The 57,671-nt window shown below is 43.3% G+C and carries 39 protein-coding genes; 18 read left to right on the top strand and 21 right to left on the bottom strand.

Features of this window, described 5'->3' with window-relative positions; translation table 11 throughout:
- Nucleotides 1-17 precede the first annotated feature (17 nt).
- The 8 genes from ACVBIO_RS10875 to smc all read right to left on the bottom strand — a co-directional run bounded on the left by ACVBIO_RS10875 (nucleotide 18) and on the right by smc (nucleotide 12,118).
- Nucleotides 18-425 carry a GNAT family N-acetyltransferase gene (locus ACVBIO_RS10875; protein ID WP_447172578.1) on the bottom strand — a complete coding sequence of 136 codons (408 nt, stop codon included), beginning with the start codon at nucleotides 423-425 and terminating at the stop codon, nucleotides 18-20.
- Nucleotides 426-971: 546 nt separating this feature from the next.
- The gene (locus tag ACVBIO_RS10870; RefSeq protein ID WP_447161698.1) at nucleotides 972-1,610 is read right to left on the bottom strand and encodes a thiol:disulfide interchange protein DsbA/DsbL; all 639 of its coding nucleotides are present in this window, start codon (nucleotides 1,608-1,610) and stop codon (nucleotides 972-974) included.
- A 281-nt stretch (nucleotides 1,611-1,891) separates the two neighbouring features.
- Nucleotides 1,892-2,737 (bottom strand): SDR family oxidoreductase, encoded by an 846-nt coding sequence (locus ACVBIO_RS10865; RefSeq protein ID WP_447172577.1) that lies wholly within the window; start codon nucleotides 2,735-2,737, stop codon nucleotides 1,892-1,894.
- A 96-nt stretch (nucleotides 2,738-2,833) separates the two neighbouring features.
- Nucleotides 2,834-4,030, bottom strand: a complete 1,197-nt coding sequence (locus tag ACVBIO_RS10860; RefSeq protein ID WP_447161700.1) for an HD-GYP domain-containing protein — start codon at nucleotides 4,028-4,030, stop codon at nucleotides 2,834-2,836.
- Nucleotides 4,031-4,582: 552 nt separating this feature from the next.
- On the bottom strand, nucleotides 4,583-5,065 hold the full coding sequence (locus tag ACVBIO_RS10855; RefSeq protein WP_447161701.1) for a DUF2919 domain-containing protein: 483 nt from the start codon (nucleotides 5,063-5,065) through the stop codon (nucleotides 4,583-4,585).
- Between the two features lie 522 nt (nucleotides 5,066-5,587).
- Nucleotides 5,588-7,591 carry an NAD-dependent DNA ligase LigA gene (gene ligA, locus ACVBIO_RS10850; RefSeq protein ID WP_447172576.1) on the bottom strand — a complete coding sequence of 668 codons (2,004 nt, stop codon included), beginning with the start codon at nucleotides 7,589-7,591 and terminating at the stop codon, nucleotides 5,588-5,590.
- Nucleotides 7,592-7,724: 133 nt separating this feature from the next.
- The gene (gene zipA, locus ACVBIO_RS10845) at nucleotides 7,725-8,639 is read right to left on the bottom strand and encodes a cell division protein ZipA (protein WP_447161703.1); all 915 of its coding nucleotides are present in this window, start codon (nucleotides 8,637-8,639) and stop codon (nucleotides 7,725-7,727) included.
- Between the two features lie 23 nt (nucleotides 8,640-8,662).
- The gene (smc, locus tag ACVBIO_RS10840) at nucleotides 8,663-12,118 is read right to left on the bottom strand and encodes a chromosome segregation protein SMC (protein WP_447169608.1); all 3,456 of its coding nucleotides are present in this window, start codon (nucleotides 12,116-12,118) and stop codon (nucleotides 8,663-8,665) included.
- A 217-nt stretch (nucleotides 12,119-12,335) separates the two neighbouring features.
- Between smc and cysZ the strand changes: the two genes are divergently transcribed.
- A complete protein-coding gene (gene cysZ / locus ACVBIO_RS10835; protein WP_447161705.1) occupies nucleotides 12,336-13,109 on the top strand; it encodes a sulfate transporter CysZ in 774 nt (257 codons plus the stop codon).
- A 70-nt stretch (nucleotides 13,110-13,179) separates the two neighbouring features.
- Here cysZ and ACVBIO_RS10830 read toward each other — a convergent pair whose 3' ends face one another.
- Both ACVBIO_RS10830 and ACVBIO_RS10825 read right to left on the bottom strand, forming a co-directional pair.
- On the bottom strand, nucleotides 13,180-14,427 hold the full coding sequence (locus tag ACVBIO_RS10830; RefSeq protein WP_447161732.1) for a GGDEF domain-containing response regulator: 1,248 nt from the start codon (nucleotides 14,425-14,427) through the stop codon (nucleotides 13,180-13,182).
- Nucleotides 14,428-14,625: 198 nt separating this feature from the next.
- Complete coding sequence (locus tag ACVBIO_RS10825) at nucleotides 14,626-15,903, bottom strand: RDD family protein (protein WP_447172575.1); 1,278 nt, start codon at nucleotides 15,901-15,903, stop codon at nucleotides 14,626-14,628.
- 228 nt (nucleotides 15,904-16,131) lie between these two features.
- Between ACVBIO_RS10825 and cysK the strand changes: the two genes are divergently transcribed.
- On the top strand, nucleotides 16,132-17,100 hold the full coding sequence (gene cysK / locus ACVBIO_RS10820; protein ID WP_447161707.1) for a cysteine synthase A: 969 nt from the start codon (nucleotides 16,132-16,134) through the stop codon (nucleotides 17,098-17,100).
- A gap of 30 nt (nucleotides 17,101-17,130) precedes the next feature.
- On the opposite strand, the gene ACVBIO_RS10815 is transcribed toward cysK, so the two are convergent.
- Entirely contained in the window at nucleotides 17,131-17,823 is a 693-nt protein-coding gene (locus ACVBIO_RS10815; RefSeq protein WP_447161708.1) for a TetR/AcrR family transcriptional regulator, read from the bottom strand.
- A gap of 171 nt (nucleotides 17,824-17,994) precedes the next feature.
- On the opposite strand from ACVBIO_RS10815, the gene ACVBIO_RS10810 reads away from it, so the two are divergent.
- From ACVBIO_RS10810 to ACVBIO_RS10800, 3 genes are all read left to right on the top strand, one after another.
- Nucleotides 17,995-19,068 carry a methyltransferase gene (locus ACVBIO_RS10810; protein WP_447172574.1) on the top strand — a complete coding sequence of 358 codons (1,074 nt, stop codon included), beginning with the start codon at nucleotides 17,995-17,997 and terminating at the stop codon, nucleotides 19,066-19,068.
- 157 nt (nucleotides 19,069-19,225) lie between these two features.
- Nucleotides 19,226-20,212: a TDT family transporter gene (locus tag ACVBIO_RS10805; RefSeq protein ID WP_447161710.1), complete on the top strand. Its 987-nt coding sequence runs from the start codon at nucleotides 19,226-19,228 to the stop codon at nucleotides 20,210-20,212.
- Between the two features lie 507 nt (nucleotides 20,213-20,719).
- Complete coding sequence (locus tag ACVBIO_RS10800) at nucleotides 20,720-23,443, top strand: TonB-dependent receptor domain-containing protein (RefSeq protein WP_447169604.1); 2,724 nt, start codon at nucleotides 20,720-20,722, stop codon at nucleotides 23,441-23,443.
- 104 nt (nucleotides 23,444-23,547) lie between these two features.
- Here ACVBIO_RS10800 and yfcC read toward each other — a convergent pair whose 3' ends face one another.
- From yfcC to focA, 3 genes are all read right to left on the bottom strand, one after another.
- Nucleotides 23,548-25,128, bottom strand: coding sequence for a putative basic amino acid antiporter YfcC (gene yfcC / locus ACVBIO_RS10795; RefSeq protein ID WP_447161712.1), 1,581 nt, complete (start codon nucleotides 25,126-25,128; stop codon nucleotides 23,548-23,550).
- Nucleotides 25,129-25,263: 135 nt separating this feature from the next.
- Entirely contained in the window at nucleotides 25,264-26,709 is a 1,446-nt protein-coding gene (gene panF, locus ACVBIO_RS10790; protein ID WP_447164435.1) for a sodium/pantothenate symporter, read from the bottom strand.
- A gap of 453 nt (nucleotides 26,710-27,162) precedes the next feature.
- A complete protein-coding gene (gene focA, locus ACVBIO_RS10785; protein ID WP_447161714.1) occupies nucleotides 27,163-28,110 on the bottom strand; it encodes a formate transporter FocA in 948 nt (315 codons plus the stop codon).
- Nucleotides 28,111-29,518: 1,408 nt separating this feature from the next.
- On the opposite strand from focA, the gene pflB reads away from it, so the two are divergent.
- Entirely contained in the window at nucleotides 29,519-31,801 is a 2,283-nt protein-coding gene (pflB, locus tag ACVBIO_RS10780) for a formate C-acetyltransferase (protein WP_447161715.1), read from the top strand.
- Between the two features lie 64 nt (nucleotides 31,802-31,865).
- On the top strand, nucleotides 31,866-32,606 hold the full coding sequence (gene pflA / locus ACVBIO_RS10775) for a pyruvate formate lyase 1-activating protein (protein ID WP_447172573.1): 741 nt from the start codon (nucleotides 31,866-31,868) through the stop codon (nucleotides 32,604-32,606).
- 24 nt (nucleotides 32,607-32,630) lie between these two features.
- On the opposite strand, the gene yfbV is transcribed toward pflA, so the two are convergent.
- The gene (gene yfbV / locus ACVBIO_RS10770) at nucleotides 32,631-33,074 is read right to left on the bottom strand and encodes a terminus macrodomain insulation protein YfbV (RefSeq protein ID WP_447161717.1); all 444 of its coding nucleotides are present in this window, start codon (nucleotides 33,072-33,074) and stop codon (nucleotides 32,631-32,633) included.
- A 195-nt stretch (nucleotides 33,075-33,269) separates the two neighbouring features.
- On the opposite strand from yfbV, the gene ackA reads away from it, so the two are divergent.
- The 3 genes from ackA (at nucleotide 33,270) to ACVBIO_RS10755 (ending at nucleotide 37,952) form a co-directional block, all read left to right on the top strand.
- Nucleotides 33,270-34,466 carry an acetate kinase gene (gene ackA / locus ACVBIO_RS10765; protein WP_447161718.1) on the top strand — a complete coding sequence of 399 codons (1,197 nt, stop codon included), beginning with the start codon at nucleotides 33,270-33,272 and terminating at the stop codon, nucleotides 34,464-34,466.
- 103 nt (nucleotides 34,467-34,569) lie between these two features.
- On the top strand, nucleotides 34,570-36,717 hold the full coding sequence (gene pta, locus ACVBIO_RS10760) for a phosphate acetyltransferase (protein WP_447164153.1): 2,148 nt from the start codon (nucleotides 34,570-34,572) through the stop codon (nucleotides 36,715-36,717).
- Nucleotides 36,718-37,493: 776 nt separating this feature from the next.
- Nucleotides 37,494-37,952 carry a hypothetical protein gene (locus tag ACVBIO_RS10755; protein WP_447161733.1) on the top strand — a complete coding sequence of 153 codons (459 nt, stop codon included), beginning with the start codon at nucleotides 37,494-37,496 and terminating at the stop codon, nucleotides 37,950-37,952.
- Nucleotides 37,953-38,530: 578 nt separating this feature from the next.
- Here the strand turns inward: ACVBIO_RS10755 and ACVBIO_RS10750 are convergent.
- Both ACVBIO_RS10750 and ACVBIO_RS10745 read right to left on the bottom strand, forming a co-directional pair.
- On the bottom strand, nucleotides 38,531-39,439 hold the full coding sequence (locus tag ACVBIO_RS10750; protein WP_447164152.1) for a class I SAM-dependent methyltransferase: 909 nt from the start codon (nucleotides 39,437-39,439) through the stop codon (nucleotides 38,531-38,533).
- A 5-nt stretch (nucleotides 39,440-39,444) separates the two neighbouring features.
- On the bottom strand, nucleotides 39,445-40,596 hold the full coding sequence (locus ACVBIO_RS10745) for an AI-2E family transporter (RefSeq protein ID WP_447161721.1): 1,152 nt from the start codon (nucleotides 40,594-40,596) through the stop codon (nucleotides 39,445-39,447).
- Nucleotides 40,597-40,684: 88 nt separating this feature from the next.
- On the opposite strand from ACVBIO_RS10745, the gene folX reads away from it, so the two are divergent.
- Complete coding sequence (gene folX, locus ACVBIO_RS10740) at nucleotides 40,685-41,050, top strand: dihydroneopterin triphosphate 2'-epimerase (protein WP_447161722.1); 366 nt, start codon at nucleotides 40,685-40,687, stop codon at nucleotides 41,048-41,050.
- An 86-nt stretch (nucleotides 41,051-41,136) separates the two neighbouring features.
- Nucleotides 41,137-42,045, top strand: a complete 909-nt coding sequence (locus ACVBIO_RS10735; protein WP_447161723.1) for a TIGR01777 family oxidoreductase — start codon at nucleotides 41,137-41,139, stop codon at nucleotides 42,043-42,045.
- Between the two features lie 170 nt (nucleotides 42,046-42,215).
- On the opposite strand, the gene ACVBIO_RS10730 is transcribed toward ACVBIO_RS10735, so the two are convergent.
- Both ACVBIO_RS10730 and ACVBIO_RS10725 read right to left on the bottom strand, forming a co-directional pair.
- Nucleotides 42,216-44,669 (bottom strand): ABC transporter permease, encoded by a 2,454-nt coding sequence (locus tag ACVBIO_RS10730; RefSeq protein ID WP_447172572.1) that lies wholly within the window; start codon nucleotides 44,667-44,669, stop codon nucleotides 42,216-42,218.
- Entirely contained in the window at nucleotides 44,660-45,418 is a 759-nt protein-coding gene (locus ACVBIO_RS10725) for an ABC transporter ATP-binding protein (protein ID WP_447172571.1), read from the bottom strand. Before ACVBIO_RS10725 ends, ACVBIO_RS10730 begins: the two co-directional genes overlap by 10 nt.
- Between ACVBIO_RS10725 and ACVBIO_RS10720 the strand changes: the two genes are divergently transcribed.
- The 4 genes from ACVBIO_RS10720 (at nucleotide 45,399) to ACVBIO_RS10705 (ending at nucleotide 51,660) form a co-directional block, all read left to right on the top strand.
- The gene (locus ACVBIO_RS10720) at nucleotides 45,399-46,028 is read left to right on the top strand and encodes an arylesterase (protein WP_447161726.1); all 630 of its coding nucleotides are present in this window, start codon (nucleotides 45,399-45,401) and stop codon (nucleotides 46,026-46,028) included. The genes ACVBIO_RS10725 and ACVBIO_RS10720 overlap by 20 nt on opposite strands.
- Before the next feature lie 137 nt (nucleotides 46,029-46,165).
- Nucleotides 46,166-47,278 (top strand): DUF481 domain-containing protein, encoded by a 1,113-nt coding sequence (locus tag ACVBIO_RS10715; protein ID WP_447161727.1) that lies wholly within the window; start codon nucleotides 46,166-46,168, stop codon nucleotides 47,276-47,278.
- Nucleotides 47,279-47,682: 404 nt separating this feature from the next.
- Nucleotides 47,683-50,334: a parallel beta-helix domain-containing protein gene (locus ACVBIO_RS10710; RefSeq protein ID WP_447172570.1), complete on the top strand. Its 2,652-nt coding sequence runs from the start codon at nucleotides 47,683-47,685 to the stop codon at nucleotides 50,332-50,334.
- A 135-nt stretch (nucleotides 50,335-50,469) separates the two neighbouring features.
- Nucleotides 50,470-51,660, top strand: coding sequence for an SO2930 family diheme c-type cytochrome (locus ACVBIO_RS10705; RefSeq protein ID WP_447172569.1), 1,191 nt, complete (start codon nucleotides 50,470-50,472; stop codon nucleotides 51,658-51,660).
- Nucleotides 51,661-51,694: 34 nt separating this feature from the next.
- Here the strand turns inward: ACVBIO_RS10705 and ACVBIO_RS10700 are convergent, their stop codons facing one another.
- Both ACVBIO_RS10700 and ACVBIO_RS10695 read right to left on the bottom strand, forming a co-directional pair.
- Nucleotides 51,695-52,738, bottom strand: a complete 1,044-nt coding sequence (locus ACVBIO_RS10700; RefSeq protein WP_447161730.1) for a helix-turn-helix domain-containing protein — start codon at nucleotides 52,736-52,738, stop codon at nucleotides 51,695-51,697.
- 663 nt (nucleotides 52,739-53,401) lie between these two features.
- On the bottom strand, nucleotides 53,402-54,370 hold the full coding sequence (locus tag ACVBIO_RS10695; RefSeq protein ID WP_447172568.1) for a dihydrodipicolinate synthase family protein: 969 nt from the start codon (nucleotides 54,368-54,370) through the stop codon (nucleotides 53,402-53,404).
- 923 nt (nucleotides 54,371-55,293) lie between these two features.
- Here ACVBIO_RS10695 and ACVBIO_RS10690 point away from each other — a divergent pair.
- Complete coding sequence (locus tag ACVBIO_RS10690; protein ID WP_447172567.1) at nucleotides 55,294-56,679, top strand: hypothetical protein; 1,386 nt, start codon at nucleotides 55,294-55,296, stop codon at nucleotides 56,677-56,679.
- 498 nt (nucleotides 56,680-57,177) lie between these two features.
- A complete protein-coding gene (locus ACVBIO_RS10685; protein ID WP_447172566.1) occupies nucleotides 57,178-57,654 on the top strand; it encodes a DUF2971 domain-containing protein in 477 nt (158 codons plus the stop codon).
- Nucleotides 57,655-57,671 lie beyond the last annotated feature (17 nt).

The following is a 57,671-nucleotide window of genomic DNA, read 5'->3' as shown; positions in this document are numbered from 1 at the left end:
CCGTGTTTGTTATGCCGTTAATGCTCCGTTCCCGAGTATATCCACATAGGCTCAGTTTTACCCGCGCGCACAAAACCTAAGGTTTTATAAAAATCTATAGCCTCGCCGTCTGCCGTTAGCATTTGTTGATGCAAATGACCGTATATTGATTGGAACACTGCCATCATTTTTCGCCCAATACCTTTCCCTTGATAATCCGGATGAACCAGCATGTGAGGATAATAAACTACTAAGTGGCCATCAGATATGGCATTTCCTAAACCGACTAATTTGCCATTAAACCTAGCGGTTACTAAAGAGTGAGAGTTTGTTAATGCAGCCATCAGTTCTACGGGTTTATCAGCAGAAGACCATCCATTCGCCTTATATAAATCGATAACTTCATCTTCATTTATATTCCTGTCGAGATTAACTTCAATGTTCATTCATACTCCATCATTGCCAAACAGTATTACGCCAAACAGTACTTTTGCAGTTTGAGGAAAGGATGTAGAGGTCTCTACATCCTTTCCTCAAACAATTTATTTTCAATAACTTATCAATTTCACGGTAAACTATCGAGCATAAGACTCTAGTTTTATTTGGTTTTATCACATCCCTCACAATTTTCATAGCGGTATGTTTCGCCTCAGCTGAGCTCATTATTAACTAAAAGCGCCTCAGTACGAAGAACACTGTTCGCACGAAGAAAGGCACAGTTCAAGCCTTTAACGTGCGTGTTCTTTACCTTCATATTCTTTGTGAAAGCATCGCGCTTGGTGATGTGGTGAGATTATCCTTTGGGAAGAGGTATTAGTGATTATGGTGGCCTGTAATTTTGAGCAATATGATTTTTGAATATCAGTAATTTTGAGCGCTGTGATGTTTGAACATCTGTGATTTTGAACGCTGTGATTATTGGGGTTTGAATAACAAAAAGCCCACGGTTAAGTGAGCTTATCAATAACAAGAAGGCTATAAGGCAAAATCCGTTATGGCTTGCTGTCTTCCTCAAGTGTACTCAAGTAGCGTACCAGTTTGGCTAAATCCTCTGGTGTCTTACCCGGGTTCTTTACAAGGTACTTACCGTTAACCACAAGCGAGGGTACGCCGCGAATTTCAGCTAATTGAGCCTGAGTATCATAATTCATCAAGGCGAGCTTAGCGTCTGTCGAATTCATCGCCGCTTCAACCTCTTGTGCATTAAGCCCCTGACTTACAAAAAAGTCTCTTAACTGTTCAGGCCGTGTAAAAGCGCCCTCTTGCTCATGTATACGGGTGAAGATATTACCGTGAACTTGCTTGGTCACATTAAACTTTTGCGCTAGATAGTAAGCCTCCTGACTTAAAATCCAGCTAGTGCGACCAGCGCCAACAGGCGTTCGCTCAAATTGAACCTCTTCGCCGAGAAGATCTGCAGTCTGTTTAAAGAATGGATCTTGGCGATAACAGTGGCCGCAATTATATGAAAAGAACTCACGTACTACTGGCGTCGTCGTCTCTGGGATCCCGCCAATTTTGACGTAATCGACACCTTCTTGGTAAGGAGCAGCCGATGCACTTTGCAAAGGCAGCCATAGCATGGCGAAAATAACAAACATTCGACCAAGTGATTGTTTAAACGACTTCATATTTACCCCTAGTTTCAAATTTGGCGTTTATCTCTATTTCAAAAGCCGTTAAGGATTCTATATTAACAGCCGTTAAAGACTCTGTATCGCAACAAGTTTAAGGCTCTATATTAAAAACCGTTAAGGACTCTATATTAACAGCCGTTAAGGACTCTGTATCACAACAAGTTTAAGGCTCTATATTAAAAACCGTTAAGGACTCTATATTAACAGCCGTTAAGGAGTCTATTGAGAGTTTGAGTCGCATAGCGCTCAACGAACTTGAATGATTAATCTCTGCATTAGTGGCAACTGGTCAGCATATCCATAGGATCACTAAATTGATATTCGAAACTAAATTCTGTCATCAATCTATCACTGTTAATCGACTTACCAGTAAGCTTAGTTGCTGCGCCATCCTTTATAAATTGCGGTATCACTAAGCCTAAGTCACTGGCGGCTTTTGCGTAAAATGCTTCGCGCGTAGGATGAGTCGGTGCGCATACATTATAAATTGTATTCTCAGGTGAACTAAACAATAGCGTCGTCACGGCAACAATGCAGTCATTTAGATGAACAAGGTTCACCGCACTATTGCCACCAGCAAGTTCTGTTTTACCCGCAAGGAAACGCCCGGGATGCCGCTTAGGTCCAACCAGCCCGGCAAATCGAACAATACAGGCATTGTCTTTAGCGGCAAAGAGCGCCTCAGCTTGTAAAAGTTTTTCACTGTTCTCTGAGTGAGCTTTAGCGTCTTGCTCTGTAAGTTCGCCATCGATAGACGGATACACGCCCGTAGTACTCACAAAAATAAGCCTTTTGAAACTGTGATGATCTATGAGTTGGTTTAACTTAGCTAGCCGTGACAAATAGGCATCGGGATCTTTTCTTAACCCCGGAGGAATATTAACCACTAAACAGTCAACAGTCAGTGCCTGGGTTATCTCTGCACTTTTCTCTGCACTCGGCTGTTGCAGCTGTGCATCATCTAAATCAAGCTTAAAACCATTAATGCCCTGCTCTTTTAATGCCTGCGCTTGTGCTAACTCCCGCTTACTGCCAAAAACAGTCACACCGCGTTCAACCAAAGCCTTTGCGAGCGGAAGCCCAAACCAACCACAGCCGACAATACAGACTGATTTAATCATATTTTCTATCTCTGAATTTATAACTCTTAATACGTGTCAGTTTAAAGCACAAGCTAAGAGATAGGCTAGCTTTGTGCTAACAGATAAGGAAACTTGTTATAAGGTGCTGAAGTAAAAGCTTACTGGTGATGTTGCATCGAGTGTTTTGACCGCTGCAGATGAAAGCGCTTCAAGTTTTATTACAGCGACAATCTCTTGCTCTTCTTCGGTTAAAAATCGCAACTGACCATTTTTACCATCAATGCTACAACTCCAGACTATGGGCTTTTTAACCTGAGATGTGGTTACCATCACTTTGGCTACATCACCGCAAGACAGGGTTACTAAGGTTCCTGGCGGGTAGATCCCCAGCACTTTAACTAAAGTCGAAATTAACTTTGGGTCATGTTTATCGACACGGTTCTTAAATAGGTAACCTAGCGCCACTTGTGGCGATCTAGCCTCACCGGCCCTAAGTAAGCGCTCGAAATCATTCGCTAAACTCACCACTTGCGTTTCAATGGCGATTTGCTGCCCCTTCAGTCCATGAGGATAACCGCTACCATCAATCCATTCATGGTGATGCAAAATAATATCTAACACGGCACTTGGAAATAAACCTGACTTATTCAGCATGTCATAGCCAAACTGGGCGTGCATATTTAAGAAATTGGCTTCATGTTCTGATAGATGGCCTTTTTTGCGTCGGATCACGTCCGGTACTTTCTGCTTACCGATATCGTGAAATAGCGCTCCCATGGCAATATCGCGCAACTGTGAGTGAGTCATATCCAGTGCTTGGCCAAGGATCATAGATAACACCGCTACCGATACACCGTGCTGGTTAACCGATATATTGTCGCCCGCATTCACCAACGTTAGGTAAGGAGTTTCCATCTCCTTTAGGTGATCCATTAGCTCTTCAACTAAGGTTGCGGCACTTCGGTAAGCGCCTTGAGGATCGGCGCCTAACTTTGAAAAAGTTGCTCTGCAATCACTCGCGCCCTTGGTAAACCTTTGTTGGCCCATTCGAATAGACTTTCTAACGAGCGCGCTATACTCAGCAGCGATCTCTTCTGGGGTTGGGGCGATTTTGACTTTGACTGGTGCAGATTTTTTTGACAGCAACTCAACACCGGAAATCAGGTACACGAATGACACATTAAGCGTTTTAATTAACTCAATGTGTGCTAATTTCTCTATTTCGATACGATTGAATAGAAAAGGATGGTTCGTCCATGAAAGAGGAAGCTTAACGGTCATACCAACTTTCAACTCAGACAAAGGAATTTGCATCTCGGCAGCCTTTGACATTTAAGTCACTCCAGCATCGGCATTTAGGCCGATTTTTATTGCTAACCAATCAGAGTACATAAGCTTAAGCACTCTTTAAACCCACAGCTAATACCAAAGCCTAACGGCAATGCTGCTTTAGGTCTGAGCCAAGTCGATAATGATTATCTTACTCACTAGACTGCAGACTGGTGTCAACTTTATGACAAATAGAGCTAAATTGACACGTTAAAATTCAATATGAGGGTTTTATTCAAGTGAGTCTGGTTAAAAATACGCTGTTTGAGTATATGTTATTCCTTATTTATCTCATTTTATCGAGAATAACCACAAATTGAATATTGCATACAATATTCAACACCCCTATACTGAAACTGTTTCTTAAGATCGGTCGCCCCGAAGATGATGTTTAAGAAGCAATACTGTCAATTGTCCTTTAACTTGCTAAGTCATAGTCGCAGTTTGATTATTATTTATCTTTAAAGGTTTTTTATTGTAACTCTTTGGATCATATGTACAGAGTGACTCTCTGAATCAAGATTCTTTAGACGCTGCTTGCAGCGTCTTTTTTTTTTATTCTTTTTCCTTGCTATCATTTTCTTTCCAGTCACTAAAGTACAGCTTCAAACGCTTTGACTTATATAGATATAAACCACTCCAGAATAAGAACAATGCATCTAGCCCTATACTCCAGCTATACACATAGTATGTATGCAACACACGCTGGATAAGTAAGCCACCATCAATAAATAGCAGCAATACCAGCATCCACTTCATATATGGAAAAACAGGTCGTACCCAGTTAGGCGCACGTTTTCTTTCTGCTATCACGGCGCCATAAACAATGAGGGCTCCTGCACCTGCGGCTAAAGCCAGCAAGAAGTCACTTTTGTGCGGGTAAAATAATTCAACTAAGGCAGCTCTATCGCTGGCTTGAGTCAGTGATGCGATAAACACACACCAACCACGGGCAATAAACACCAGTAACAGATAGAGCATGATTGGCGGTTTTACATGTCCTTTATCATCGAGCCATGTGATATTACTAAAATTCAAACCATTTCCTTTGATTGATGACTCAAGACGACAAGTCAGTGCTTAAGCTAAACCTACTGTTAGATGTGGTGGCAATTAAATGATTTTCAAGCTTTATACCAATTACATTAAGTATTTAATCAATTCAGAAGCGCTTGAGCTTTTCAATTCAAGGCGCATCGATGACAGAATGGTTATTCCCTAGTGAGTCAATGCAAAGCAGAAGTGGAACGCTTGAGCGTTTCCCACTGGCTGGTGATATTTAAAACATGGCAAAGCACTGCATGCTACGCCGGAAACTCTTCATATACGATTACATATATTTAAGAGGTAGAGCGAAGCAGGAGCCCAGAGCCGAGAATAACGATTCGCATCAAATTCCCAACTTGCCCTCAGCCCTTTGAATTCACGCTGAATGAACAGTTCCTTAATCCAATTGGTATTAACAGACAATAAAAAAGCTCATAGCCAAAGCAGCATAGGAGCGTTTAAATTAATCCAACTCACGTGTTAAATTTATCTCTCTTTTAGAGCAAATCGACCTTAAGCCAAAATAGCAATCAAGGTTTCTTCATCGATAACTTTAACCCCTAGCTCTTGCGCCTTAGTCAGTTTTGACCCTGCCGCGGCACCCGCGACTAAACAATCGGTATTTTTCGATACACTCCCAGCTACCTTAGCACCTAGTGCCTGTAGCTTGGCTTTAGCATCATTGCGGTTTAATTGAGTTAACGTTCCCGTTAATACCCACGTTTGGCCTTTAAGTGATAGATCTTCTTCTGCCACTTCTTCTATTGCAGGCCAATGTACGCCAGCTTCAATCAGCTTATCAATAACGTCAAGATTATGAGGCTGGGCAAAAAAGTGAGCAAGATGGGCCGCCACAATCGTGCCAACATCATCGACCCTAATGAAGGCTTCTTCATTCGCCGACTTAAGTGCATCAAGGGTTTTAAAATAGGCAGCCAAGTTTGCGGCTGTCGCCTCACCCACTTCGCGTATTCCTAATGCATAGAGGAAACGGGCAAAAGTGGTTTGTTTAGCGACATCGATAGCGGCAACAAGTTTAGTCGCAGACTTCATGCCCATGCGCTCTAACATCGTCATGGCAGAGGCGGTCAACTTAAATAGATCGGCAGGGCTTGCAACTAACTCTTTATCAATGAGTTGCTCAACAACTTTATCGCCCATACCATCGATATCTAACGCCTTACGTGATGCAAAATGTTTAATCGCTTCTTTGCGCTGCGCTTCACAAAAGAGTCCACCGGTGCAACGTGCAACCGCTTCACCTTCGACGCGCTCAACTTCGCTGCCACAAACTGGACAATGCGCAGGGAAACAGATCTCTTTGGCATCATCAGGACGCTTTTCAGCCACAACGGCAACAATTTGCGGGATCACGTCACCCGCGCGGCGGATGATGATGGTATCACCGATTTTTACGCCAAGTCGGGCAATTTCATCGGCGTTATGTAAGGTTGCATTTGATACGGTTACGCCACCGACAAACACCGGCTTTAAACGAGCAACCGGCGTGACTGCACCAGTACGCCCCACCTGAAAGTCGACGCCCTCTAATAGGGTCATCTCTTCTTGTGCAGGGAACTTAAATGCTGTTGCCCAGCGCGGTGCTTTAGCTACATAACCTAAACTTAATTGGTGAGCAATTTGGTTAACCTTGATCACCACACCGTCAATTTCGAACTCTAGGCTGCTACGGCGCAGTTGAATATCATTATAATATTCCATCACCTGTGCCACAGACTCGCACACTTTAACTTCTTGGCTAACGGGCACGCCCCATGAGCGCAATTGTTCAAGCTGACCATAATGACTGTCGGCAAGTTCCCAAGACTCAGGCTCCACCACACCTAACGCATAAGCATAAAAGCCTAGAGCGCGGCTCGCGGTGATCTTACTGTCTAACTGGCGCAAACTACCCGCTGCTGCGTTACGTGGGTTAACGAACAATTTCTCACCTTTAGCACGAGCACGTTCATTAAGTGCATCAAATGCCTTGTGCGGCATAATCACCTCACCACGCACTTCAAGTAGCGGCGGAAAGTTAGCGCCACGTAAACGCAATGGGATAGATTTAATTGTGCGCACGTTTTCAGTGATATTCTCGCCAGTCTGGCCGTCACCGCGAGTAGCCGCTCGCTCAAACACACCATCACGGTAAATAATGCTCACTGCAAGACCATCTAGCTTAGGTTCACAACAGTAGCTTAAGCTGCCGGTTTTATCGGTTATACGTTGATTAAACGCAGTAAATTCTTGTTCATCAAATACGTTATCTAGACTGAGCATAGGTTTTAAATGTTTAATTTGCTCAAACTTAGCCAAAGCCTCGCCGCCAACCCTTTGTGTCGGCGAATCAGCTAAACAAAATTGTGGATGCTCATTCTCTAGCGCTTTCAGTCTGTTCAATAAGCGATCGTACTCAGCATCGGGGATCGAGGGGCTGTCATCAACATAGTAGCGATAGTTGTGTTGATTAAGTTCAGCGGTAAGCTGAGCAATTTCAGTTTGAATAGCGTGCATCTTAATGTCCAAATAATAACAAAGGCCGCTGATGCGGCCTTTCAAATATGTATATGTGTTAAAAGCCTAGGCTTGGGATCTGATTTGCCCTGTTCCTCAAAACTTCGCTTTTATGGTTATGCTCAATTTGCGCTTAGGCCTGCGCTCTGATCCGCTGGATATAGTTTTGCTTAGTACTCTCTAACCACTCATCACGGCCACCGTCGAGCACCACACCACCTAAATCATCGGCAATTTGGTGAGCCGAGTTCAGCATAATAGAGAAATTCATTAACGCATCGCCATAACAAGGTAGCGTCATAAACAGCACTACACCTTGCGTGCTAAATTGCTCCATATTATCTGGGTCAAATACGCCAGGCTTAACCATATTCGCCATCGAAAACAGTACCTTTCCAGTACCAGCATTATCTTCATGACGATGGAAAATATTCATATCACCGAACTTGAAGTTAAGTGTTAGCAAACATGGCAATAACTCTGCGCCACTAAGCTCTTCGCCCTCTTTAGCCACAACATGTAAGACCAGCACATCTTGTGGTTCACCTAGCTCATCTGTAGCCGCTTGCTTTGGCTCTTCTACGGTTGCTGGCTCTTGTGCTGCCGGCTTTAAAGGCGCTGGTTGAGGTTCAACGGCAGCTGCAGATAAAGACTCTTCACTTGCAAACAAAGACTCTTGCACTGGCATTTCATCACTAAAAGCCGGATTTTCTGCCGATAGAGACGGTTCTACACGAGCCTTATTCATTTTAGCCGCAGGAGCCTGGCTTAACTCAAACGCTTCTTCAACCGGCTCAGTGAACAGCGGCTCTTGCTCGTTAACATCGCTCGTTGCCGTGTCTACTGACGTTGGCTTGACCACTCTAACTTCACCAATCCCATCGTTATCAAAACCTTCGGCATCGCGACGCTCACGGTTGATATCCGCCATGGGGCTTTGCTTGTATCCCTTAGGTTGCTGTTTTCTAATGGACCAAAAGCCGTGCACAAGTACGGCGATAATGGCTATCGCACCTATAAGAAGCAATACCAGCTGCAAATTTTCCATTGATTACCCTGTATTTCTTATGTTTATCCTGCGTCGGCTAATGCCACCGCTTCATCGATATCAACAGCCACGATGCGCGAAACACCGGGCTCATGCATAGTCACACCGATAAGTTGATCGGCCAATTCCATGGTGATCTTGTTGTGACTAATATATATAAATTGTACGCTTTGGGACATCTCTTTCACCAAACGACAAAAACGTTCGACATTGGCGTCATCCAAAGGTGCATCAACCTCATCCAACATACAAAATGGTGCTGGATTCAATCTAAAAATAGCAAAAACTAATGATAAAGCGGTTAACGCTTTTTCTCCACCAGAAAGAAGGTGAATAGTACTATTCTTCTTACCCGGTGGCCTAGCCATAATGGTCACGCCAGTTTCTAATAGGTCATCGTCGGTTAACGCTAAATATGCGCTTCCGCCACCGAAGACCTTAGGAAACAAGATCCCTAAGTCAGTATTCACTTTATCAAAAGTATCTTTAAAACGACTCTTGGTCTCTTTATCAATCTTACGAATCGCTTCTTCTAAACTGGTTAGCGCGGCATTAAGGTCACCATCTTGACTGTCTAAATACAACTTACGTTGATTTTGCTGATCGTACTCTTCAATAGCCGCTAAGTTGATAGCCCCTAAATGTGCTATCTGTGCCCGTAGTCGTTCTAGCTCTTTTTGACGCCACAACATGGTCTTCTTATCGTCTAATGTAGATAATATTAGTTCAACATCAACGTTTTGTTCATTTAACAATCGCTGCTGACTGTCAATTTGACCTTTTATACCTTCACGACGTAACTTTAACGTGCTGGAGGATTGAGTCAAGTCTTCTAACTTTGCAAGCTGTTGTTTTTTATTCGTTCCTGCACTATCGCACAGTTCTTGTAACTCAGCCTGCTGCTGTCTTAAAACCGTTAACGCCTCTTGCTTAATTTGTTGCGCTTGCAGAGCCTGCTCTAATTGTTCTTTAAGGGATTGTGACTGTCCCTCTTCAAGCTCGTTGTCTTTAGCCTCTAATTGCTTATGTAGTTGCAACTCATTTTGTTCAAGCTCTAGCAAACGCTGTTGGTGTTGATTTACTTGCTGTTCAATGAGCACTAACTGAGTGTGTAAGCTCTGCTCACTCATTGAGGTTTGCGTCACTTTGGCTTCTAACTGCTGCCGTAGTGGTTTTAGCTGTGCAACTTTTTCAACCGCTTGTGCTTTTTGCTGCTGACCATGAGTTTTAGCCCGCAGCGTCTGTTCCAGTGTCTCGTTCAGTAACTGATGTTGCAGCTTACGCTGCTCAGCGCTGAGTTCAAAGGCCTGTAACTCTTGCTTAGCTTCAACTAATTCTTGCTCAATTTTTGCGAGTCTAGAAGCGATATCCGTTATCGATTGCTGCTGCGAACGCAGTTGTGAACTTAAACTGGCAAGCTCTATCTGCTTAGTTTGAATCCACTGCTGTTTTTGCTGAGCTTGGCTAACAAGCGGCGCCAGCAATAACTTTATCTCGGCGAGATTTTCGCTTAATCTTGCTAAGCTCGCTTGGCTATTAGCCACACTTTGCTGCAAGGCAATTTGTTCATTTTTAAGCTCGACAATCGAGCCTGCTGCCTGGGTTTTCTCAATGATAAAATCGACACCGATAAGATAACCGTCGGCGGTCGCAATTAACTCGTCATCCTTGAGTGCACTTCGTTGCAATATGGCGTGGTTTTTTGTCTCAACCCAGGTGACATGTTTTAACCAGGGAGCTAGGTTTACCGGCGCCTTGATGGCCGCAAGTTGTGTGCTTCCAGCTTCAAAACCAAACTGCGCTTGATTAGTATCTTTATCTTGGTCATCACCTAGACTATTACGTTGCGAGTCGTCTTGGGGTAACACTGGTGCACTCAATATCCCTGACAATAAAATATCAACGGCGCTTTCCCAGCCGGGAGTAACATCGATCACTTGCCATAGCTCTTGGCTATCACCGTCCTTATCGGCTGGTAATAACTGAGACACGACCGATAGCCGCCCTTGCTCATCTGCAAGTTTGACTTTCAGAGCGTCCTGTTCGGCGAGCAAGGTTTGTTCAGTTTGTTGTTTGACTTCCAGCTGGAAATTGAGTTCATCGACAATTTCTTGTTCTTGCTCAATAACGCCACTAAGCTCACTCACCTGCTCAGTGATATCTTGCGACGTCAACAGTTCAAGCTCTGCTGCCGTTTGCAGTGTTTGCTCTTCTAGTCTCGCGACCCGTTGATGTTTATTAGCAATATCCGTTTCAGCATGGCTGAGCTGATTACGATTCATCTCAAAGGCAAGGTTTGCCTGAGTATGAGCCTCATTTAAATGAGTTAATTGCTCGCTCAGATAGTCAAGCTGCTCAACTAAGGTAGAAAGCTCGGCATCATGTTCTGCCAATTGCTGTCGCAATAGACTGGCTTCAGGCAAAGCACTGGTTTGCTGCTCAGTTAGCAGAGTTTGTTTTGCTTCATCGTCGGCTAAACGGGCACGGTAAGTGAGCATCTGCGCCGAAAGCTCTTGTAGTCGTAGACTCAGGCTTTCATCCTGTTGCTCACGGTGCTTGAGAGACTGCTCTAACTTCGCGATGTGCGTTTTGGTCAAATAAAAGTCTTCGACCTGATGTGCTTCTTTAGTATCAAGCTCGCTTAGCGTTAAATTGAGCTCTGTTAATCTCAGCTCTATGGTCTGATTTTCAGCCAAAAACTGTGCTTGCTGCACCCCTAACTTACCCAGTTGCTCATCAATTTTTGCGGTTTGCTGCAACAACTCATGATAGCGTGATACCGATAATTCGGCATCGCACTTGCGCTCAGCTTGCTTTAGCTCACGATACTTTTTAGCGGTTTCAGCCTGTTCGGCCAATTTATCTAACTGTTTAGCTAATTCAGAGCGAATATCACCGAGCCTCGCCAAGTTCTCTCGGGTGTGACGAATGCGATTCTCAGTTTCTCGACGACGTTCTTTATAACGAGAGATCCCCGCCGCCTCTTCAATGAAAACCCTTAGGTCTTGAGGCTTGGACTCAATGAGCCGTGAAATAGTGCCCTGCTCAATAATGGCGTAACTTCGGGGCCCAAGACCTGTGCCCATAAAAAGATCGGTAATATCTTTACGGCGGCACTTTTGGTTATTGAGAAAATAGCTAGAATCACCGTCTCGGCTCACTTGGCGTTTAACGGCAATTTCTTGATAACTGGAATACTGGCCAACTAGGCGCCCATCTTGATTGTCAAATAGCAATTCCACGCTGGCAACTGACACGGGGCGTCTTGCGGTAGAGCCATTAAAAATAACGTCTGCCATAGAGTCGCCACGCAGATGTTTGGCAGAACTTTCACCCAATACCCAACGCACCGCATCAATCACATTGGATTTGCCGCAGCCGTTCGGGCCAATAATGGCGCTTAGTGGACTCAGTAGAGGTATTTTGGTTGGATCGACAAATGACTTGAATCCGGCAAGTTTAATCTGTTTAAGTCTCATGGTGCCGTTTTGTCATTTCCTCGCTAACATGTTAGCGATTAAGTTCGACGCCTAGCATTGGATAGCTAGCAATCGCATTTATATGGAGTGTAACTTTACCAAAGCTCACTGCATTTTGTAACGCTTTTTATTGATGATTAAGCGCTTTTAACTTGTGATTAAATACCGACTGACTCACAATCGTACGAATATGCATTCTTAACAACGTAATACTTCTATGAATAAAACCAATCAAGTACAAAAAAAAAGCGGTGTTAATTATTTTCTCGATGGCTTTCGTCTAATCAAGCAGCCTGGCCTTAGAAGATTTGTCTTTATTCCACTTTCAATCAATTTATTGTTATTTGGTAGTCTAGTCTATTTTGCCATTGGTCAATTAGAGAGTGTGTTTGCCTGGCTTTCAGGTCAACTTCCCGACTATTTAAGCTGGCTAAACTTTATCTTGTGGCCATTAGCCGTACTAACTTTATTAGTCGTACTGTCGTTTATTTTTAGCTCGGTTATGAACTGGCTTGCCGCCCCTTTTAATGGTTTATTAGCCGAAAAGGTAGAGCAGCAACTTACGGGTAAGCCTCTTAACACCGGTGGCGGTATCGATCTGATTAAAGATCTGCCGCGGATCATGGGCCGAGAGTGGATAAAGCTTAAATATTATCTCCCTAGAGCCATCGTATTCTTACTGCTATTTTGGATCCCTTTTGTAGGGCAAACCGTTGCGCCTATTTTGTGGTTCCTGTTTAGTGCCTGGATGATGGCAATTCAGTATTGTGATTATCCATTTGATAACCATAAAGTGCCGTTTCAGGACATGAAGTTTGCGCTCAATCAGACCAAGGGCAGCAGCTTTAGTTTTGGCGCCGCAGTCACCCTGTTCTCGATGATCCCCATTTTAAACTTTGTGGTCATGCCCGTTGCAATTTGTGGCGCGACGGCCATGTGGGTCGATAAGTATCGCACCGCCTATAAAAACGATGCTATTGCCCCTGAATAACCTAAAAACCATACTTTGAGAAAAAGCAGCCATCGGGCTGCTTTTTCATGGTTGCAATCAAGCTTAAAAGCTAGCTTTGCGCGATACAAACTAGGTTACGTCCAGCACTTTTAGCTTCATACAAACTCGTATCAGCGCGGTTTAGCAACTCATCTACGGTTTCGTTGGCGGTAAACTCTGTTACACCGGTACTGACCGTAATATTTAACGTCCCTTTTGAGGTTTCTATCGGTGTGACCTCAAGTTGCATACGGAATCTGTCGAGCAAGGCATACGCTTTCTCTACATTAAGGCCTTTAAATCCCACCACAAACTCTTCACCACCAATTCGTGCAACCGTAAAATGCTGTGAAAATGACTGCTTCAATCGTGCAGAAAACTCGATTAACACCTCATCACCAACATCATGACCATAGGTATCGTTCACCTTTTTAAAAAAGTCGATATCCAGTAATGCCAACGCTAAAGAACCTTGTTTTTGAGCAATCAAAGTTAACTTTTCTTGATAAAAATTAAAGAAATAGCGACGATTAAACACGTTGGTAAGGTAATCGAGATTCGCCTGTTCCCACAGTTTTGTGACCATGTCTAACGAGTCCAGTGTTGTTAACACCCGGCAATGAAACTCTTCATGCACAAACGGCTTTTGCAGGAAGTCATTCGCACCATTTTTAATAAAGCGTGCTGATAAGCTTTCATCACTGTCGCTAGATAGGCCGATAATGGCGAGTTCTTCGCGGCTCAGTCGCTCCCGCACCTTAATAATCAACCCAAAACCATCCAGCCTTGGCATATTATAATCAGTGATGAGTAAAGTAATGTCGGGGTTATCATTAAGGGTTTCTAGTGCTGCAATTCCGTCGTCAGCTTCAATAACCTGAAATAGATGCTGCTCCAACAGGCTACGAATAAACTTACGGCTAACAACCGAGTCATCGGCAACCAGCACTTTGACACTTTGATTACGGCTTAAACGTTTCACCAGCTTTGCGGTATATTCATAGCTAAAGCGGTTTTCCTTAAATACATAATCCACAATGCCGAGCTGCAATAGTCGAGCGCGCTGCTCGGCGTCCCAGCTACCGGTTAATACAATGCAAGGGATCTGTTTTGCCAACACAAACTTCACTATCTCACCTTCTTGTGCATCAGGAAGGTTTAAGTCTGTGATCGCCACAAAGTACTCATTTTGTGCCAACAGCTCTTTAGCGCTGGCCATATCCGGGGCGACATCGACCTCACAACATAACTCTTGAGTCAGTAAGTGCCGCATTACCCGAGAAACCACTTGGCTATCTTCAACCACTAATATCCGCAAACTTGCTCTCCTTCTTCCCATACTCCTTGTTATGTGCAGTTAACGAGATTCTTAACCGACTCTACATTAATCAATATTTTTGACTGATGTGTTAACTGTACATAATAAAATGGGAGATTTACGCTGTCGCATAATGCATCTACGCGCTTCTTATGGCGGCAAGCTTAACGAATGTTGGTAAAAAACGGTATCCTTATGTCAAATGTTTGCACCATTTTCGATATCAGAGTTAACAAACTTGTTATCAATAGATGCATGTTCCCGTGCCACTTCATGCTTTGTTTTACGCACATCGATAACCACAGTTGCCGAGATTTTATCTTGAATCGCTTGTCTATTAGCATCCCAGTAAATTTGGAAAAAACCCAATAAACCCGTGGTAAAGCCAGCTGCGTAGCCACCATAACGACCAAATGCATCCCAGAGTGAAATTTTAGTGCCATCGAGCTGAATAACACGAATACCAAATAGTTTTTTACCTAAAGTTTGACCATCAAACCAGGCAGTGAACACTGTAAAATAAAAAGCTGCCCAACCAAAGCCTAGACCCAGATCGTTTAACAGGCCTTTTATCCATGCCAGTGGACTGGTTGTCGAGTCCTCATCTTCAATGACTGTTGACTCAGGAAAACCAGCTCCAATCTCAAGATCTAAGTCTTTGGCTGCTTTAATAATGGTATCTTTATTTATGGCGGGATTGGTACTCATCGCAGTATTTGAATTGATGTTTAAATCATTAACGCCTACATCATCAACACCTAAGCCATTAGCATCTGAGTGATTAACGTCTAGCTTATTGACGGCAGCGTCATGTAAGTCTGAGTCATTAAGATCTGAATCATTAACGTGCGGCGCAACTTGTTCAAGCCCCTGCTGTCGATAAAGCGGTTGCTTCTCAATACTCGAAAGCGGTAACCCTGCGACTAAGTCATTGATGATTTCTGTCTGCTTTGCGGCTGGTAAACTTGATTGAGATAATGCCTGCTCCACTTCGGCCAGCTTCGATTGTGCACAGGCTAAATCCTCACATTGACTCGCCACAAAAACGGCCGGGATGTAGCCTATCATTTCAGTCAAAGTTGCTAAGTCTGCGTCACTATTTTCTGGCTGCAGTTGGTGACGATTGCTGGTTAGGTCACTGCCTTGTTCAGATAAGTCAGGCGTGACATCGCCATAGTAGCCCGCTAGCGCCGAGACCAACGCAAGCAACATCAGTAGGTATAAGCCCCACTTAAACACTCTGCCCACGGTTTTACTCTGTTTTTGGATAATTAACGTACCCAGTACCAGTACAACAAAAATCCAGCCTGCGCTTTCGGCTAATACAGCTACCAACAGTCCATCGACCATCATAGCTAAGCCTCGCTTAACCGGACTTGCTAATGGCAAGTAAAGAATATTGGGCGCCACATCAAAGGCAAATGGTGTTACCCAGGTTTTAGGATCATCCTGCTTAGTTATTTTCTGCTGGTTCATCAAAACCCTCATCACCTTTTACAATAGGCATATAAACCGTTAATTTTATTGAATGTAATCGACTTGACTTACACAACATTAACATAATATTTTTTGTTTAAACCTGACGTTTATGTATAACAGCAAACGCTTTAATAACTAAAAAGCATAATGAAGAACAAACTATCACTTCTATTGCTGTGAAAGCCTATTATGATTTAGCTGAGCATATAAAGGAGCAAGCAATCCATGAGCAAAATTTTTGAAGATAATTCACAAACAATTGGTAACACCCCTCTTGTCCGTCTAAATCGTGTGAGCAATGGTAGAGTGCTTGCTAAAGTAGAAGCGCGTAACCCAAGTTTCAGTGTTAAGTGCCGTATCGGTGCCAATATGATTTGGGATGCAGAGAAAAAAGGTCTGCTGACTCAAGAGCAAGAGCTTATTGAGCCAACGTCAGGCAATACTGGTATCGCTCTAGCATATGTTGCTGCCGCTCGCGGATACAAATTGACTTTAACTATGCCAAACACCATGAGTTTAGAGCGTAGAAAATTACTTAAAGCACTTGGCGCTAACCTTGTTTTGACTGAAGGCGCTAAGGGCATGAAGGGCGCTATTGATAAAGCGGAAGAGATCCGTCAATCAGATCCTGAAAAGTATGTCCTATTACAGCAGTTTAATAACCCTGCTAACCCAGAAATTCACGAAAAAACGACTGGACCAGAAATTTGGAATGACACCGACGGTGAAGTCGATGTTGTTGTTGCGGGTGTAGGTACGGGCGGTACAATTACCGGCGTGAGCCGCTATATTAAAAACACTCAAGGTAAGGCGATTACATCGGTTGCTGTTGAGCCTGTTGACTCACCCGTTATCGCACAAACTTTAGCTGGCCAAACGGTACAACCTGGACCTCACAAGATCCAAGGTATTGGCGCTGGCTTCATCCCTGGAAACTTAGATCTAACCCTTATTGATCGCGTTGAAGCGGTAACCAATGAAGAGTCTATTGAAATGGCTCAACGTTTGATGAAAGAGGAAGGGATCTTAGTGGGTATTTCTTCGGGCGCAGCTGTAGTAGCCGCTAACCGTATCGCTGCATTACCTGAATTTGAAGGCAAGAATATCGTAGTTATTCTACCTTCAGCAGCAGAGCGTTACTTATCATCAGCCCTGTTCCAAGGCCAGTTTAGCGACGCTGAAAACGTGCAGTAAACTGTAGCCAATTGCCAAGAAACCCAAGCATTAGCTTGGGTTTTTTATTGCTTTGACTGTAATCGCTTTAACTATGTGGTTCACACTCGAGCGAATAATTTCCAACATCTCTTTTTCGTCGATACTGCCGCGAATAAGATATTGATATTCTAGCAACTTAATAATCGCTAATATTTGATATGCATCCGCATGAGCGGTACAAGAACCCATAGTGCTAAAAAATGTCTTAATGCTGGTCTGAAACGTCTCATCTAATAAGCTGATGGCCAAAGCAAGCTGCGGATTACGCAATGCTTCTTCATGGAATGCAAGCTCAAGTATTCTATCGTCTCGATGTGATAACTGCTCTTTTATATGCTCGCCAATGAATTGGCTTAAATGATCAATAATAAATGCTTTGACCTGTTGCTCATCAGCCCTTTGCTGCTCCAATATGACACTTTCTACCAACGCGTAACTATTTTGTTCTAATGCCTTATTCATCCACAAGGTTTTTTCAGCAAAATAGGTTAACGAATCACTGATCAGATCTTTAATGTCATCGAAATAATAGGTGGTTGAAGAGAGCGGTACATTAGCCTCACTGGCCACTGCGCGATGACGAACACCACGGATCCCCTCTTTGACGATTAACCGTAAGGTGGCTTCTAAAATTTCTATACGCCGAGCTTGGCCATCACTGCGGCTTGATTGTCGACCGACATAGGTCAGAGGTACGAGCATATCAACTTCCTTCAGACTAAAAATACGCAGGGTTCACCATTAATCTCGCTTCATACCTTGTGAGGCACACAGGTAAGCGTCTGAAGTCAGATCAACTTCAAACAATAAACAAACTGTAACATGTAAAATTTGGCTCCACTAATACTCTAGAAGCTTAACTTGGTTTAACTTATGTCTTTTTATCGCTCCCCCCTTTCTATTAGTGCTTTTGATGCAAAGTTTGAAGCACAAAAAATTGCTTTTGCACCAATTAGCTTTCAAGTAGCACGCTGTCTTCTAAAATTTAACCTTTTACAATTCATCTCCGAAAGCGGCGAGAAAGGCTGCTGCGTAAATAGCTTGGCACAGCAATCTGAGTTATCAGCGTATGCAGTGGGAGTATTGGTCGATATGGGACTCAGTATGGGTCTGCTCTATTTAAATGAAGACGCTTATGTATTAGATAAAATTGGCCATTTTTTGCTGCATGATGATATGGCAAAAACCAACTTAAACTTTACCCATGATGTGTGCTATCAAGGTTTATTTGAACTAGAAGCGTCGTTAAAAGAAGGTAAGCCTAAAGGATTAAGCTCCCTTGGCGACTGGCCAACGATTTACCCAGGTTTGAGTCAACTTCCCGATGAGATAAAAAAAAGCTGGTTTGAGTTTGATCACTACTACTCAGATCATGCGTTTGAATCGCTGCTTCCTTTAATTTTTCAAGCTAAACCCAAACATATTGTCGATGTGGGCGGTAATACTGGCAAATGGGCATTGGCCTGCACAGGCTATGACAGCCAGGTCCAGATCACCATTATGGATCTGCCCGGTCAATTACAGGTCGCAATGGAAAACGCAGTGAATGCCGGAGTATCTGACCGAGTTAATGCCTATGTCACCGATCTGCTCGATGAAAATAAACCCTTTTGTGAAAAGGGTGATCTTTATTGGATGAGCCAATTCTTAGATTGTTTCTCCGAAGCTGAAATCCTGAGTATTTTAAAACGTGCTGCATCGGTCATGCAGCCAGGCAGTGAACTTTGTATCTTAGAAACCTTCTGGGATCGTCAGCCCTTTGAGGCCGGTGCTTATTGCGTCAACGCAACCTCTTTATACTTTACCGCCATCGCCAACGGCAACAGCCGCATGTATCACAGTAAAACCTTACTTAAGCTAATCAGCCAAGCAGGGCTCTTTGTTGATGAAGATATTGACAACATTGGTCTAGGCCACACCTTACTCCGTTGTAAGCTCAAGCCTTAATCACCTAATAAAACCATCAGTCAAAATCAAGAACCAAGAACCAAGAACCGGGCCAACTTAATCAATAAAATTGAAGTTAAGATTAATTTAGTTTCAATTTTAATTACCAAGTAACGGTTCTAAAATAAGCTTATAAGATTGATTCCAGGATAATACTATGGCCACATCACACACAAAATTAAGACACCGAGTATCACGTTTACCTAGCCCTATGGCAGGCCTTGCACTGGCTATTGGTAGCTTAGGTTGGGCATGGGAAAGTATGATGCCGAGTTTTGGTGGTCAGGCTCAATTAGCTGGCGCTTCAATCGCGAGTGTTATGTTATTGATGTTAGTCGCCAAATTCGTGCTTCACCCCAAAGTGCTGATGCAAGAATTAACTCATCCTGTCGTGGGTAGTGTCATCCCTACTTTTGCGATGGGACTCATGGTGGTTTCAGCTGCCATCGGGCACTTTAATCACAGTATTGCTGTAGTAATATGGTTATTAGCGATTGGCATTCATATGGTATTTTTAACCTTATTCGTCTATTACCGTGCCATCGATTTTAAACTCGACCATATGGTACCAAGTTGGTTTGTGCCACCTATCGGTATTATTGTTGCCGCAGTCTCTTTTCCTCATGGTGCTGAAATGCAGTATCAATGGTTAGCAGATGCAATTCTTACCTTTGGCATGCTGAGCTATCTAGTGATGCTGCCTATCATGCTCTATCGTTTGATCTTCTGTGAACCCATTGCTGAAGCCGCTAAACCTACCATCGCAATTTTAGCTGCACCCGCTAGCCTTTCTTTGGCTGGTTACTTAACAATTTCAGCTCAACCTTCATTGATTATAGTGGGTGTATTACTCACGCTTGCATTGCTAATGACCAGCGTAATTTATTTGGCTTTCTTTCACTTACTCCGATTGCCTTTCTCACCAGGTTACGCCGCATTCACCTTTCCTATGGTTATTGGTGCTACAGCTTTATTTAAAACCGTTAACTGGGTCGTTGCAACATACGGTAGCAGTGCGCTCTCTTTTGACTTACTCATCGCTGCAAAATTTGAGCTTATCGTTGCAACGCTCGTTGTTACCTATGTTGCGATAAAATACTTAATCCATTATAAGGCAAGCATTCTTGGTCGAGTTACAGCTTAAAAAATGATGTTAATTACGCCACTTAGGTGTTCCTCATTTAGCCTTTAAAACCGGTAAACTAAATGTAACATTTACCATCAACACCTACTCCCCGAAACCCTAAGTGTGACCACCATCACACTTAGGGTTTTTTATACAGGACACTACACTAACGCGTATACAGCTTAGCACTCAGCAAAAACACACCAACATCAGCAACAGCAAGTGCCACAAGTAAAAACAGAACGATCACACCAAGCAAACCTTCGCAACAAAATAGACAACAGCAACACCAACTTAATTACACGAAAAACACCGAAGTCACAACACAGTTACGAGCATGTTACTCACTCGTAAATTAACGTAAAGACTTGCGCACACAACACCTGTAAATGGCATGTTGCCCCAGTTATTTAGTTGTGCTTACATCCACTCTCGGGACCTCTTTTTAAATACATTTGCAACATCTTAAGAAGCAGAACCTAAACAAAACATATAACTATTATAAGTTCCAAGGGAGTAAACAATATGAAGCGTAACTCAAGATTGGCCAAAGCGATCCGCTTTGCGTTAGCAACAGGTGCAGCGGCTGCTGCACTAAGCTCGCCAGTAGTACTTGCAGCAACTGATGATGAAAATGTAGAACGCATCCAGGTGACGGGTTCTCGTATTCAGCGTAGCGATATGGAAACAGCAACACCTGTTACAGTGTTAAGTGCTGATGAAATGGCTAATCAGGGCTTCACTAGCATTCAAGATGCCTTAGAAAGCTTAACCTCATCTACAGGTGCTATGACGACGCAATCAGTTCATGGCTTCACACCTGCCGCTTCTTCTATTAGCCTTCGCGGCGCAGGTGCAAACCGTACATTGACACTGATCAATGGCAAAAGATTAAACCAATATCCAAAGCCCGCTGGCGGTACTGATAATTTCGTTGATACAGCAAACCTGCCGATGGAAGCAGTTCAACGCATTGAGATCTTGCAGTCAGGCGGTTCAGCTATTTATGGTGCAGATGCCGTTGGTGGTGTCATCAATATCATCTTGAAAAAAGATTTCGAAGGTGTTGCGGTTAAATACCGTCACGGCGATACAACAAATGGTGGCGGAGGCAACGATCGCGTTGCACTATCGATAGGTGCTTCTTCTGACAAAGGTAACGTTTCAAGCTTTATCGAATTTACAGACAATGAGTCACTAAAAGCAACAGATAGAGAAAACTTCGGTTTACATACTGACAAAGTCCCTCACAGTGACTTTTCAAGCTACAGTTCATACGGTGCCAGAATCGCAGGTGTAGCTGTAGATGGTGTGACACCAACGGGTCAACGCGTACTGACCCCTGCCGAATGTGAAGCTGGTGGTTTCCTATGGACTGGTAGCACTTGTGGATTCGACCGTTCTCAATGGCGTGACTTACAACCAGAAAGCACACGCTTTATCAGCTCAACCATCTTTAACTATGAACTTGCTGAAGATGTGACTTTTGTGGGTCGTTTAGATTTTGCAGAAGCTAAATCTGTTACTAATATCGAACCTTCTGCAATCGATGACTACGATATTGCTGTTGATGGCGATCAATTAACGGTTAGCTATGGCCAAGTTGGCGCAGATAACTACCTCAGCAAGGTCTTTGATGATAAGTCAACCGCACTAAACGGTGACTTTGCCAATGCTGAAGATGGTGATTACTACTATGCTCGTCGCTTACATGAATTAGGTAACCGCACAACTGAAACCAAGACCCGCAACTATTTCTTCACCGCTGGTCTTGAAGGCATGATTGCTGATGAATATAGCTGGGATGCATCAGTTAACTATGGCCGCACCAGTGTTGATGTATTTGGCAACGGTAACGCGACTGTAGCTGGTATGTTTAACTACATAACTGCCGGTGAGAATGGTAACTCTCTACTAGAAAACATGTCTGCAGAAGATGCAGAAAGAGCATCTTACAGCTCTTTTGAGCGCGCTCAATCAACACAGAAGAACATTCAAGCAAATATCACAGGCGCACTATTTGATATGGACGCTGGCGAGGTGATGTTCGCATACGGTGCTGAATACACGATACAAGACTACTCAACAGACTCAGACTCTGAATCTAAAAACGGTAACATCTTAGGTAAAGGCGGTTCGTCAGGTGCTGGTGAGCGTAAAAACTGGGCAACCTATGCAGAATTGAGTATTCCAGTGCTGGATGACTTAACCATTGATGCGGCGCTTCGTTATGACCACTATGACAATTTTGGTGGTAACCTTTCACCACAAATCGCAGTTGAGTATCGTCCATTAAGAGAGCTACTTGTTCGTGGTTCTTGGAGCTCAGTTTTCCGCGCTCCAGATATGCACCGCGTATATGGCGATCCTACAAACGGCTTTAACACCGTTATTGACTTTAAGCAGTGCCAAGCGATGGGCGGAACACCAGGTACAAGTTACCCAGATGAAAACCTCAATGCTATCTGTAATGAACTTCACATCGATACCACAACTGGTGCTAACCAAGACTTAGAAGCTGAAACAGGTTACACAGCAAACATTGGCGCGGTATGGGGCGGAGATTCATTTAACGCATCGTTCGATCTTTGGGAGTGGAAGCTTGACGACATGGTAAGTGACATCAGTGCTTCACAAGCTGCTCGTGAATATGAGCTGTATGAAGACATGATCACCCGTGACGATAATGGCACCATTACTCATATCAATGCAACAGCCCAAAACTTGGCGTACCAAGAAGTACGTGGTTTTGATTTAACTGCTGGCTATAACTGGGATCTAAATAATTTTGGTGAACTAAAGCTTAACTTTAGCGGTACCTATATCTTGAATTCAGAGTATCAGCTAACTCAGAGCGACCCTATTGAAGATGATATCGAAAACGGTGGTTTGCCACAGTACCGTGCCAACTTAGTACTTGGTTATTTCATTGAAGACTTTGAGGCGACACTTGGCGCTTACCACACTGCGCGCATGCACGGTTCACAATATAAGTCTTTCAAAGAAGCTGCAGAAGCCGCAGGCGATGTATTTATTGAAGAGGACCATGAAGTTGCCTCGCAAACTAAGTGGAACCTAACGACAGGTTACACCATCTCTGATTCAATAAAAGTTAAAGCGGGTGTTGTTAACTTGTTTGATGCAGGCCCTAACTTTGACCCAACTGCAACATCATGGCCGCACTACCCACGCAGCATATACAATGCACGTGGTCGTGAGTGGTTTGTTGAAGGTGAAGTGAAGTTCTAAGCAAGCACTTACTTAAGAGCTAACTATCGCTTTACTCACACTAAAAACGGCATCCTAAGATGCCGTTTTTTATCAGTTCATTTTACGTTTCAATCTATTCTCGCTTAACTAAATCCCATATAGTGCGCAGCGATAACAATCACGCTCGATACAGTAAATAACGCCAACATAAAGCGCCAAATAAACTTAAGCCACTGCCCCCAATCCACTCGACATACACCCAGAGTTGCCATCAAGGTTGCAGACGTTGGCACTAGAACGTTAGTAAAGCCATCACCTAGCTGAAAAGCCAATACGGCAACTTGACGTGTGACACCTACAAGGTCAGCCAGCGGTGCCATGAGCGGCATGGTGAGTGCAGCCTGACCTGAACCAGAGGTCACAAAGAAATTAAACACCGATTGAAACACAAACATAAACCAAGCTGACATCACACTTGGCAGCTGACCGATAAACTCACCTGCGGCGCTTAAAATGGTATTCAATACACTTGGTGTTTTAGCATCACCACCACCTAGTAACAACAAAATACCAGATGCACAACCCACTAACACAGCAGGTTCAAGCATGGTGGCAGCGCCCTGCTTAAAGCTCACTGCAACGGTGTTAATATTCATGTTATTTAGCTTAAACAGCACACCGATTAAACCGACGATAATACCCATGGTAAAAAACTGACTGGCTATTTCGGGGATAAACCAAGCCTTTGCTATCACCCCCCAGATGATCCACGCAACGGTCACAACGATAGTCGATAACACTAAGATATCACCAAGATTAAAGCGGCTCTCTAAATTGGCCTGCTTTTGGTTTTCTCTAAAATAACTATCACTTTGATAACTGAAAGAGTGCTCAGGTTTGGCTTTTACTTTTGCACCATAACGCATGGTGAAGATTACGCCCATCAAGGTAAAACCTGTCCACATAATAAAGCGCATGCCCGAGCCCGATAATACAGGTACGCCAGCAATGCCTTGTGCAATAGCAACGCTAAACGGGTTCATCCAAGATGCGGCAAAGCCAATTTGAGTTGCCACATAGGTGACCATTACAGTGGTGATGCCGTCATAGCCTAAACGGATCATTAACGGGCAGATAATAATGGCAAAGGCTATCGCCTCCTCCCCCATACCAAATACCGCACCGCCAAGTGAAAACAGGATAAATATAACCGGAATAAACAAGCCTTCTTTGCCACGTGTGGCATCTATTAGCTTCAAAATCCCGTTATCTATGGTACCTGTTGCCATCACAATGCCAAAAGCGCCGCCAATCACGAGCATAAACATGATCACGCCAATGGCGCTGCCCCACTTAGACCCTGAAACGAGACCTTCGAAGGCAAAATTAAAAAAGCCAACGCCTCCATGGCCTTCAAATAACGCAACAGGCTGTAGAATAGGCTCGCCCAGTTCATCAACTTCATACGTAAAAGAATTGGGATCAATAACGCTTCGACTCTTCTCTACCCCATCAACAACATAGCTGACATCTTGAGTCTGAAACGAGCCAATTGGAACAAAGTAGGTCAAAATCGCAGCCGCGATTGCAACAAAAAAGATAATGACTAAGGTATCAGGCATTTGCCATGATTTACGCAGTTGAGAGGCTTGCTCAGATGATTGAGCAACACCATGACTAACCGTTTGATTAGTTGTGTCATTTGAAGTACTAACAGGGTCCATTATGCCACCATTTTATTATTATATGGCGGCAAATATAAACCAATGGCCAACCCTTTTCCAGCAATGGGTTAACCTTAGACAGCTTACTGCTTACCCTAGTCTTACAATATGCTTACAACAGGCTTGCAATACAGCTTAATAATCATTCTGCAGTGAACGTTTTGCTCGTGATAACTGTATGACATGACTAATCACTAACATCAATAGCGAGAATAGCAGCGCGGGGACAATAGGATGAATATTGAATGTCAGTGGTGCTTGCCACTGCAGCGCGAGATAACTTGCCATACCACTGCACATCGCCACTAAAGCGCTTTGCCCATTCACACTAGGCCAAAATAACCCGGCTATAATCGGCCATAAAAATACCGCTTGCAGTGCACCAAAAGCCGCAAGATTAATCCAAACAATCATATCCGGCGGTTTTATTGCCCAAAAGCAGGCTAAGGCAGTGATCAGTACCATCACTACTTGAGTCAAACGAACTTGAGCTGTTGAACTCATCTTCGGTCGGGTTTTCACCACGCCGTCACGCACAATGCTTACCGCTGATTGGAGCAACATTGAATCAACCGATGACATGACCGCAGCAATCGGCGCCGCTAATAAAATACCCGCCCAAAATGGGCTCATTAACTCTGCAATTAAGGTGGGCATAATCTGATCGGGAACCGAGAGATTTGGAAATAATGCACGCCCTAAAAACCCACAAAGATGCGGCAGTAATGTCATCAAGAAACAGATTAATGTTCCCCAAATCATACCGCGCTTTAATGATTGGTTATCTTTAACTGCGAGTAACCTGACAATCGTGTGTGGCAAGCCCATTGTACCAAAACAGATCAATACCCAAAATGAGAGCATCATTGGCCAACCAAGATAGTCACCCATGCCGTGAGGGCTAAGTAACTGAGGTGCTTTTGCCGTTTCCTCGCTAAGCTGCGCACTGAGCTCTGGCTGCGTAAGGATCACCAGTAGTAATATCATCAGTCCCACTAACATCACCATACCCTGCAGTGCATCGGTAAGCACCACAGCTCTAAAGCCACCAGTAATTGTGTAAGCCATTACCGTGATGACAAATACCGCTAGGCCTAACTCGTAGCTAATGCCTGTCACACCAGAAAGTAACCGCGCACCACCTATAAATTGCACCGAAATCATGGCAATAAAGCCGACGACTAAGCTCAACATGGCAATAATGCTTAATCCTGTGCTTTTATAGCGAATATCTAGCCATTCAATAATGGTGCTGTATTGCTTTTTTTGCGCAAGAAATTTAGGCCCTAAAACCCCCAGAGTAAGAATAACCACAGGTACTTGAATAAGTGCTAACCAAACCCAGCCCAAACCAAACTTATACGCCGCCCCTGGCCCCCCAATAAAAGAGCCTGCGCTGGTATAAGTTGCAACTAAGGTGAGTGCCAGTAACGGCCCCCCCAAAAACGGACCGCCTATGAAGAAGCGCTTGGCTTTATCTTCATGCAGTGCCTGCGATTGTTTAGATTGACGTGCGCTCCATACACGGGTGACAACCAGGCTCAAAGCGAGATAAATAAGCACGGGAAGCAAACTAGTCATCTTGTTTGTCAGCCATATTGGTCAGGAAAAAGCTAAGACTTACTATCAATAAAATTGGTGCTGCAATACAGGAAAACCAAAACCATAGGGGTAAACCGAACCAACTTCCCAGTTCTCTCAGCCATAAAGGGCCAAAGCACCAGAGAAAAAAGTAACTAAAGGTCAGCACGAGTGAGGTTTTTGTAAGCAAGCGCATATAATTGCAGGCAGTCACGCAATGGAAGAGTTAGGCGCGGGATTTTAATCAATATTAATGAGTGATACCAGCAGCCGCTGACAAACAGCGTTAGAAACATGATGGGAAAACAAACTAACCATTAAATTATTGCGTAATGTCACAATTAATCGCTGCGACTTCAGTATTAAGCATGCCATAAACTATTTGATGGGTAAAAAAAAGCAGCTCATAAAAATGAACTGCTTGTTTTCGAATGCGGCTATTAGCCTACTCGCTTAATTGTCAGCGTTCGTCTTTGGCGCAATCTGCTGTGGATTGTCTTGAGCAGAATAACGATTAGCGCCATTCTCTATCATCCAATAGCCTAAACCTATAAACACACCACCACCAACAATGTTACCTAAGGTGACAGGGATAAGGTTATTTAGAACAAAATTCATTACGGTCAAATCAGCAAACTGCTCACGGCTGATATTCAACGCTTCAAACCAAGCAGGATCGGCCAACTGTTGAATTGCAATCCCTAACGGAACCATAAACATATTGGCAATGCTATGCTCGAAACCACTGCTTACGAACATAGCAACGGGTAACATAATGAGTACAACTTTTGTCAGTACATCTTTAGTAGCGAATGTCATCCACACCCCAAGACACACCATAATATTACACAAAATGCCCAATACAAAAGCTTGGGTCCAGGTGTGGTGTAATTTGTGCTGTGCAATGTTCAGTGCACTCAAGCCCCAACGACCACCATCAAGCTGATACATACCAGCCAGAGTGATCAGTAACACCATGAGCATAGCGCCAACAAAGTTACCAGCATAAACTCTAGCCCAACACTTCAGCAATGCGATATGACCCACACGTTTTTGAGCCCACGCCACGCTACTTAGCACGGTACTGGTAAACAGTTCTCCCCCGCAAACCACAACAAGGATTAAACCTAAACTGAAAGCGAGTCCGCCAACGAAACGCGTTAGACCCCAAGAACCGTCGCTACCTGTAGTAACAGTAATGTAAAAAACAAACGCTAAAGCAATAAATGCACCTGCAAATATCGCTAGGCCAAAAGATTGCCATTTAGATTTGGTTACTTTATCTGCACCGTAGAGGGCAGCTTGTTGAGTAAGACTCACCTTAGCCGCAGGGTTAGCATTAGACGTTTGAAGTGAACCTTCTACCTGAACACTTTGACTTTGCTGATTATTAACTGTCATTGTGTCCACCTAAAGCCACTAACTTTGTCAAAACTGCATACAAATCGCATAAACTTTCTCCACAACACCCGTAATCATCAATCACGTACTATAAAATAAGCCTAGAAATAACTTGTGTAAAATCAATGACAATCAGTTAATAGATAAACCCGAAAGGTAAATTGGTCTGACCAATTGCATTTTAAGTTTGGTAAGATAACATAGCTGCAAACTAAAGGCATTAAAAACGCCTTACTAATATAGGGAAATATAATCATAGTTTAATCTAGATCTAACTCTGTCTATTTTATTGTACTGGCTCTCAAAGTTAACAAACTAAAAAGCAGTGTTCAGCGCTCAGTGAACAGTACTAACCTCTATCTACCACGCAGCCAAACCGTTCCAGTTACACAACAATCTAATGACTTATCTTGCTCACTTATCTGCATAGGGTAACGTAAAATAACGAGGCCGTAAGCACAACGCTTGATCTCCATTTTTTGTAATAGCTTAGCTCCTATATTTTGGTTCCATAGCCAAAATAGAATGCAACAGCCAGAGTTAGATTTAGATTGATTTACACTAACCCAATAAACCACTCGTGCTAGCAGAGCTAATTTTTAGCCGATACAGAAGACTGATAATGTAGCAACAATAGCAAGATATTAATCTACTCAGCCCTTACCATAGAGGTCAAAAACACCAGATGACCTCACTTTGACACCGCAAAGCGAAACCATTAACGCCTTCAAAAACCTTGTGGTTAAGCCTTAGAAACAAATGTTTATTATATGCAATCCATGCAATCTTTCGTGCGCGCACCACTATTAAGCTTAGAAATACACTCAACGCTTTGCCGCTTCAGATAATGACTATCACATTGTTAACAGCCTTAACTTGGCGTTTATTTCATCTATAATTCATACCGCCGTCACATAATAAGGCATCTATATGGCCTTTAATCTAATGAGATTTATCGCCGTTCGATTTTTTAATGGCTAGTGTTAGGTGACTTTACACTAGACGAAAAATCACTTGCGAAAATCAGACCAGTTTTAAACTCAAGCAAATAAGATCGGGCGTTAAAACCTCGTTCGCGCAAAAAGTGCTACCTTGGTAACAGTTTTTGCATTTCTCAAGCAATTGGAAGCTGATTTAAGTGCAGCGCATCCTAGGTTATGCTAATATATTCATGGTTAATTGGTCTTACCAATTCCACATCTTCAGTCAGAATATATACTGGGGAACGAAAGATGGTTAACCAATACAGATTACAATGAAGTGAATTCACTTCGAAAACGCGCCAAGTTAAATTAGGCTTCCAGCCTTTTGGGGCGTTTAAGACTTAGCTATTGGTGTATCGCACGCCTCGTTTTTGAGCCTTATCGATACCCAATAACCTTTATCTAAAACAGAAGGTAATAGTACGATGACCGATAAAACTGAACAGTTTGCAACCGCGTGGGAAGGTTTCACCGCTGGCGATTGGAAAACTGAAGTCAATGTGCGTGACTTTATTCAAGCTAACTACACTCCTTATGAAGGCGATGAGTCTTTCCTAGCTGGTGCTACTGAAGCAACAACCGAACTTTGGGACAAAGTTATGGTTGGCATTAAGGAAGAGAACCGCACTCACGCACCTGTTGATTTTGATACTTCACGTGTATCAACAATCACTTCTCACGAAGCCGGTTACATTACTAAAGATCTAGAAACTATCGTTGGTCTGCAAACTGAAGCGCCACTAAAGCGTGCTATGTTGCCTAACGGTGGTATTCGTATGGTTGAAAGTTCTTGTGCTGCATACGGCCGCGAACTAGATGCTGACGTTAAGTACGTATACTCAGAACTACGTAAGACACACAACCAAGGTGTGTTTGACATCTACACTCCAGAAATCATGCGTTGTCGTAAGTCTGGCGTATTGACTGGTTTACCAGATGCATATGGCCGTGGCCGTATCATTGGTGATTACCGTCGTATCGCACTATACGGTATTGATTTCCTAATGGCAGACAAGTTTGCTCAATTCGGATCTCTACAGTCTGATTTCGAAACTGGCGTAGACTTGTCTTACACTATGCAACTTCGTGAAGAAATTGCAGAACAGCACAAAGCACTAGGTCAAATGAAGAAGATGGCAGCAAGCTACGGCTTCGACATCTCTCTACCTGCGACTAACGCTAAAGAAGCTATCCAGTGGACTTACTTCGGCTACCTAGCTGCAGTTAAGAGCCAGAACGGCGCGGCTATGTCTTTAGGTCGTACTTCTAGCTTCCTAGATGTGTTCATCGAACGCGATCTTAAGAATGGCACATTGACTGAGCAAGAAGCTCAAGAAATGGTTGACCATTTCGTAATGAAGCTACGTATGGTTCGTTTCCTACGTACTCCAGAATACGATGAGTTATTCTCTGGCGACCCAATCTGGGCAACAGAGTCTATCGCGGGTATGGGTCTTGACGGTCGTACACTTGTTACTAAGTCAAGCTTCCGTTTCTTGCACACTCTATACAACATGGGTCCTAGCCCAGAGCCAAACATCACGGTTCTATGGTCTGAGCAGTTACCACTAAACTTCAAGAAGTACGCGGCTAAAGTATCTATCGATACTAGCTCTATCCAGTACGAAAACGATGACCTAATGCGTCCAGATTTCGAATCTGACGATTACGCTATCGCTTGTTGTGTTAGCCCAATGGTTGTTGGTAAGCACATGCAGTTCTTCGGCGCGCGTGCCAACCTTGCCAAGACGATGCTTTACGCTATTAACGGTGGTGTTGACGAAAAACTTAACGCTCAAATCGGTCCTAAGTCTGCTCCAATCACAGACGAAGTACTGAACTATGATGACGTTATGGGTCGTTTAGACACTATGATGGACTGGCTTGCTACACAGTATGTGTCTGCACTTAACGCTATCCACTTCATGCACGACAAGTACTCTTATGAAGCTGCTCTAATGGCGCTTCATGACCGTGACGTACGTCGTACTATGGCGTGTGGTATCGCAGGTCTTTCTATCACTGCTGACTCACTTGCTGCGATTAAGTACGCAACTGTTAAGCCAATCCGTGATGAAAATGGCATTGCTGTTGATTTCGACATCGAAGGCGACTATCCAAAGTTCGGTAACAACGACCCACGTGTTGATGATATCGCAACTGAATTGGTTGAGCGCTTCATGGCGAAGATCCGTAACATGAAGATGTACCGTAACGCGATCCCAACACAGTCTATCTTAACTATTACCTCTAACGTGGTTTATGGTAAGAAGACAGGTAACACACCTGACGGTCGTCGTTCTGGCGCACCATTCGCTCCAGGTGCTAACCCAATGCACGGTCGTGATGAGAAAGGCGCAATTGCTTCTTTAACATCAGTTGCTAAACTACCATTTGCTCACGCACAAGACGGTATTTCTTACACGTTCTCTATCGTTCCTAACGCGTTAGGTAAAGATGATGATGCACGTAAGACTAACCTTGCAGCGCTTATGGATGGTTACTTCGCACATAACGATAGCCGTGAAGGTGGTCAACACTTAAACGTTAACGTAATGAACCGCGAAATGCTTGAAGATGCCGTGGTTAACCCAGACAAGTACCCACAGCTGACAATTCGTGTTTCTGGTTATGCAGTACGCTTTAACTCACTAACACCAGAGCAACAGCAAGACGTTATTACCCGTACCTTTACTAAAGGTCTGTAAGTTAATTTAAGTGTCGATTCGGCTGATGTTGTGCAAAGCACACGTCAGCCTAACAGGAGTATCAATGGCAGTTATCGGTCGGATTCATTCTATCGAATCTTTTGGAACAGTAGATGGCCCAGGCATTCGGTTTATCACCTTTATGCAAGGCTGCTTAATGCGCTGCCTATACTGCCATAACCGCGACACTTGGGACTTACACGGTGGTAAAGAAATGAAAGTCGATGACTTAATGAGTCAAATCATTAGTTATCGACCTTTTCTTGAAGCCAGTGGCGGTGGTGTGACCGCAAGCGGCGGAGAAGCGATTTTACAAGCTGATTTTGTTGCTGAACTTTTCAAAGCCTGTAAAAAAGAAGGTATTCATACCTGTCTTGATACTAATGGCTTCGTTCGTAAACACACCCCCATTATCGATGAACTTCTCGATAATACAGATTTAGTGATGCTAGATATTAAGCAGATTGATGATGCACAGCATATCGCTCTGACCAATGTCAGCAACCAGCGCACGCTGCAGTTTGCAGAATATTTGCATAAGCGTGGGCAAACAACATGGATTCGCTATGTGGTTGTTGGTGGCTATACCGACGATATCCCATCAGCTCAAGCGTTAGCTGAATTTATTAAGCCTATGACTAACGTGGAAAAGGTCGAGTTACTCCCTTACCACGAGCTAGGCAAACATAAATGGGAAGCCATGGGAGAGAAATATGAACTTAATACTATTTCTCCGCCAAACACCGAAACCATGGAACAGATTAAGAAAGTCTTTACCGATATGGGAATAAACGCAGTTTATTAACCGCGTTTAATCCTCAGCGCTAAACTAAAGTTCTTCCCAATAACTGGCATCTAAGCGTTCAAAAGCCGCTTTTAGTATTAACGCCATATCGAAGTAACAGGCTTTAGCGCCAAGTGGTCGACAATTAACGCCCATTTGCAATAATTTAGTCGATAGCTGGTTACCCCAGTCAAGCAGAGATAAGGGTAAAGGGTGGCGAGAACGCCAGCCTAACCAGAGTAAGCCTTGAATAGGCAAGCTGATAAAGAATAATGCGATGGTTATGGCCTGGGGCAGATAGCCCCAGCCATGAAGATACAGCTGACTCGCTGCCGCCAAAATAGCCAACACAGGCATTAAAGGCAATGCAAGTTTAGTCGCTTGCATAACGCGATACTCAGGAAAGTAAAAACTGAGTTGTCGAACCATAGGCCAGGTTTTCATATAACGACGACCTTCGCCCAATGTTTTGAGAACTTGAATGCTCAACGATGGCACCTATAAATAAAATTAACAGCCTAACTTTAGCATAAACACTCGGCCTGCCCCAAGGGCTAGCGCAGAGTAAGACACAATTTTGCTCTTTTAAAGAGCATACTTTACGACTTCGGCTATAGTTGCCATATGAAGTTTTGTTATTAGGTGAGTCAAACGGCTTCACCCTTTATTGCGAAAGGTTTAAACATGTCAAACAAACTGGTATTGGTGCTTAACTGCGGTAGTTCATCTCTAAAGTTTGCAGTAATTGATGCGCTTTCTGGCGATGACCAAATTTCAGGTCTAGCTGAGTGTTTTGGTCTTGAAGATTCAAGAATCAAATGGAAAGTTAACGGCCAGAAAAGTGAAGCGAGCCTAGGTGCTTTCACTGCTCACAGAGAAGCTGTTGAATACATTGTTAAAGACATTCTAGGTGCTCACCCAGAAATCGCTGCAGAGATCCAAGCAATTGGTCACCGCGTTGTTCACGGTGGTGAGAAGTTCACTCATTCAGTCATTATTGACGATTCTGTGATTCACGGTATTGAAGATTGTGCAACTTTAGCACCACTTCACAACCCTGCTCACCTAATCGGTATTCGTGCAGCGCAAGCATCTTTCCCACAACTACCACAAGTAGCTGTGTTCGATACTGCGTTCCACCAAACTATGCCAGAAAAAGCATACATCTACGCGCTTCCATACAAGCTATACCGCGAAAATGCTATCCGTCGCTATGGCATGCACGGTACAAGCCACCTATTCATCAGCCGCGAAGCTGCTGCTGCACTAGGTAAAGATGAAGCTGACACAAACATCATTTGTGCTCACTTAGGTAACGGCGCGTCTGTTACTGCTATTAAAGGCGGTAAGAGTGTTGATACTTCTATGGGTCTAACTCCACTAGAAGGTTTGGTAATGGGTACACGTTGTGGTGACGTTGATCCTTCAGTTATCTTCCACCTAGTTAACCGTCTTGGTTACACGCTAGATGAAGTTGAATCTGTACTGAACAAGCAAAGTGGTCTACTCGGTATTTCTGAGTTAACTAACGATTGCCGCGGCATCGAAGAAGGTTTCGAAAGTGGTCATAAAGGCGCAACGCTAGCACTAGAAATCTTCTGCTACCGTCTAGCTAAGTACATCGCTTCTTACACTGTGCCACTAGAGCGTCTAGACGCTGTAGTATTCACTGGCGGTATCGGTGAAAACTCTGACCTAATCCGTGAGAAAGTACTTAACTCTCTAGCGATTTTCAACTTCAACGTTGATAAAGAGCGTAACGCTGCTGCACGTTTTGGTAATGGTGGCAAGATCACTACCGACGAAGGTACAGTTGCTATGGTTATCCCAACTAATGAAGAGTGGGTTATTGCGCAAGACGCAATCGAACTAATCAAGTAATTTAAGCAACAAAATGCAGCTAATACCTCGTATTAGCTGCTGTTAGCGCTGTATAGATTTTAGCCATACCTTGTATGGCATCACCGAGTTTCAAGAGGTCAATATGTCTCGTAACATTATGCTCATTCCAGTGGGTACAGGCGTTGGTTTAACTTCCATCAGCCTAGGTATGGTTCGTGCACTTGAACGCCATGGCGTTAAAGTACGCTTTTTCAAACCAATCGCCCAGCAACGTCCAAACGACAATGGTCCAGAGCGCTCAACGACTATTTTGAGCAAGTCTCCAACCGTTAATCCACTCGAGCCATTCGAGATGGAGCATGCAGAAAAACTAATTCGTGCAGACCAAACTGACGTGTTGATGGAGCAGATCATTGCTCGTGCAACAGAATGTGCTGATGATACAGAAACCTTGATCGTTGAAGGTTTAGTCCAAACTCGTAATCACCCTTTCTCTAGCGATGTTAACCATGCAATCGCTAAAGCACTTGATGCTGATATCATTTTTGTTGCCACTCCAGGTAACGAAAGTGCAACAGCATTAATGAACCGCCTAGAGATTTCACACAACTCTTGGGGTGGTAGCGAAAACAAACGTTTAATCGGTGCTATCGTCAACAAGATTGGCGCACCGGTTGATGACGAAGGCCGTGCACGTCCAGATCTATCAGAAGTATTTGATCACGACGAACTGCAACGCCCAGATGCAGCGAGCATGTTCCAACTGCCAGGTAAGAGCCCACTACGTATTTTAGGTAGCGTGCCTTACAACTTAGATCTTGTTGCACCACGTGCATCAGATCTTGCTAAGCACTTGAGCGCTAAAATCATCAACGCTGGTGAGATGAACACTCGCCGTATGCGCAAAGTGACTTTCTGTGCACGCAGCATCCCTAATATGGTTTCTCATATTAAAACTGATTCACTATTAGTGACTTCAGGCGACCGCTCAGACGTTATCGTTTCAGCTTGTCTTGCATCAATGAACGGCGTAAAAGTCGGCGCCTTGTTGCTAACAGGCGGTTATGAGCCTGAACCACAGATCATGGAACTTTGTGAGCAAGCTTTTGAAACTGGCTTACCAGTATTCTTAATCGATACTAACACATGGCAAACTGCGCTAAACATTCAGCGTTTTGATCATGAAGTGCCTGTAGATGACGCGGTACGTATTGAACAAGTTCAAGAGTACGTTGCTAGCCATATCGACCAAAACTGGGTTGAGAGCATCACTAAAAACTCTCCACGTGAGCACCGTTTATCGCCACCAGCATTCCGTTACAAGCTAACTGAACTTGCTCGAGCTGCGCGTAAGACTGTTGTGCTACCAGAAGGTGATGAGCCAAGAACCATCGAAGCTGCAGCTATCTGTGCTGAACGTGGTATCGCTCGTTGTGTTCTTTTAGGTAACCGCGAAGAAATTGAACGTATTGCTACTCAGCAAGGCGTTGTATTAGGTGATGGCGTAGAAATCGTTGATCCTGAAGCATCTCGTGGTCGCTACGTTGAAGCTATGCTAGAGCTACGTCGTGGTAAAGGTCTAACTGAAGTTGTTGCTAAAGAGCAATTAGAAGACAACATGGTACTAGGTACTATGATGCTTGCTCAAGGCGAAGTAGACGGTATCGTATCGGGTGCGGTTAACACTACAGCTAACACAATTCGTCCACCACTACAGTTGATTAAGACTGCACCAGGTTCAAGCCTAGTGTCTTCTATCTTCTTCATGCTAATGCCTGATCAAGTTTACATCTACGGTGACTGTGCAATTAACCCAGATCCAAGTGCTGAGCAATTAGCTGATATCGCAATTCAATCTGCAGAATCTGCAATTGCATTTGGTATCGAGCCACGCGTTGCGATGATCAGTTACTCAACAGGTAGTTCAGGCACTGGCTCTGATGTCGATAAAGTACGTGAAGCGACCCGTATTGCAAAAGAGAAGCGCCCAGATCTTATCATCGACGGTCCTCTTCAGTACGATGCAGCTGTTATGCCAAACGTTGCTCGCTCTAAAGCGCCTAACAGCCCTGTAGCAGGCCAAGCAACAGTATTTGTATTCCCAGATCTAAACACGGGTAATACAACTTACAAAGCGGTACAACGTAGTGCTGATTTGATCTCTATTGGCCCAATGCTTCAAGGTATGCGTAAGCCAGTGAACGATCTATCTCGCGGCGCATTAGTTGACGATATCGTTTACACGATTGCACTAACAGCAATTCAAGCGGCACAAAACGAACAAGCTTAATTAGCCTATCTAATCAAGCCATTAAAAAGCCTGCATCAGCAGGCTTTTTTGTATCTATCGATATGCCGATTTAACGCTAGCCTCCTCTATTTCTAGGTTCTAAGCGATTACCCTCTTCCGCCACAAAGTCTATTAAGCAGTTGTAAAAATTGGCGATTTCAGGAGTGCAGTGCCTGTCTTTGAGCGCTTCTGCCGCATATGGCAAAAAAATCCTTCTCAATAATAAACTTACTTTATTGTCAGTCGACCTCATGCAACATCCCTAAAGACAACCCTCTCAGTATAAGGAACGTCAGTAAATAGAGAGTTTGTATGTACCAAGTCGGTATGTAGAAAATCCGTTTAGTGAAAACGCTGTATAGAAAGTTCGGAGTAATCATGAGTGATTACCATTGAATAACGTCAAGTTAATCTGAAATAAATCCACTAGATAGATAAGGCTTCTTGATAGGGATAAAAATAAATCGAGAGATCGCTAATACAAGTATTAAGTTAGCTATTAACAAAGATTGCAGAGCGAAAAAAGAGGGAAACCAGGAATGAGTCAAAAAATAACCAGCACTTTTACTTGCTATATATCAACAACTTAAACAAGTTAAAAATAGTCTTCAACATACTTGTCCACAGATTCTGTGGATAACATGTTTAAGCTATCTATACAGATATGCCTCAGATCTTTATCTAGGTCAAGCTTTTCAAGCGATCTTTTATGAATGACTTGCCTTGATACAAAAGAATCGTAATACTGCAGCAAATCCTTCATCACTTATAACATGATTAAACCGTTACTTTTTGCAGCAATTTTAGGGCTTGTAGCATGTAGCCCCTCAGAGCAGCACAGCAATGACACAAGTCTTTCAGCCAAGCAATCCCTTAGAACGCCAGAATTAACCTCTATAGGCTTCTTAAGCGCGGTTTACATCGATAGAAATGTGGAAAATGCCAAATTTTATGTTGATGACTCACTTAAAGAGATCTTGAGTCATTATTATATTGCAGCTTCAGTGCAGCGTAATATGTTGAACCTGTCGATGACAGACGTTGAGCTTGAAGTAGATGAAGTCGATATCGATTTCTTTAGAAAATTCACCGATGACGTTACTGTCATCGTCAAAATTAAAGGCTTACGTGGCGGAAGAAGTTGGATTGATGATCGTACGCTTCGTTTACACAAGCGTCAGGGAAACTGGATTATTGTAGAAATCATGCCAGAAAAGCGCCAAGTGAATGGCTAAACCCAGCTTCCAAGCTCAACAAAAAATAGCAACCTAGTGGTTGCTATTTTATCTTTAAAGCTCAGCTATTTTCTGGCTTTAGGATATTGTCCTTAATCTAAAAACGCTTCTTCATCCATTTCAACTGGTAGAGACTCTAACATCTCATCTTGTAGTTGATAGTATGCGCCTTCATATTCCTGAACTTCCATAATAACTCCGGATCTTTGATTAAGGTGTAGGGTACAAAGGCATGACATCAAAAGTGTGTCATTTTGCCTTTTTTTAAAAACATGCCAATTATGCTTTGTTTCTAACCGCGAGTATAACAGCACCGCCAAGAGACTTACAGAAAACTTTCAGAAATAGCACTCAAAGGCAGCGCTTAAATACAAAATAACCCGATAAAGCACGTGTTCCTGTCGATCAACATGAAAGTCTTTCACATTTTAATTCAAAAATGAACTTAACAGCCAACTTTATACGTCGAAAAAATCTACCAAATAGTGCCCTCCTCTCATCATCAAATAGAGCCTCTAAATGTTAGGGCATAAAAAAACCAAACATGATGTTTGGCTTTTAAGATCTCAGTCTACAGACTAACTCTTTTGGTAACGTAGCACTTTAAGCGCTTTGTTAGGATCGATATCTTCAAACACCGCGGGGTTATCAAGCTGTTCACAGAAAACTAAGCTTGGACTGTACTCGTTAACCTGCTCCATTAAAAACTCAATACTGAGTTCTGGTGCATTTAAACAAAGTAACATGTCACCGTCATCGGCTAGAAGCTCTGGCAACCTCTTTAATAAGCGAGCATAGTCTTTAGTCGCGACAAAGCTGCCCTTTTGATTACTTGGCGGATCCGCAATGATCAAATCATATGGGCCGAGTTTGGTCAGCTTTCCCCAAGATTTAAAGATGTCATGACCAAGAAAACGCGCCCCCGCTTTTAAATCATTTAGCAGATGGTTCTGTTTACCTATAGATAGGGCACCTTTACTCATATCGATGTTAACGACTTCATCAGCCTTACCCTGCAGCGCTGCGACTGAAAAACCACAGGTATAAGCAAACAGGTTCAACACCTTTTTATGGGCGCTATGTTCACGGATCCATTGACGTCCATTACGCATATCGAGAAACAAGCCGTGGTTTTGACCGCGCATAAGATGCACTTGAAAATGAGCACCATTTTCACTGACAATATGCTTCTCAGGGACTTCCCCCTCAATGATCTCGGTATGAGTTTCTCCACCTCGGCGATACTGGAACACCAAATTCAGTGGTTCATCACCTTTTAGCTCAAGCCAGCGCTGCTCTATCGCATCACATAAGCGACTCAAGTCATCACTTTCTAACACTTTAAAGCTGGTTAACAACAACACAGGTGAGAACCAATCTAGACAAAGATGTTCTGAACCTTTAAAACGCCCTCCTCGCCCATGAAATAGTCTGCTCACATCTTCTGACAGCTCAACTTGCTTTACTGCTTCAATAAATAACTGCATCAAACTCACTTTTCTCTATTCTTTAACTCTGAACTCTCTAATTGAGCTCCCTCTAACGGATTACTTTCTAACAGTTCATTTTCTGACGTAGCTGATCCGGGCTCTTTTACCTCTTGAAGTTGTGCCTCTGAGATATCATCACCGAGTAACACCGCTAGCCAGCGGCCGCCAGAGCTCGACTCTAAAGCTATTTTTACAATCATAGTCAATGGCACAGACAATAACATGCCTACAGAGCCTAATAACCAGCCCCAGAAGATCAATGATAAAAATACCACTAAGGTCGATAAACCTAAGCCCTTGCCCATATATCTAGGCTCAACGGCATTGCCCATAACCGTATTTGTACCAAGATACAATAACGCCACGCCACCAGCCGCTCCAGGGCCTAATTGGATAAATGCCAATAGTACAGAAGGAATAGCGGCTATGATTGAACCGATATTAGGAATGTAGTTAAACAGAAACGCTATCACGCCCCATAGCAAAGCATAGTCGACGCCAATAAAGTAAAGACCAACACCAATAATAAGGCCGGTCGCTAAACTGACTAGCGTCTTAATCACCATATATTGATTCACTGAATGTAAGAATCGGTCTACCTGCTTTAAGCGCATATCTGGATCGTCCAGCGCCAAATGCATTTTGGTCGAAAAACCATTCGATTCAAATAACATGAATACAACTGTCAAAATAATCAGGAATAAGTTAGCCATCACACTGCCCACACCAGACAACATATTTGTCGTCATCGACAATGCGACCCCAGGATCGAAATATGCCAATATCTGCTCTTTGGAGATGTGGATATTAAACGACGCGAGCTTCTCGACTACCCAAGAAAAATGCCCTATCAGCTGATCGCGGTAAAAAGGGAGTTGTTTCGAAAACTCGTTAATCGAGGTGCCCACCACCGATGCAAGCCATAGCCCCATCAACACAATAAACACCATCAGCAGCAGCACAGCTAAGCCACGTGGTGTTCGGTGACGTGTCATCCAACTGATCATTGGATTACAAATCACTGCGATAAACACTGATAGCACAAAAGGCACTACAATCGGGCTAGCAGCTTTAATGCCTGCTAAAATAACAACGATAAACGCTGAAATAGCAAAGCCCTTAAATGCCACGCCTTGATTCTCAAATCGAGTCATTACAATAAAATCCTTCTTGATTCACTATAATATTGATAGGGTTATATAAACTGCTTCTTATAACACTACAACAGGGACATCGTTATCTATGAAACCAGAAATCGCCGTGATCCGTATTAAGAACCTAAGATTACGTACCTTTATTGGCATTAAGGAAGACGAAATACAAAATAAGCAAGATGTCACCATTAACGTAGTTATTCACTACTGTGCTGATAGAGCGAGAAACAGCGATAATATGGATGATGCTTTGAATTATCGCACGATTACGAAAAAGATCATTGCTTTAGTTGAAAACAACCGCTTTTCTTTATTGGAAAACCTTACTAGCCAAGTCTTAGATATTGCCAGTGAACACCCATGGGTCGACTTTGCTAAAGTAGAAATTGATAAACCACATGCTTTACGCTTCGCAGATTCAGTGTCACTAGAGCTATGCTATCAAAAGCAATAGATCTAACACTCACTCTCTGGCGTACTAAATGTCATGGCCTTAATCATCATGATTAGCCCCTAAATTGAGAATATCTATTTAAGCCTATGAATATATTAATGACTGGCGCCAGCGGGTTTATCGGTACGCAACTGGTTAATGCCATCGATCCGCAACACCAATTAACCATCCTTAGTCGTGATCCCCAGCGCTCAGCCATTAAGCTCGGCGCTAAACATCATTACATCATTTCGCTCGATGAGCTAAATAACTTAGATCAATTTGATGCTGTAATTAACCTCGCAGGCGAGCCCATCGCAGCCAAGCGCTGGAGCGGCTTACAAAAACTCGCGATCTGCAACAGTAGATGGACCCTCACCGAGCAGCTAACTTCATTGATTGCGAAAAGTACCACGCCTCCACACACTTTTATAAGTGCTTCTGCTGTGGGTTATTACGGTAATCAAGGTCAACACGCGGTCGATGAAAACTATCAAACCAGCAGTACCAATTTAGCCGAATTTACCCACCAGGTTTGTCAGCGCTGGGAAGAAGGCGCATTGACGGCAGATAGTGAGCAAACTCGAGTATGCATTGTCCGTATTGGGCTGGTTCTTGGCAGTGCGGGCGGAGCACTCGCTAAGATGTTACCCGCATTTAAATTAGGACTTGGTGGCCCCATTGCCGATGGGGAGCAAGGTATGAGCTGGATCCATCAATCGGATCTTATTCAACTGTTCCTTCACTTACTCAACAGCCCTGATTGTAAAGGCGTATACAACGGCAGCTCCCCTAACCCTGTGAGCAACAAATACTTTACCCGAACTCTTGCTAGCGTATTACAACGACCCGCCTTTATTCCTGTGCCGGCCTTTGCACTGAGATTCGCTCTCGGTGAGATGTCTTGCCTATTAATTGAGGGGCAATACGTTACGCCTAAGCGCACATTAGCCTCTGGTTTCCAGTTCGAATATCCAGAACTGGAACTCGCACTCAAGCAGGTGCTGCTTAAGTAACGTTACTTAGATCTCAATAATACCCCATCAAAATCGACAACAATAAAAAGTTAAAAAGCAAAAAAGAAAAGGGATAGCTAAGCTACCCCTTTTCTTTTGGGTTTTTATTATCGAATTAAGAAGCTCGAATTGAGAATCTCGAAACTGTTCTCTTTTTCAATGGACCGCCATTAATGCCCTTTAAGTAACTCACCACATGACTTATTGAGCAATTGTCTACAACGCCAAATACCCAATAGCGCAACCACTAAGCCGCCACATAAAGGCGCAATTCCCCACCATGGCCAGTGCATATACACGTTAAGTTCAAACACCTGTGTCTTTAATAAATATAAGGTGAACTCGGCAACGATCACCGCCAGTACCCCCGCTATGGTGCCAAGCAGCGCAAACTCAAGCCCCGTTGCTGCGCGCAATAACCAGCCTGATGCACCAAAAGTACGTAATACAGCCAACTCTCTTTGTCTGGTTGCCATACCTGCTTCAGTCTGAGCTATCATCACCAAGGCACTAGCAAGTAACACCAATATCAATACAAGAGTGAGTGATAAGGAAACCTGGTCGATAATCTGCCTTAGCTGGCTTACCATGGCCCCCACATCAATAATTGATACCGTCGGAAATTGCTTAATCAAATCCAGAATTAGCCCACGCTGAGAATCCTCTAAATGAAAACTCGACATCGAGGTATACGCAAATGGGGCTAGCGCTTCTTTAGTAAAAATCATAAAGAAATTAGGCTGCAGCGTTTCCCAATGAACGGCGCGAATGCTAGCAACATTTACCGTAAGATCTTGGTTATCTATGGTGTAAGTTAAGCTATCCCCCATTGATAAGCCTAAACGCTCGGCAACCCCGGACTCAACTGAAACATCGAACTTATCTTGGTTAAACTGCCCGTCTAAAATTTCATTATTGGGCGGCATACTCTCTCTATAGGTTAAGTTCAACTCTCTGGATATTCCGACTCTACCCTCTACGCCATCTTGCTCTTGTGCTCTGGAGATCAACTCTTGTCCATTAATCGCCGTTAACCGACCACGGATCACTGGATAAATAACCGGTGCAGACTTAAGGTGTGGCGCCAAGAAGTCGCTAATGGTTTGTGTCTCTTCCGGTGCGATATTAACCAAGAAATAGTTAGGTGAGTACTCAGGAAGCTGCTTTTGCCACTCTTGCAATAAATCTTGCCTAAGGGCCAAAATCGTCAGTAGTAATACTAGCGCACTACTAAAGCCGACAAGCTGCACCGCGTTTTGTTTAGCACGGCGTCTAAGACCCGCTAATGCCAATTGCAGTGGGTTAGTCGTTTTCATGCCCACGCTGTGGCCCAAGCGGATCATGAAAAAACCCAGCACGCTCAGTAAGATCCCCAGTAACAATACCGCAGCAACAACGGTTAATGTCAGCGCTAAACTTTGCGAATATAAATATCCAAGCAGTGCCATGGCGCTAAGACTTAACAAAAGATGCAACCACATGCCTAGCTGTAACCCTTCAAGCTGACGTTGAAGCACTCTTAAAGGGGGAATGGCCAATAAACGCATCAGTGGATATGCCGAGAACATAAAAGCACTAATAAAGCCCGTGCCTATCCCCAACATAATTGGCCTGCCGATTGGTGGCGTATAAGCAGCAATTTCTGCCGGTAAAAATGCGGTAATGCCTCTATCTAAGACAAAACCACCGAGTAAACCAAGTAGCACACCGACGGCGGTAACCAGCAATAGATGAGTACCAAAAAGAACACGAATTTGTTTTGCTGAGGCGCCAAATGTCTTTAGCATGGCCACCACATCATAATGGCGCTGGCAATAACGCTGCGCTGCAATACCTATGGCTGCGCAGGCAAGCGCAATTCCTAACAAACTGGCTAGCAGTAAAAAACGCTCAGCACGCTTTACCGCCTCGGCAATAGGAGAATCTCCAGACTGCACATCAACCCAACGTTGGCTCGTATTTAGCAGCGGTTTTACCTGTTGTTCAAATGCCGCTAATTGCCCTGAGTCACCCGTAAATTGGTAACGATAAGTCACTCGACTACCCGGTTGAATGACCTTCGTTTTAGCCACATCCTCAATACGCATCAACACCACAGGGGATGATGCGAACGGATTAAAGCCAGCATCAGGCAGGCGAATAATTTCATTGGATAAAGTGAAGTTCGCATTGCCAAGTTCTATCTGCTCTGGATAACTTAATAAGCCGCCTAAGCGGGTTTCAAACCAGATAGTGTTTGGTAGAGGTAAGCCATTAGCTGCGCCACTGCTCAGTTCGATATCCCCTTTTAATGGATATCCCTGCTCGACCGCTCTGACGGTAACTAACTGAAACGCATCGCCAGCGTACACCATCGAGTTGAACTGCATACTTGCTACGCGAGCTAAACCTAGCTCGTCAGCCAAGGTTAATATTGTCGGATCAATTTGATCCGGAGAGTCAATAATACGATCAGCGGCAATAAACTTTGAGGCTTGACCGTTAATGGCTAACTGCAAGCGCTCACTCACGCTCGCAAGCCCTGTTACCGACAATACGGCCAAGGTAATGGCCAGAATAATCAGCAACAATTGCCCCTGGGACAGCTCTCTTTTAAATAATCGCCAAGCTAAACTTAACTCCATGCGCTTGCCTCTTCGGCGTCATCCGTACCCGCCTCGGTATGACTAACATCTTGCTTGGTCGGTTGTTGCACACCTTTTTCACTCAAATGGCCTGAGTCCATAATTAACTGACGTTCACAACGACTCGCAAGCTGCATGTCATGAGTCACCAGAACCAAGGTCGTGTCACTTTCACGGTTCAGTTCAAACAGCATATCAGCAATCTTATCGCTATTAGCCGAATCTAAATTCCCTGTTGGTTCATCGGCAAACAACACCTTAGGCTCACAGATAAACGCCCTGGCAATCGCCACTCTTTGTTGTTCACCACCAGATAACTGATTCGGAAAATGAGTTAAACGATGGCTTAGTCCCACTCGTTCAAGCATCGATTCGGCTTTCTCCTTAGCCTTCGTCACACCGGCAAGTTCAGCCGGCAACATCACATTTTCAAGTGCATTTAAGGTGTCGACCAACATAAAAGATTGAAAAATGAAACTGACCTTTTGCTTACGTAGTGCAGCTTTAGACTCTTCATTTAGTTTTTCTAAAGCCACACCATCGAGGTGTATCGAACCACTGGTTGTTGAGTCTAATGCGGCGAGTAGTCCTAACAAGGTTGATTTACCCGAACCCGATGGTCCAAGGATCGCTACACTCTCTCCCTGCTTGACATCCATATTAATGCCGTTGAGGATAGTCAGTTCTCCCTCTTGAGTAACAACTGATTTAACTAGGTGACTTACGGTTATGGCGCTATTTTCAGACATAGAATCCTTCTTCGACTTAAAAAGCCGGCTCGGCGGTTTGGTCTTATTATTGATTTTCAGCAGCTTTCCACTGAGTGCTGCCCCTATATTAATCCTAGGTGATAGCCTAAGTGCAAGTTATGGTATGCCTGAAAATGAAGGCTGGGTACAATTATTACGTGAAAAAATGCCAGAGCACACCATTGTAAATGGCTCGGTTAGCGGCGAAACGTCCGCAGGCGGTCTACGTAGACTGCCCGCTCTGCTTGAGTCTGCTCAGCCTGAAGTCTTATTAATTGAACTTGGCGGTAACGACGGACTACGTGGTTTTCCACCAAAACAGTTGAAAACAAATCTTACAAAAATCATTGAGCTTGCAAAAGCGCAGCAAATCACTATTTTGCTTAGCGAGATCATGGTGCCCCCAAATTATGGGCCAAGGTATGCGTCACAAATACGTACCGTTTTTACAGAGCTCGCAACAGAACATGAGCTGACCTTGATGCCATTTTTCATGGAGCAGATAGTCACCGACTCCTCATTAATGCAAAGAGATGGTATTCATCCTAACCAAAAAGCGCAGCCAACAATTGCCGATTTTATGTTGCCATGGTTTGAGCAGGCCTTATAATCTGCATTAAATCATTGCACCAATTGTTTAATATTTAACCTGACTCGCGAATTCGTATCTTAATAAAAGCTGATCTCAACATAATAAAGTCAGCCATAGGACAGTTGTAACTCAGGACGATTTTAATGGAATACCAAATGCGCTATACACTTATAGCGGCGAGTTGTCTCGCCGCCGTTTACTCCAGTTCTGCCTTGTCTGCAGAAGATACCACACTAAAAGCACAAGCCGTCGCTCAAGAGCAGTCGATGACACCAGAGCTGCTCTACCCACCAGTGGATAGTCAATATGATTGGCTACAGCTCACGTCTCTTGAACTACTTAAAGGTGAAATTAAAAACCTTTATGACGATAAGCTAGAGTTTGAAAGTGATGAACTCGATACCGTTTATATCGACTGGGAAGACGTTAAAGTGCTACAAAGTAGCAATCTCGTCAGCATAGGTTTTACCGATCTTACGACTAAAACGGGTCACTTATTAGTAGAGAACGGTAAGTCTTATATCAATGGTGAGGAGTTTGATAACTCACAGATCATGACGATTATTGCTGGCGATCAATCTGAGGCCAATTACTGGTCGAGTAAAATCAGCTTAGGTGCCAACTTTAGAAGTGGAAATACAGATCAAATCGATTACAGCGCACTAGCAAAAACGATGCGCCGTACAACCGAGTCTCGATTTAACCTAGATTACATCGGTAACTACTCTAAAACTGATGGTGAAAACCGCATTAATAACCACCGTATCAACACTAACTTTGACTGGTTTATCTCAAAGCAGTTCTACTTAAGACCTGTGTTTGCCGAAGTCTATAAAGACCCTTTCTCAAACATCGCTTATCGAATCACAGTCGGTTCGGGTTTGGGTTACAACATCATAGACAACTCTAAAACAGAATGGAGTATCAGTGGCGGTCCTGCATATACTTACACTCGCTTTGATGAAGTAGCAGCAGGCGAAAAAATTGACGACGGCAGTGCCGCCATGGTGGTTGAAACTGTGTATGACACCGAAATCACCAGTGATATCGATTTCAATACCTTGTACCGCATTCAGTACGGCAACGAAAAATCAGGTGGCTACACCCACCATGCAATTGCAACATTAGCGATTGAGCTAACGAGCATATTCGACTTAGATTTGTCATTTGTTTGGGATCGCATCAATAATCCGCAGCCAGACTCAAATGGCTTTATCCCTAAGCAAGACGATTATCAGTTTATCGTCGGTTTTGGTATCGATATCTAAGATCCGCTGTAAGTGTATTGACGCTTTAAATAAAATCCCTGCCATGATCCATGTCAGGGATTTTTTGGTTATGTTGTCAGTATTTGCCTGTCTCCCGGCCTTTATCTACGCTGCATATTGCTCAGCTGCCACTAAATGAATTGAGTGAAAGAGGCCAATAAACCAGTAAGGGTTCGGTAAAATATCAATCGATACATTCAATCATGCTGTTTTAACACGCGCGTTTAAATGTGACCGTCTTCACAATATTTTTCAGTAGTTAAAACCACCGGCCTTGTTTAAGCCATGCCCAAAAACCAATTGATAACACCATGTTGCGAAATTGTTGTCCACATTTCACATTGCTTATATTGTACGTCAGTGCAATCTAGTAGTCGCATAATAACAATAATTTTGGAGACGCTATGCTCAACAAGAAACCTTCATGGCTCATGCCGACTTTGATAGCCAGCGCTATTGCAATAAGCTTAGGGGCTTGTTCATCAGATGACGAAAATGAGGTAGTAGACGAAACGACAGAAGTCGTAACACCTGCACCAGAACCGAGTCCCGCCTTCCCCGATGGCGCCATCATGATAGAAGAGGGTGAAAACCTAACTATCCGTATTCAGGAAGCGCTGATTAATGCCCAAAGTGGCGATGTCATCGTTCTGCCTAAGGGCAACTTTGAGATCGAATCAACCTTGCTATTTGATGGCGATGTTGATGGTGACGGCAGCTATGCAAAGAACGTGACCATTATGGGTTACGGCATGGAAGAGACCGTTCTAGACTTCTCAAACGCTAACTCAGGTGATGGTATTTTTGTTCAGAATGCGGTCAACATTATCATTCAGGATCTATCGGTTAACGAAGCCAAAAACAATGGTATTAAGCTCAAAAATACTAATGGGATTATCTTACGCCGCCTCGCGACAGTATGGGAAGGTGAGCTAGATGAAGGCAACGGGGCATACGGTCTCTACCCGGTAGAGTGTGAAAATATCCTTATTGAAGATACCTATGTCCGTGGTAGTGCAGACGCTGGTATTTATGTCGGTCAGTCACAATATATCGTTGTACGTCGCAATATCGCCAAAGAAAACGTGGCTGGTATTGAGATTGAAAATTCAAAGTATGCCGACGTATATGATAACGAAGCCATGGGTAATACCGGTGGTATTTTAGTATTTGACTTACCCATTGGTAACCACAGGTACGGCTCAAGTGTGCGAATTTTTAATAACAAAGTTTATGATAACAATACAAAGAACTTTGCTAACGCCTCAGCCAACCCAGCAGGTGTACATATCGTTCCACCGGGAACTGGGATGATTATTCTGTCTACCGATGATGTCGAGATCTTCAACAATGAGATCACTAACCACGATACCATGGGTGTAACCATCTCAAGTTTCTTCATCGCAGAGCCCGATATCTCGACCTTTGTTGCTAACTACGGTCAACCAGGTCAGCCGATCGAAGATGGCTGGCGACCTACGCCACGCAATATCTACCTTCACGATAATGTTATTGAAGGTTACGGCAAAAAGCCAAACGGCTATCTGATTGACGATATTATTAAAGGCTATCTGTTTACTCACGGTCAGTTCCCGGGCGTTCTTTACGATGGACTCGGTGAGTTACTGTCAAACAACGGTACCGCCGCTTATTTAGGTCTACAAGAACTGCCATTCGCCGCCGACGGGAGTGATAACGTGTGTGCCAGCGACAATGGCGACGTCTCTTTTGGTCGTTTATATGCAAATGACAACACAGATGTGGCCCGCCCTGAATTCCTGTATGAGAAAACTCAAGCCGACATCATGAAGTGTCAACAAGTCAGCTTGCCTGTTCATACCGTTACCTTTGGTGACCATATCTTTGGTTGCGGTGTCGATGATGAAACCGAAGGCTGTGATGGCGGTAACCTCATTGGCGGCGGTGGCAGCATCGGCGAAAACGAAGGTGGCTTAGAGGGTGATGGTGACTTAAGTCTTTGTAAGGCTGAAGGGGCAAACGCATCTTGGGATGCCCTACTCAAGGCTAACTGCCCGAACCTATCTGACTACAATCTGTTCTCTGATATGAGCAACCCAACCGACGCGCCAAACTCTGGCGGTATTCCTTACGATATGAATACCCAGCTATTTACCGATTATTCGAGTAAGTACCGCTATGTATTTGTGCCTGAAGGAATGAAAGCCAACTACTCGGCAACAGAATCAATGGACTTCCCTGTGGGTACTGTCATAGTGAAATCATTCGCGCTACCTGCAGATACCAGCAAACGCGGTATTACTAACGAAGATTTAGTTGAAACACGTCTACTAATCAACCGTGCAACAGGTTGGACTGCACTACCTTATGTGTGGAATGCCCAAAAATCTGATGCCGTATTAGCAAAAGCTGGTGCAATCCAAGGCAAGAGCGTTATGCATAACGGTGCAGACATGGAGTTTGACTATGTTGTACCGAGCATGAACCAGTGTAAGCAGTGTCATCAGTTTAAACCTGATGCTGACAGCCCCGCTAAATTTGTGCCTATTGGTCCTAAAGCACGTCATCTGAATAAAGATTACGCCTACAGTGACGGCAGCATGAACCAGCTATTAAAGTGGCAAGCAGCAGGTATTTTGCAAGGTGTACCAGATATTGCGACCATTGATACAGTGCCCGCTTATAACGATGGTGATGAAGCCAGTGTTGCTCAGCTATCAGATAGCGATCTCATGGATGCAGCTAAGGGCTACTTAGATATAAACTGTGCCCATTGTCACCGCCCTGAGGGTAATGCATCGAATACAGGCCTCAAGCTCGAGTATTGGAGAGCCTATGCTGATGATGCGGGTCTATCCCACGGTACCTGTAAGTCACCTGTTGCTTATGGCGGTGGTTCACTCGGTTTTGATATCGTTCCAGGTAAACCTGAGGAGTCAATTCTTCACTTTAGAATGGAAACCAATAACCCTGGTGACAGAATGCCTGAGATTGGACGTAGCTTATCCCACGCTGAAGGTGTCGCCCTCATCAACGAGTGGATTAAGCGCTTACCACAAGCAAGCTGCTCTAACTAACTGACTGACTGCAAGAGTAATGGTATGAGAGCGCTGCTAATGATTTAGCTTACATAAGTCAGCGCAGCACTCATTAATATAAAGGCCGGGAACTCCCGGCCTTTTTTCTAACACCAAAATAACCCTAGGTGATGTATGCGTAAACTCATTTTACTTACCCTACTCATGCCTTTAATGAGCTGCGGTGGCTCTGATGAGCCGGCTGAAGTGGCTATACAACCAGATACTCCTAGCGTCACTCCTGAACCCACTCCAGATCCCACACCAGACTCGGCTCCAAGCTCTGCCTGCGAAACCAATACAACTGAGGTCAATTGGGACGCATTGATGAATGAAGAGTGTGACTCTTTGGCTCAATATGGCTTATTTATCGACCCCAGTATCCCTACAAGCTCCCCTGTGGCTCCGGGGATAAACTACCAACTATCGACTCAACTTTTCTCTAACTATGCCAGCAAACACCGCTTTATTTTTGTGCCTGAAGATAAAGTCATCGCTTTTGACCCTACCGGAACCTTCGATATGCCAGTTGGAACGGTGCTGGTGAAAACCTTCTCTTTGCCATTTGATACGCAAGTTACCGGTGCAAATAACGAAGTATTGATTGAAACACGGCTTTTGATCCACAGAGACACTGGCTGGACGACGCTGCCCTATATCTGGCAAGACGGAGAAGCAACACTGCAGGTCGCCGGAAAAGACATTTCACATACACTAAACCATAAAGGCACGAGCCAAAGTTTTGATTATCACGTTCCCAGTCGAGCTGAATGTAAGTTATGCCACCAAACCAGTAGCGATAGCAGTCGTATTGAGCCGATCGGCTTAAAAGCGCACCTGCTTAATCGCGAAGTCCGTTATCAAGGTTCTCAGATAAACCAGCTCCACCTTTGGCAACAAACTGGCAGGCTAACGGGTTTACCCGCTCTTGGCAATGTCGGTAAGGCTTATGATATTTTTGATGAGTCAGCACCACTCACAAGCAGAGCAAAAGGCTATCTCGACATTAATTGCGCCCATTGTCATAACCCGCAAGGGTTTGCCAGTATTTCAGGATTAAGACTGGGCTTCTATGTTGACCATACCAGCTTTGAATACGGGATTTGTAAACAACCTCCTGGTTGGGATGGCGGTGCAAGAGGACTGTCTTACGATATTATTCCTAGAGACGGAGACCATTCGATTTTGGTGTATCGACAGGAGTTAAATTCAGCCAAGGACAGGATGCCGCCCATTGGCCGCAGTATCGCTCATACTGATGCAGTAGCGCTCATTGAGCAATGGATTGATGAGATGGCACCTGAGGTAGGTAACTGTCAGCACTGAAATTAATTCGCGATATAGGCGGCAGAACCGTCGCCTAGTTACGAGTAACACTCTCTGTAAGTGGGCGATTTAACCGATGAAAGTGACCAGGAGGATGACCAATCCAGTGCTTAAAACTCTGTCTGAAATGGCTCACATCGCTAAAGCCCATCAGTTCCGAGATCGCTTCAATCGAATAATCACTGGTTAAAATCAAGTCTATCGCCATTTGGCAGCGAACTTGATCCACCAACTTTTGATAACTGGTATTAGCATTGGCCAACTTACGCCTAAAGGTTCTAGCACTCATATTTTGTGTTTCAGCCATCGCCTCCATGCTCGGTAGCTCTGGTGCGTGTAATCGTAAAACACTCAAAACATCAGAAACATAAGATCCCGAATTATCAATGCATAGCCGATTAACAGGCTGCTCAAACTTAAAGATTATCGGCAAATTAAGATATCGGTGCTCAATCGACCACTCAAAAAATTCACAGTTGAAATGAACGTCAGCACCAGACTGGTTAATGAGAAACTCAGCCCCACGTTCAGCCTCAGCAAAATTCACCTGACAGAGCCGGATATTGTTCCCTGTCAACTCCTTAGCAAATGCCAACAAAGAGCAGAGACTATGCTGGAACTGACTGCTATAACGCTCTGTATCGACTTTATTGGTATTTAACCATCTAACATGCAGCTTACCGTCATAATTTCTCAGCAAGGTGTCAGAAAAGCTGCCTACAAGTTCAGGGTGAGAGACAGCGAACTGTAAGCATTGTCCCAAAGTGTTAAATTCAGCTAAATAAGGCAGTAATACAGCCAGATCTATCACTCGATATGCCGTTGCAGCTTTTGCTGCAACCTCAGGATCTTGGCTCAAGCGGCGGATATAGCTCATTGCATAATCAACCTGCCACACATACACAAACTCACTCAGCATAAGTTCAGCCTCACCGATGCCAATATCTGCATATAGCTGAGCGACAGATGCTGGCGAATAATGCTGTTTAAGATAGCAAAGTAAGTTCTTTAGCTCATAGGCAGGATATGACTGATCACCTACCCTCATATGTGGTTTATAACTGCAGGCCTGTTGCATTGCACTCAAAAACTGATGAACGGTAATAATATTTTTAGCGGATCTAAATAAGAATTAATAGCCTTTTATTAATTTAAGCTTAAAAAATATGCTTACCTTCGAATGAAGGCTGATTGCATTTTTTGTATTCGCTACGGGGAAGTGTGTTCTGGATTATTGCTTCATGGTTATCAATCGCCTGCTGCGGGCGCATGCGCAAACATTACTGAAGCCAGCGAGTAAAGCAAAGCTTTATGCTACGAACGAGAAACATGGATGGTCTGGATGGTCTGGATGGTCTGGATGGTCTGGATGGTCTGGATGGTCTGGATGGTCTGGATGGTCTGGATGGTCTGGTAAGACCCTAATTTCTTAGGCACCTAAATGTTTTCAGTCTAAAAGTTTTAATTTTAAATGGAGTTAACAATGCAAATTTACCCTAAGGGTCCTGAGTGGCGAAAATGGGACTGACAGGGATAATTACGTTGTTACATTATTTAAGAAAGCAATAGACCATGATATTGGTGCAATAGGCATAACCGATTATGACTTGCCTGTAGGCTACAAGATTTAAAAAAGGAATATCTTGATAATCCCTCCAAATTAAGCACGCTTTTTAATTCTGAAGGCGGAAAAAAAAGCCCCGTAAAAACGGAGCTTTCTCTTTTTGAAGATTTGAAAGGATTAGTCAGCTAAACCCAGAACTTCAAGTCTTTCTTTCGCTAGAAGATATCTTGCGCGGACATCATCAATTTGCTCTTGAGTTAGCTTCTTACCAAGGGTAAGAAGACCGCCATCAGCGTCATTATGGTGAATACCAAAAGCAAACTTAAGGTATTCCATAAGCAATGGTTGAGCATCAAGGTATGAGATAGAATTCATAGCCTGAGAAATTTTGTTTGCCTCAGCCCATTCGCCATTATTAACGTACTCTTGCATAGAGACACTCGCTTTTGGGAATATACACCCTACACCGGTAATACCACCGCATGCGCCAGCAAGTCCTGCATGTACAGTTACAGTGTCAACACCTGCCAAGATTTTTAAATCTTTGTTCTCTAACATCAGCGTTTCGATAGTTGAAACATCTGTAGTTGATATTTTAAGAGCCGTTACTTCAGGTAGAGCTGCAAGTTTTCTAAGAATATCTGTTGAAAGCGCATGATATCCGGCTGCATCTGGGTTGTTGTAAGGCATAATTGTTATGTCCGCCTCTTTTGCAGCTATTGCAGAAAGCTCATAGTAAGCATACATTTCTTCATCAGAAGGCGCTTCCTTAGTTTTGGGTGGCATCACCATTACAGTATCCACTCCAACCGTCGCGAGTTCTGCAACGATTTTAGCCAGCTCTTCTTTAGTTTCGGCCGCAGCGCCGCTGATTAATGGAACATTATATTGTTTAGCAACATCAGAAAGGGCTTTAAGTAAAGAAAGACGCTGTTCAGAGCTTAGGTAGCTATTCTCACCCAGAGTGCCAGAGCCGACAAGCCCACCCATTCTGCTTCCGCCCTTGCCTTGAACTTTCAAAATATCTGCAGCGTATTTTTGGGTTGCTTCAAGGTCTATTTCAACGGCACCGGATTCTGACTCTTTTAGCCATGTAAACACGGCCGGCATAACTGTATATCGCCAATCTGTACTATTTGTTTCCATCATATTACCTTTTTATTAAAAATTACATCACACAGGACTCATTGTATAAAATATACCAAACAAACCACATAAGTTAAACCCCTTCGGCAAACCTAGGCCTTATTGGCAACAAACAACATGTGAATATGTTCCTTCATTAGATGCCTCTTCGATAAACCAACATAACTAAACCAACAAGCCAGGCATGATTAATCCTATTGATGCCATTAACAATGCCTGTCTATCATGTTTTTATCCATCGCCTCCAGCGGGGTATGTGCAGACACTACCGTGACACGCAGCAAGTCCTTCCCTGGAGGCTCGGCCATGACGTCCATGTCATGGACGGTCACGGCCGTATCTACACGTGGTAATTGCTGTTCAAAATTAGGAACTAATGGTTCGGTTTCTAACTTGAAAATGCCCCAAAGTTGGTTAGCCTTCAAATGAAGATTGATTACATTTATTTTTGGGTTGGTGTTATCAAGTAGAGTGTTTGAACTTGTAGCTTCATGGCTATCAATCGCCTGCAGCGGGCGTATGTGCAGACACTGCTGAAGCTCGCCTCAAGTACGTCCGTGTAGACTCAACGAAAACATCCCTGTTTTCGACGGCTTCAGCCGAATCTACACTGGGTAATTGGTGCCTTCATTTGGGCCGTATAGGTTTGATTGCTAGCTTGGAAATGCCCCAAAATCGTTTAGAGCAAACACTCAGTCCGATTTATTGGTCGTGCGTTTTCCCTACTAAAATTTATCCAAATTCAGTAAAATTTAAAGCTATGCCAAACAGCGAAATCTGACCTATTGACTTCCTCACTAACTTATTGATTTTCATTTTGAAGTATCAAAAGAAAGACCGTATCATATATCTATAAAGTGGGGCTTTGCGCCGTATAAAAAGCATTAAGCCCTAAACGATATTCGAAAATAGGTTGGATTTGAATGAGTTTGATATTTGCCAAAAAAGATATGTCTGAAAATATCTGCCTTGTTAGCGATACTAGGCTTAATCACGAACCAAGTCGTAAGCTACCAGCTTATTCTGACTATCAGAAGAATGGTGGTTTGAAATTATTCCTAGTTAATAATAAAAAAGTTGCTATCGCTTTTGCAGGTTGTAGTGTGGAAGCGCAGGATGCATTCGATCAAATCAAAGTTAGTTCCTTTTCAATTAGTCAAATATTGGATGTTTTATCAACAAGTAGCTCCGCTAAAAATACAGATTATTTAGTTTGCGATGCCATTGAAAATATAATTTATAAAATATCAGAAGCACAAGTGTCGACGCCAAATTTTGCTTATATTGGAGACTTTGGCGGGTATCAACTCTTAACGAGGAACATTAAACACTCTTCAGGTTTAGATGAGTTAGAATCAGCAATGAATATCGTCATTGCTGATTCTAAAGTAAAGTCTGTGGGTGGATATTGTATTTCATCAATCTCTAACAATGGTGAGTTTAGGTATACACAGAGGCACGTATTCTCACAATTTAAGGGGCGTATTGAAATATTTAACACTCCAACATTGCTACCTATAGTATCAAACTCAAAAAACGACACATACTCCTATACATGGACTGGCGATGAAAACGGTTTTGGCTTCTATTTTTATGAAGCTAAACTTGGGCTAATATACTCGCAACTAAAAATCCAACCTGTGGAGGTATTAACTGGACTTGAATTTCGTGAGTTTGATGATTGTTTAAGAAAATATAAATTGAAGTTGCCAGTTCAAATTGGTTCAATTAGTTCAGAAGAAGCAATAATAGACTTTTCATATGCCCTCTATCAGGCAGGTCAATATCAACGGTGTATCGAAAAAATCACCTCGCTGGGAAGTAAAATTAATGATCATCCGCAAGTCTATTTTCAAGCAAACTACCTATTAGGGTGTTGTTACAAAGACTTAGGGATAGCGGCTGAAAACCAAGGCTCTAAAGAGAGCTATAAGTTACTAGAAAAAGCTGTTGAACACTTTAGTTTGCTTATTAATGACTATAAGCCTGACTACAGTGTTCAAACTAACATGGCAATAGCGTATTGCTACCTTGGGCATGCGACTGAGGATTTGGTTGCCCAAAAAACTTGCTTTCATGGCGCAGTCAATTGTAATGGGAACGCTGTAAATATCGATAATAAACAAGTTCTTCCATACCATAATAGAGCGTCGGCAAACTACGAATTACTCCGGTTCTGTAGGAATAGCAGTGAACTAAATTGTGTAGTGCAAAATATTGTGTCGGATTGTGAACTTGCACTTAGTCTAGATCCAAAACATCAAGTCTCTGCCAGTTTAAAAATGCACGTGTTGACAATGCGGGCTTAACCAATTTTGAAGTTTCAAGATACTTTTTCTCATATTAAACGACTGAGCTAGGTATTATTCCCAACTCAGAAATGTCAAACTTCGAGTCAGCGAGAGCTACGCTGCCTCACTTTTGCCCCAAAATCATTTTTACTGATAGAAGTGGTAAGTAGCACACGTATAGTTTGGCTATAGAAAAGTTAATGTGAAAGGTCTGTACGTAGTCTATAAGGTATGCCAGTCCTATCTTTTGGTGTAAGAAGGAATGCGATTTAGAGTTAACAGCTACTAAGTGACTGTTTAAGGACATTTACATCCAATAGTTAAATCAAACAACGTCACAAATAAGTAAATTCTGGTTTTCACCATCAGCAGCGTCGGTGAAATTACAGTGAATTATTTCATAAGCATTTGAACAAAAACAAATTATAGGTTACTTTTCTAGTGTAAAATTAATTTGGCTGACTGTTCTTATTCGGAATTCAGCCCAATATACTGTTAGCACTATAAGGTGAGATTTTGGAAATACCAATTGAGTTGTTCAAGTATCGGGATTTTGAAAAGTACACCATCCTAAGTTTGTTGAACAAAGGTTTATGGATACCTAAACCAAAACAATTAAACGATCCATTTGATGCTCAATTTAAAATAAATGATGAGGATGTATCAATGGAATTGTTCAAATCAACATTTTCAGATTATCAAAAGTGGTACAAAGATAATCACAATGAAAAAATTAATTACAAAGGTTTTGAGCTACTTTTCGATAATGACAAGCCTAATTCTCATTTGAAAGATAAAGTTAACCAGTTTCGTAAATTTTGGGATACAAAATCAGAAAGTATGGGAATACTTTCTTTATCTGAAGATCCCGAAAGTACAACTATGTGGTCAAATTATGGTGATAATCATACTGGTATATGTATTGGTTACGATGGCGTTGTTGATCAAATCAAGGTGCTAGACGCAGCTACCCCAAGGGTTGTATCGCATTAGGCAGCTTGCTTCCTAAT

Source organism: Shewanella sp. 0m-8 (assembly GCF_052977265.1).
The sequence above is the reverse complement of the archived record's forward strand: the minus strand, read 5'-3'. Positions and strand labels throughout refer to the sequence as shown.

What these genes read in the sequence shown, in the direction of transcription:
- ACVBIO_RS10875 (WP_447172578.1), bottom strand. Translation starts at nt 425, where the DNA reads ATGAACATTGAAGTTAATCTCGACAGGAATATAAATGAAGATGAAGTT.
- ACVBIO_RS10870 (WP_447161698.1), bottom strand. Translation starts at nt 1,610, where the DNA reads ATGAAGTCGTTTAAACAATCACTTGGTCGAATGTTTGTTATTTTCGCC.
- ACVBIO_RS10865 (WP_447172577.1), bottom strand. Translation starts at nt 2,737, where the DNA reads ATGATTAAATCAGTCTGTATTGTCGGCTGTGGTTGGTTTGGGCTTCCG.
- ACVBIO_RS10860 (WP_447161700.1), bottom strand. Translation starts at nt 4,030, where the DNA reads ATGTCAAAGGCTGCCGAGATGCAAATTCCTTTGTCTGAGTTGAAAGTT.
- ligA (WP_447172576.1), bottom strand. Translation starts at nt 7,591, where the DNA reads ATGCACGCTATTCAAACTGAAATTGCTCAGCTTACCGCTGAACTTAAT.
- zipA (WP_447161703.1), bottom strand. Translation starts at nt 8,639, where the DNA reads ATGGAAAATTTGCAGCTGGTATTGCTTCTTATAGGTGCGATAGCCATT.
- smc (WP_447169608.1), bottom strand. Translation starts at nt 12,118, where the DNA reads ATGAGACTTAAACAGATTAAACTTGCCGGATTCAAGTCATTTGTCGAT.
- cysZ (WP_447161705.1), top strand. Translation starts at nt 12,336, where the DNA reads ATGAATAAAACCAATCAAGTACAAAAAAAAAGCGGTGTTAATTATTTT.
- ACVBIO_RS10825 (WP_447172575.1), bottom strand. Translation starts at nt 15,903, where the DNA reads ATGAACCAGCAGAAAATAACTAAGCAGGATGATCCTAAAACCTGGGTA.
- cysK (WP_447161707.1), top strand. Translation starts at nt 16,132, where the DNA reads ATGAGCAAAATTTTTGAAGATAATTCACAAACAATTGGTAACACCCCT.
- ACVBIO_RS10815 (WP_447161708.1), bottom strand. Translation starts at nt 17,823, where the DNA reads ATGCTCGTACCTCTGACCTATGTCGGTCGACAATCAAGCCGCAGTGAT.
- ACVBIO_RS10810 (WP_447172574.1), top strand. Translation starts at nt 17,995, where the DNA reads ATGTCTTTTTATCGCTCCCCCCTTTCTATTAGTGCTTTTGATGCAAAG.
- ACVBIO_RS10805 (WP_447161710.1), top strand. Translation starts at nt 19,226, where the DNA reads ATGGCCACATCACACACAAAATTAAGACACCGAGTATCACGTTTACCT.
- ACVBIO_RS10800 (WP_447169604.1), top strand. Translation starts at nt 20,720, where the DNA reads ATGAAGCGTAACTCAAGATTGGCCAAAGCGATCCGCTTTGCGTTAGCA.
- yfcC (WP_447161712.1), bottom strand. Translation starts at nt 25,128, where the DNA reads ATGGACCCTGTTAGTACTTCAAATGACACAACTAATCAAACGGTTAGT.
- panF (WP_447164435.1), bottom strand. Translation starts at nt 26,709, where the DNA reads ATGACTAGTTTGCTTCCCGTGCTTATTTATCTCGCTTTGAGCCTGGTT.
- focA (WP_447161714.1), bottom strand. Translation starts at nt 28,110, where the DNA reads ATGACAGTTAATAATCAGCAAAGTCAAAGTGTTCAGGTAGAAGGTTCA.
- pflB (WP_447161715.1), top strand. Translation starts at nt 29,519, where the DNA reads ATGACCGATAAAACTGAACAGTTTGCAACCGCGTGGGAAGGTTTCACC.
- pflA (WP_447172573.1), top strand. Translation starts at nt 31,866, where the DNA reads ATGGCAGTTATCGGTCGGATTCATTCTATCGAATCTTTTGGAACAGTA.
- ackA (WP_447161718.1), top strand. Translation starts at nt 33,270, where the DNA reads ATGTCAAACAAACTGGTATTGGTGCTTAACTGCGGTAGTTCATCTCTA.
- pta (WP_447164153.1), top strand. Translation starts at nt 34,570, where the DNA reads ATGTCTCGTAACATTATGCTCATTCCAGTGGGTACAGGCGTTGGTTTA.
- ACVBIO_RS10750 (WP_447164152.1), bottom strand. Translation starts at nt 39,439, where the DNA reads ATGCAGTTATTTATTGAAGCAGTAAAGCAAGTTGAGCTGTCAGAAGAT.
- ACVBIO_RS10745 (WP_447161721.1), bottom strand. Translation starts at nt 40,596, where the DNA reads ATGACTCGATTTGAGAATCAAGGCGTGGCATTTAAGGGCTTTGCTATT.
- folX (WP_447161722.1), top strand. Translation starts at nt 40,685, where the DNA reads ATGAAACCAGAAATCGCCGTGATCCGTATTAAGAACCTAAGATTACGT.
- ACVBIO_RS10735 (WP_447161723.1), top strand. Translation starts at nt 41,137, where the DNA reads ATGAATATATTAATGACTGGCGCCAGCGGGTTTATCGGTACGCAACTG.
- ACVBIO_RS10730 (WP_447172572.1), bottom strand. Translation starts at nt 44,669, where the DNA reads ATGGAGTTAAGTTTAGCTTGGCGATTATTTAAAAGAGAGCTGTCCCAG.
- ACVBIO_RS10720 (WP_447161726.1), top strand. Translation starts at nt 45,399, where the DNA reads ATGGCGCTATTTTCAGACATAGAATCCTTCTTCGACTTAAAAAGCCGG.
- ACVBIO_RS10725 (WP_447172571.1), bottom strand. Translation starts at nt 45,418, where the DNA reads ATGTCTGAAAATAGCGCCATAACCGTAAGTCACCTAGTTAAATCAGTT.
- ACVBIO_RS10715 (WP_447161727.1), top strand. Translation starts at nt 46,166, where the DNA reads ATGCGCTATACACTTATAGCGGCGAGTTGTCTCGCCGCCGTTTACTCC.
- ACVBIO_RS10710 (WP_447172570.1), top strand. Translation starts at nt 47,683, where the DNA reads ATGCTCAACAAGAAACCTTCATGGCTCATGCCGACTTTGATAGCCAGC.
- ACVBIO_RS10705 (WP_447172569.1), top strand. Translation starts at nt 50,470, where the DNA reads ATGCGTAAACTCATTTTACTTACCCTACTCATGCCTTTAATGAGCTGC.
- ACVBIO_RS10700 (WP_447161730.1), bottom strand. Translation starts at nt 52,738, where the DNA reads ATGCAACAGGCCTGCAGTTATAAACCACATATGAGGGTAGGTGATCAG.
- ACVBIO_RS10695 (WP_447172568.1), bottom strand. Translation starts at nt 54,370, where the DNA reads ATGGAAACAAATAGTACAGATTGGCGATATACAGTTATGCCGGCCGTG.
- ACVBIO_RS10690 (WP_447172567.1), top strand. Translation starts at nt 55,294, where the DNA reads ATGAGTTTGATATTTGCCAAAAAAGATATGTCTGAAAATATCTGCCTT.